The sequence below is a fragment of the Klebsiella sp. NPDC088457 genome, from assembly GCF_044900465.1.
In the GTDB taxonomy this organism is placed as follows: domain Bacteria; phylum Pseudomonadota; class Gammaproteobacteria; order Enterobacterales; family Enterobacteriaceae; genus Klebsiella.
This window is the reverse complement of sequence record NZ_JBJDNH010000021.1, coordinates 56,480-103,906: the sequence shown is the minus strand read 5'-3', so window position 1 is coordinate 103,906 and position 47,427 is coordinate 56,480. Positions and strand designations below refer to the sequence as shown.

General features: G+C 58.4%; 48 protein-coding genes (1 of these 48 running past the window's edge). 34 read left to right on the top strand and 14 right to left on the bottom strand.

Annotated features, from left to right (window positions below):
* From ACI2JR_RS15225 to ACI2JR_RS15215, 3 genes are all read right to left on the bottom strand, one after another.
* On the bottom strand, nucleotides 1-149 hold a 149-nt coding region (locus ACI2JR_RS15225), incomplete at its 3' end, for a hypothetical protein (RefSeq protein ID WP_462478899.1).
* Complete coding sequence (tal, locus tag ACI2JR_RS15220) at nucleotides 136-1,116, bottom strand: transaldolase (protein WP_132730354.1); 981 nt, start codon at nucleotides 1,114-1,116, stop codon at nucleotides 136-138. The genes tal and ACI2JR_RS15225, both read right to left, overlap by 14 nt.
* A gap of 20 nt (nucleotides 1,117-1,136) precedes the next feature.
* A complete protein-coding gene (locus ACI2JR_RS15215; protein ID WP_132730355.1) occupies nucleotides 1,137-1,616 on the bottom strand; it encodes an RpiB/LacA/LacB family sugar-phosphate isomerase in 480 nt (159 codons plus the stop codon).
* 333 nt (nucleotides 1,617-1,949) lie between these two features.
* Between ACI2JR_RS15215 and ACI2JR_RS15210 the strand changes: the two genes are divergently transcribed.
* The 5 genes from ACI2JR_RS15210 (at nucleotide 1,950) to ACI2JR_RS15190 (ending at nucleotide 6,464) form a co-directional block, all read left to right on the top strand.
* Nucleotides 1,950-3,710, top strand: a complete 1,761-nt coding sequence (locus ACI2JR_RS15210; protein ID WP_132730356.1) for a dihydroxyacetone kinase family protein — start codon at nucleotides 1,950-1,952, stop codon at nucleotides 3,708-3,710.
* Nucleotides 3,701-4,480: a triose-phosphate isomerase family protein gene (locus ACI2JR_RS15205; protein WP_462478895.1), complete on the top strand. Its 780-nt coding sequence runs from the start codon at nucleotides 3,701-3,703 to the stop codon at nucleotides 4,478-4,480. Before ACI2JR_RS15210 ends, ACI2JR_RS15205 begins: the two co-directional genes overlap by 10 nt.
* Nucleotides 4,481-4,619: 139 nt before the next feature.
* The gene (locus ACI2JR_RS15200; protein WP_032691070.1) at nucleotides 4,620-5,582 is read left to right on the top strand and encodes a sugar-binding transcriptional regulator; all 963 of its coding nucleotides are present in this window, start codon (nucleotides 4,620-4,622) and stop codon (nucleotides 5,580-5,582) included.
* Nucleotides 5,583-5,705: 123 nt separating this feature from the next.
* Nucleotides 5,706-5,834, top strand: a complete 129-nt coding sequence (locus ACI2JR_RS15195; RefSeq protein ID WP_462478894.1) for a hypothetical protein — start codon at nucleotides 5,706-5,708, stop codon at nucleotides 5,832-5,834.
* A gap of 9 nt (nucleotides 5,835-5,843) precedes the next feature.
* On the top strand, nucleotides 5,844-6,464 hold the full coding sequence (locus ACI2JR_RS15190) for a transporter (RefSeq protein WP_462478893.1): 621 nt from the start codon (nucleotides 5,844-5,846) through the stop codon (nucleotides 6,462-6,464).
* 47 nt (nucleotides 6,465-6,511) lie between these two features.
* Here the strand turns inward: ACI2JR_RS15190 and ACI2JR_RS15185 are convergent, their stop codons facing one another.
* A complete protein-coding gene (locus ACI2JR_RS15185; RefSeq protein WP_132730359.1) occupies nucleotides 6,512-7,423 on the bottom strand; it encodes a LysR family transcriptional regulator in 912 nt (303 codons plus the stop codon).
* A 112-nt stretch (nucleotides 7,424-7,535) separates the two neighbouring features.
* On the opposite strand from ACI2JR_RS15185, the gene speB reads away from it, so the two are divergent.
* From speB to ACI2JR_RS15145, 8 genes are all read left to right on the top strand, one after another.
* Nucleotides 7,536-8,486, top strand: coding sequence for an agmatinase (gene speB / locus ACI2JR_RS15180; protein ID WP_132730360.1), 951 nt, complete (start codon nucleotides 7,536-7,538; stop codon nucleotides 8,484-8,486).
* Nucleotides 8,487-8,508: 22 nt separating this feature from the next.
* Complete coding sequence (locus ACI2JR_RS15175; RefSeq protein ID WP_462478898.1) at nucleotides 8,509-9,369, top strand: sugar phosphate isomerase/epimerase family protein; 861 nt, start codon at nucleotides 8,509-8,511, stop codon at nucleotides 9,367-9,369.
* Complete coding sequence (locus ACI2JR_RS15170) at nucleotides 9,369-10,445, top strand: isopenicillin N synthase family dioxygenase (RefSeq protein WP_462478892.1); 1,077 nt, start codon at nucleotides 9,369-9,371, stop codon at nucleotides 10,443-10,445. The genes ACI2JR_RS15175 and ACI2JR_RS15170 overlap by 1 nt, the downstream gene beginning before the upstream one ends.
* 9 nt (nucleotides 10,446-10,454) lie before the next feature.
* Nucleotides 10,455-11,258 (top strand): ABC transporter substrate-binding protein, encoded by an 804-nt coding sequence (locus ACI2JR_RS15165; protein ID WP_462478897.1) that lies wholly within the window; start codon nucleotides 10,455-10,457, stop codon nucleotides 11,256-11,258.
* A 33-nt stretch (nucleotides 11,259-11,291) separates the two neighbouring features.
* A complete protein-coding gene (locus tag ACI2JR_RS15160) occupies nucleotides 11,292-12,812 on the top strand; it encodes an amino acid ABC transporter permease/ATP-binding protein (protein WP_462478891.1) in 1,521 nt (506 codons plus the stop codon).
* Nucleotides 12,813-13,541: a class II aldolase/adducin family protein gene (locus ACI2JR_RS15155; protein ID WP_462478890.1), complete on the top strand. Its 729-nt coding sequence runs from the start codon at nucleotides 12,813-12,815 to the stop codon at nucleotides 13,539-13,541.
* 5 nt (nucleotides 13,542-13,546) lie between these two features.
* The gene (locus ACI2JR_RS15150) at nucleotides 13,547-14,479 is read left to right on the top strand and encodes a 2-hydroxyacid dehydrogenase (RefSeq protein ID WP_132730364.1); all 933 of its coding nucleotides are present in this window, start codon (nucleotides 13,547-13,549) and stop codon (nucleotides 14,477-14,479) included.
* 84 nt (nucleotides 14,480-14,563) lie between these two features.
* Complete coding sequence (locus tag ACI2JR_RS15145; protein ID WP_132730365.1) at nucleotides 14,564-15,358, top strand: SDR family NAD(P)-dependent oxidoreductase; 795 nt, start codon at nucleotides 14,564-14,566, stop codon at nucleotides 15,356-15,358.
* A gap of 26 nt (nucleotides 15,359-15,384) precedes the next feature.
* Here ACI2JR_RS15145 and ACI2JR_RS15140 read toward each other — a convergent pair whose 3' ends face one another.
* The 5 genes from ACI2JR_RS15140 to ACI2JR_RS15120 form a co-directional block, all read right to left on the bottom strand.
* Nucleotides 15,385-15,711: a MerR family transcriptional regulator gene (locus ACI2JR_RS15140; protein WP_132730366.1), complete on the bottom strand. Its 327-nt coding sequence runs from the start codon at nucleotides 15,709-15,711 to the stop codon at nucleotides 15,385-15,387.
* Nucleotides 15,712-15,761: 50 nt separating this feature from the next.
* Complete coding sequence (locus ACI2JR_RS15135; RefSeq protein WP_132730367.1) at nucleotides 15,762-16,217, bottom strand: PTS sugar transporter subunit IIA; 456 nt, start codon at nucleotides 16,215-16,217, stop codon at nucleotides 15,762-15,764.
* Nucleotides 16,214-17,578, bottom strand: a complete 1,365-nt coding sequence (locus ACI2JR_RS15130; RefSeq protein ID WP_132730368.1) for a PTS galactitol transporter subunit IIC — start codon at nucleotides 17,576-17,578, stop codon at nucleotides 16,214-16,216. Before ACI2JR_RS15130 ends, ACI2JR_RS15135 begins: the two co-directional genes overlap by 4 nt.
* A 3-nt stretch (nucleotides 17,579-17,581) precedes the next feature.
* Nucleotides 17,582-17,863 carry a PTS sugar transporter subunit IIB gene (locus ACI2JR_RS15125; protein ID WP_132730369.1) on the bottom strand — a complete coding sequence of 94 codons (282 nt, stop codon included), beginning with the start codon at nucleotides 17,861-17,863 and terminating at the stop codon, nucleotides 17,582-17,584.
* Between the two features lie 154 nt (nucleotides 17,864-18,017).
* Nucleotides 18,018-18,770: an AraC family transcriptional regulator gene (locus ACI2JR_RS15120; protein ID WP_132730370.1), complete on the bottom strand. Its 753-nt coding sequence runs from the start codon at nucleotides 18,768-18,770 to the stop codon at nucleotides 18,018-18,020.
* Between the two features lie 213 nt (nucleotides 18,771-18,983).
* On the opposite strand from ACI2JR_RS15120, the gene ACI2JR_RS15115 reads away from it, so the two are divergent.
* Genes ACI2JR_RS15115 through ACI2JR_RS15100 form a run of 4 tightly spaced genes read left to right on the top strand, consistent with a single transcriptional unit; the run spans nucleotide 18,984 to nucleotide 25,545 of the window.
* Nucleotides 18,984-21,083 (top strand): TonB-dependent siderophore receptor, encoded by a 2,100-nt coding sequence (locus ACI2JR_RS15115; protein WP_462478889.1) that lies wholly within the window; start codon nucleotides 18,984-18,986, stop codon nucleotides 21,081-21,083.
* Nucleotides 21,084-21,085: 2 nt separating this feature from the next.
* Complete coding sequence (locus ACI2JR_RS15110; protein ID WP_462478888.1) at nucleotides 21,086-21,943, top strand: iron-siderophore ABC transporter substrate-binding protein; 858 nt, start codon at nucleotides 21,086-21,088, stop codon at nucleotides 21,941-21,943.
* Nucleotides 21,936-23,921: a Fe(3+)-hydroxamate ABC transporter permease FhuB gene (gene fhuB, locus ACI2JR_RS15105; RefSeq protein ID WP_132730373.1), complete on the top strand. Its 1,986-nt coding sequence runs from the start codon at nucleotides 21,936-21,938 to the stop codon at nucleotides 23,919-23,921. The genes ACI2JR_RS15110 and fhuB overlap by 8 nt, the downstream gene beginning before the upstream one ends.
* Nucleotides 23,922-23,952: 31 nt before the next feature.
* Nucleotides 23,953-25,545 (top strand): cyclic peptide export ABC transporter, encoded by a 1,593-nt coding sequence (locus ACI2JR_RS15100; RefSeq protein WP_462478887.1) that lies wholly within the window; start codon nucleotides 23,953-23,955, stop codon nucleotides 25,543-25,545.
* 78 nt (nucleotides 25,546-25,623) lie between these two features.
* Here ACI2JR_RS15100 and ACI2JR_RS15095 read toward each other — a convergent pair whose 3' ends face one another.
* Nucleotides 25,624-26,385, bottom strand: coding sequence for a transporter substrate-binding domain-containing protein (locus tag ACI2JR_RS15095; protein WP_462478886.1), 762 nt, complete (start codon nucleotides 26,383-26,385; stop codon nucleotides 25,624-25,626).
* 315 nt (nucleotides 26,386-26,700) lie between these two features.
* Here ACI2JR_RS15095 and ACI2JR_RS15090 point away from each other — a divergent pair, with 315 nt between their 5' ends.
* Genes ACI2JR_RS15090 through ACI2JR_RS15060 form a run of 7 tightly spaced genes read left to right on the top strand, consistent with a single transcriptional unit; the run spans nucleotide 26,701 to nucleotide 33,664 of the window.
* A complete protein-coding gene (locus ACI2JR_RS15090) occupies nucleotides 26,701-27,570 on the top strand; it encodes a MurR/RpiR family transcriptional regulator (protein WP_462478885.1) in 870 nt (289 codons plus the stop codon).
* 36 nt (nucleotides 27,571-27,606) lie between these two features.
* Nucleotides 27,607-28,191: a D-alanyl-D-alanine dipeptidase gene (ddpX, locus tag ACI2JR_RS15085; protein WP_462478884.1), complete on the top strand. Its 585-nt coding sequence runs from the start codon at nucleotides 27,607-27,609 to the stop codon at nucleotides 28,189-28,191.
* Nucleotides 28,188-29,750: an ABC transporter substrate-binding protein gene (locus ACI2JR_RS15080; protein WP_462478883.1), complete on the top strand. Its 1,563-nt coding sequence runs from the start codon at nucleotides 28,188-28,190 to the stop codon at nucleotides 29,748-29,750. Before ddpX ends, ACI2JR_RS15080 begins: the two co-directional genes overlap by 4 nt.
* 59 nt (nucleotides 29,751-29,809) lie before the next feature.
* Entirely contained in the window at nucleotides 29,810-30,829 is a 1,020-nt protein-coding gene (locus ACI2JR_RS15075; protein ID WP_462478882.1) for an ABC transporter permease, read from the top strand.
* Nucleotides 30,830-31,723 (top strand): D,D-dipeptide ABC transporter permease, encoded by an 894-nt coding sequence (gene ddpC, locus ACI2JR_RS15070; protein WP_132730380.1) that lies wholly within the window; start codon nucleotides 30,830-30,832, stop codon nucleotides 31,721-31,723.
* A complete protein-coding gene (locus ACI2JR_RS15065) occupies nucleotides 31,723-32,709 on the top strand; it encodes an ABC transporter ATP-binding protein (RefSeq protein WP_462478881.1) in 987 nt (328 codons plus the stop codon). The genes ddpC and ACI2JR_RS15065 overlap by 1 nt, the downstream gene beginning before the upstream one ends.
* Nucleotides 32,702-33,664, top strand: a complete 963-nt coding sequence (locus ACI2JR_RS15060) for an oligopeptide/dipeptide ABC transporter ATP-binding protein (protein WP_462478880.1) — start codon at nucleotides 32,702-32,704, stop codon at nucleotides 33,662-33,664. The genes ACI2JR_RS15065 and ACI2JR_RS15060 overlap by 8 nt, the downstream gene beginning before the upstream one ends.
* A gap of 71 nt (nucleotides 33,665-33,735) precedes the next feature.
* Here ACI2JR_RS15060 and ACI2JR_RS15055 read toward each other — a convergent pair whose 3' ends face one another.
* Nucleotides 33,736-35,256 (bottom strand): aldehyde dehydrogenase family protein, encoded by a 1,521-nt coding sequence (locus ACI2JR_RS15055; protein ID WP_462478879.1) that lies wholly within the window; start codon nucleotides 35,254-35,256, stop codon nucleotides 33,736-33,738.
* A 250-nt stretch (nucleotides 35,257-35,506) separates the two neighbouring features.
* On the opposite strand from ACI2JR_RS15055, the gene ACI2JR_RS15050 reads away from it, so the two are divergent.
* Together ACI2JR_RS15050 and ACI2JR_RS15045 are read left to right on the top strand one after the other, a co-directional pair.
* On the top strand, nucleotides 35,507-37,309 hold the full coding sequence (locus tag ACI2JR_RS15050; protein ID WP_132730384.1) for a sigma-54-dependent Fis family transcriptional regulator: 1,803 nt from the start codon (nucleotides 35,507-35,509) through the stop codon (nucleotides 37,307-37,309).
* A 179-nt stretch (nucleotides 37,310-37,488) separates the two neighbouring features.
* On the top strand, nucleotides 37,489-37,668 hold the full coding sequence (locus tag ACI2JR_RS15045) for a hypothetical protein (RefSeq protein ID WP_132730385.1): 180 nt from the start codon (nucleotides 37,489-37,491) through the stop codon (nucleotides 37,666-37,668).
* A 63-nt stretch (nucleotides 37,669-37,731) separates the two neighbouring features.
* Here the strand turns inward: ACI2JR_RS15045 and stpA are convergent, their stop codons facing one another.
* Entirely contained in the window at nucleotides 37,732-38,133 is a 402-nt protein-coding gene (stpA, locus tag ACI2JR_RS15040) for a DNA-binding protein StpA (RefSeq protein ID WP_132730386.1), read from the bottom strand.
* Between the two features lie 715 nt (nucleotides 38,134-38,848).
* Here stpA and alaE point away from each other — a divergent pair.
* Nucleotides 38,849-39,298, top strand: coding sequence for an L-alanine exporter AlaE (gene alaE, locus ACI2JR_RS15035; RefSeq protein WP_132730388.1), 450 nt, complete (start codon nucleotides 38,849-38,851; stop codon nucleotides 39,296-39,298).
* 76 nt (nucleotides 39,299-39,374) lie between these two features.
* On the opposite strand, the gene ACI2JR_RS15030 is transcribed toward alaE, so the two are convergent.
* On the bottom strand, nucleotides 39,375-39,737 hold the full coding sequence (locus ACI2JR_RS15030) for a DUF2002 family protein (RefSeq protein WP_132730601.1): 363 nt from the start codon (nucleotides 39,735-39,737) through the stop codon (nucleotides 39,375-39,377).
* Between the two features lie 150 nt (nucleotides 39,738-39,887).
* Here ACI2JR_RS15030 and ACI2JR_RS15025 point away from each other — a divergent pair, with 150 nt between their 5' ends.
* Entirely contained in the window at nucleotides 39,888-40,214 is a 327-nt protein-coding gene (locus tag ACI2JR_RS15025; RefSeq protein WP_132730602.1) for a DUF883 family protein, read from the top strand.
* Between the two features lie 152 nt (nucleotides 40,215-40,366).
* On the opposite strand, the gene ACI2JR_RS15020 is transcribed toward ACI2JR_RS15025, so the two are convergent.
* Nucleotides 40,367-41,728 carry a MocR-like pyridoxine biosynthesis transcription factor PdxR gene (locus ACI2JR_RS15020; protein ID WP_132730389.1) on the bottom strand — a complete coding sequence of 454 codons (1,362 nt, stop codon included), beginning with the start codon at nucleotides 41,726-41,728 and terminating at the stop codon, nucleotides 40,367-40,369.
* Between the two features lie 110 nt (nucleotides 41,729-41,838).
* Between ACI2JR_RS15020 and ACI2JR_RS15015 the strand changes: the two genes are divergently transcribed.
* The 6 genes from ACI2JR_RS15015 to proV form a co-directional block, all read left to right on the top strand.
* Nucleotides 41,839-42,270: a carboxymuconolactone decarboxylase family protein gene (locus ACI2JR_RS15015; protein ID WP_132730390.1), complete on the top strand. Its 432-nt coding sequence runs from the start codon at nucleotides 41,839-41,841 to the stop codon at nucleotides 42,268-42,270.
* A 183-nt stretch (nucleotides 42,271-42,453) separates the two neighbouring features.
* Nucleotides 42,454-42,696, top strand: coding sequence for a glutaredoxin-like protein NrdH (gene nrdH / locus ACI2JR_RS15010; protein ID WP_132730391.1), 243 nt, complete (start codon nucleotides 42,454-42,456; stop codon nucleotides 42,694-42,696).
* Nucleotides 42,693-43,103, top strand: coding sequence for a class Ib ribonucleoside-diphosphate reductase assembly flavoprotein NrdI (gene nrdI / locus ACI2JR_RS15005; RefSeq protein WP_462478878.1), 411 nt, complete (start codon nucleotides 42,693-42,695; stop codon nucleotides 43,101-43,103). Before nrdH ends, nrdI begins: the two co-directional genes overlap by 4 nt.
* Nucleotides 43,076-45,220, top strand: a complete 2,145-nt coding sequence (gene nrdE, locus ACI2JR_RS15000; protein WP_462478877.1) for a class 1b ribonucleoside-diphosphate reductase subunit alpha — start codon at nucleotides 43,076-43,078, stop codon at nucleotides 45,218-45,220. The genes nrdI and nrdE overlap by 28 nt, the downstream gene beginning before the upstream one ends.
* 10 nt (nucleotides 45,221-45,230) lie before the next feature.
* Nucleotides 45,231-46,193, top strand: coding sequence for a class 1b ribonucleoside-diphosphate reductase subunit beta (gene nrdF, locus ACI2JR_RS14995; RefSeq protein WP_132730394.1), 963 nt, complete (start codon nucleotides 45,231-45,233; stop codon nucleotides 46,191-46,193).
* A gap of 355 nt (nucleotides 46,194-46,548) precedes the next feature.
* Nucleotides 46,549-47,427: the 5' portion of a glycine betaine/L-proline ABC transporter ATP-binding protein ProV gene (proV, locus tag ACI2JR_RS14990; protein WP_132730395.1), read on the top strand. It continues 324 nt past the right edge of the window; 879 of the gene's 1,203 nt are visible here — the first part of the coding sequence; its start codon is at nucleotides 46,549-46,551; the stop codon falls past the right edge of the window.

The following is a 47,427-nucleotide window of genomic DNA, read 5'->3' as shown; positions in this document are numbered from 1 at the left end:
TTCGGGTTATGGTTCAGGAAATCACGCCACAGGACTTCGGCAATGTCAGCCATACCCATCGGGGCACCCGGGTGGCCGGATTTGGCTTTCTGTACCGCATCCATGCTCAGCGCACGAAGCGCATTGGCCAGCGTCTTACGCGATGACATTTACGGCCTCCTGTTTTTCCAGCAGCTCGCTCAACATCGACTCCAGCTTCTCCTGGTCCTGAGCAAATAAACGGATCCCTTCAGCCAGCTTATCGACGGCCATCGGGTCCTGGTTGTGCAGCCAGTAAAACTCGGCTTCGCTCAGGGGCGACGGCGGTATCTCGCCGGCAACGGGAGGCACCAGCGCCACGGCGAGTTCCCCCTCCATCCGGCTGAGCGCTTCCAGCAGCGCAGGGGCAATGGTCAGACGGTCGCAGCCGGCCAGAGCGATAACCTGCTCCGGTTTACGAAAGCTCGCCCCCATGATGACCGTTGGGTAACGATGTTTTTTGTAGTACTCATAGATGTTGCGTACCGAGATAACGCCCGGATCGTTCTGTGGGCTTTCATCTTCCAGCAGTTGACGGTCGCGGTACCAGTCGTAAATACGCCCGACAAACGGTGAAATCAGCCATACGCCCGCTTCGGCACAGGCGCGCGCCTGGGCAAATGAAAAGAGCAGCGTCAGGTTACAGTGGATACCTTCCCGCTCCAGCTCCTCCGCCGCTTTAATCCCCTGCCAGGTCGCGGCCAGCTTGATCAGCACGCGAGCGCGATCGATGCCTTCATCCTCATACAGACGAATCAGTTTACGCGCTTTTGCGACGCACAGCCCGCGGTCGAAGGAGAGGCGCGCGTCAACCTCGGTAGAGACTTTGCCCGGCACCTGGCGCAGCAGTTCCAGGCCAATGTTGACCGCCAGTTTATCGCTGGCGTTGATCAGGCGCGTCTGCGCCGTCCCGCCCTGTTCACAGGCCCAGGCGATGGCCTGCGTAATCAACGGGCGATAAAGCGGTTGCGCGGCAGCTTTCAGGATCAGCGACGGATTGGTCGTCGCATCCTGCGGATGGTATTCGCGGATCGCGGTAATATCGCCGCTGTCCGCGACGACGGTGGTCACTTCTTTCAGCTTTTCCAGAATAGTCATCGTGATGACTCCTTTATTCATCATTCATCTGACCGGGCGGCGCCATCCGGGTGAACAAGCGTTTCGTAATAAGCGATACGTTTCACCTTCGGCCCGGATCGTCCGGCTTCAAATTCAGCGGCCAGCCAGGCATCGACCAACATTAACGCCAGCTCGCTCCCCACTACCCGTGCGCCCAGGGTCATAATTTGCGCGTTATTGCTTTTACGGGCACGCTCAGCTGAGTAAATGTCATGACACTGCGCCGCGCGAACGCCAGGAACTTTATTGGCGACAATCGCCATCCCGATGCCGGTACCGCAGAATAAAAGCCCGCGCTCAAACTCCCCTTCGCGGATAGCCGAAGCCAGGTTGAAGGCGATATCCGGATACATCTGCTCATTCCCCACCACGTCGTGGCTAAAGTCGACGACCTCAATCTCTTTCTGTTGCAGATGTTCCTTTACCAGATTTTTAAGTCCGGTGGCGGCGTCATCCGCCCCGATTGCGACTTTCAACATATTTTTTTACCTCATGGATTACGGTGGTCGCATCGAACTTATGTTCATTAGCCGCTCATGTGATGGTTTCCGGCTGGAATTCCTGGCGACATAACTGAACTAAAGTTCACTGCATGTTCGTATGCAATAATGTTTAGCAAGAAAACCTGCGCTTAAAAAGGGAGGATTGCGCAAAAATTAGCTTTATTCGTCAAATCACGACCATGATCACATATCCACCCACTGAACATTTGATTGAAGCAAACGATCTGCTAGCGTTCATTTGTGATGGTTATACAAAGGCCAGGAAATGGCGGCTGGGGTAATAAATGCAAATCATCTGGAGAAGAAAAAATGACCTGGATTTTTAACCGACCGTCAGACTTCGCAAAAGAAATGGTGGCGGGCTTTGTCAGCGCACATGCCTCGCTGGTGCGGCAGGTTCCCGGCGGCGTGGTGCGCAACACCCAAAGTAAAGCAGGCAGCGTGGCTATCGTGGTCGGAGGCGGATCGGGGCATTACCCCGCCTTTGCCGGACTGGTCGGCCAGGGGCTGGCCCATGGCGCGGCAATGGGCAATCTTTTTGCCTCCCCTTCCGCCCAGCAAATCTGCTCCGTGGCGCGCGCCGCTAATAACGGCGGCGGCGTCCTGCTGATGTTCGGCAACTATGCCGGCGATGTGCTCCATTTCGGCCTGGCCTGCGAGCGGCTGCGGGCGGAAGGTATTCCCTGCGAAACCATCGCCATCACCGATGATATTTCCAGCGCACCGCTGGCGGAAAAAGAGAAGCGCCGCGGCGTAGCCGGCGACCTGGTGGTCTTTAAAGCGGCGGCAGCGGCAGCCGAGCGTGGCGATTCGCTGGCCGAAGTGCTGGCGATTTCCCGCCGCGCCAACGAACAAACGCGTTCGCTGGGCCTGGCCTTCAGCGGCTGTACCTTCCCCGGCGCGGAACAACCTTTGTTCACCATTCCGGAAGGGAAAATGGGCTTCGGCATGGGTATCCATGGCGAGCCGGGGATCAGCGAACTCGATATGGTCCCCTCCGCCGAACTGGCGCGTATGCTGACCACCACCCTGCTGGAAGAGCGCCCGCAGACCATTGCGCAAACGAAAGGCGCGCGTCTGGGGGTGATTATTAACGGCCTGGGTTCGGTCAAATATGAAGAGCTGTTCGTGTTCTGGCATGACGTACACCAGCTTCTGCAGGCCGCCGACGTCGTGATTGCCGACGTGCAGATCGGCGAGTTTGTGACCAGCTTCAATATGGCCGGAATGTCGATGACTTTCGTCTGGTTTGATGACGAGCTGGAAAGGCTGTGGCTTGCGCCCGCCACCACCCCAGCCTTTAACCGTGGCTCCGTACTCCCGCATCAACCGCTCGATCCGCAGCAGCTGGAGCAGAGCGGCGCGGTAAAAATCCCGCAGGGGAGTCCGGCGTCGAGAGAAGTTGCCGTCAACGTCATGCGGATGATCGACGCGGTCGCGCAGACGGTTATCGATAATGCCGAAGAATTTGGCCGGATTGACGCCGTCGCGGGCGATGGCGACCACGGCATCGGTATGGAACGCGGCGTGGTCGCCGCACGCGAGGCGGCGAAAAAGACCCTCGAACAGGGCGCCGGCGCCGGTACCGTGCTGCAATTCGCCGCGGATGCCTGGGCAGACGAGGCCGGCGGGACGTCCGGTGCAATTTGGGGCGTGATCCTCAATACGCTGGGTATTACCATCGGCAACGATGAAAAACCGGATGCCGCCCGGGTTGCGCTGGCCATCGCCCAGGCTAACGCCGGGGTGATGCATTTCGGCAAAGCGAAGCCTGGAGACAAAACGCTGGTTGATGTGCTGCTCCCCTTCAGCCAGGCGCTGAGCGCCGCGGCTGACGAAGGATTATCTCTCGCCGACGCGTGGCGCAAGGGCGAACAGGTCGCCAGGCAGAGCGCGCAGGATACCGCGCAGCTGGTGCCCAAGATTGGCCGCGCGCGTCCGCTGGCGGAGCGTAGCCTCGGCACGCCGGATGCCGGCGCGATATCGCTGGCGATGATCATCGCCGCCGTGGGCGCCTGCCTCGCCGATAACACTGAACTCGCGCCTTCTCAGGAGAACGTATGCCCCTGAATCTGGTCATCGGCACCAGCCATAAAACCTATTTTGGCTATCGGCAAACGCAGGCGTGGTGCCAGCAGGTTGCGGAAATATTGCGCCAGCAGCCCGAAGCGCTGAGCGCGCGGCTGCAGCTGTTCACCTTTCCCGCCATGCCGGCGGTGTCGGCGGCGCTGCAGTGCTTTGAAGGTACCGCGATGGCGACGGGGGCGCAGAATATCTGCGCGGCGCCCCCCGGCGCATGGACCGGCGAGAGCAGCGCACCCATGCTGCAGGAAATGGGCTGCCGCTACGTCGAACTGGGCCATACCGAACGGCGTCGTCACTTTAGTGAAACCACGGAAATCATCAATCAGAAGATCGATATGGCCCTTGCAAGTCATCTCACCCCGGTCATTTGTATCGGTGAAAACCAGCGGATGAGCGCCGACGATGCTGCCGTTTACGCCATCGGTCAGGCGCGGGAGCTGCTGGCGCATCGCGTCAGGGACATCCTGCCGCCGATGATTTTCGCCTGGGAACCGCAGTGGGCCATTGGCGCCGCGGAACCCGCCAGCGATGACTATATTCGCCACGTCTGCAAAGCGCTACGCGCGTATTTGCAGCATGAATACGGTCCTCAATTTCAGGTTATCTACGGCGGCAGCGCGGGTCCCGGCCTGCTGAGCCGTCTGTGGCCGGACGTTGACGGAATTTTTCTGGGCCGTTTCGCCCATCAGCCTCAGGCCTTCGCATCCATTCTGGCCGAGGCGCAGGAGATCGTCGCCGGCCACCCGCAAGCCTGATGACCACTTCGGCAACGCGCGACGGGCGAGCACATCGGCCCGTCGCGCTTGCTCCGCTTGAGGTCAAAATATTTCTGATATACTTTCAGCAAATGTTCACCCCCTAAACATTAATCTATCGCGTGGAGAAAGCAGCCGAATGGAAAAATCGAGTGCGTCCCAGGAATATGAGTTACTCACCGAGATTGCTGTAGCTTATTACTGTGATGAAGTGACGCAGGAGGAGATTGCCAACAAATTTGGCTTTTCCCGTATCAAGGTCGGACGTCTGCTAAAACGAGCCAAGGAAGAAGGGATTGTCGAGATCAACGTCCGCTATCACCCCATCTTCAGTACGCAGCTCGAAAAACAGCTTAAGGAACGCTTCCCCATCAGCCGCGCGCTGATCGCGCTCGACCATAATGACGAAGAAGAGCAGCGGCGCCAGGTTGCCACGCTGGTCTCGAGCCACCTCAACAACATATTGAAAGATAATATCGTGGTGGCCGTCGGCCAGGGGCGCAATGTAGCCGCGGTCGCGGAGTTCTCCGGCACCATCCAGGCGCGCGACTGCCGTTTTCTTTGCGGCATCGGCGGCACTCACCGCCCGGGCGATATCATCAATGCCGATCACATCAGCCGTCTGCTGGCGAAAAAATTTGGCGGCAGCAGCGAATCGCTGTATGCCCCGGCCTACGTCGAAAACATGCAGTTAAAAGAGCTGCTGCTGCAGAACGGCACCATCAAGGAGACCCTCGATCGCGCGCGGAAAGCGGATATTGCGCTGGTAGGCATCGGCGATATGAATGAAGAGAGTTACATGGTGAAACTGGGCTGGTTTACGCCGCAGGAGATTAACGACGCCAGTATTAACCAGGGAGTCATTGGCGATATCGCCGGCTACGACTTTTTCAACTCCCGCGGCGAACACGTTAACACGGTGATGGACAACCGCGTGATTGGGCTGAGCGTGGAAGAACTGAGGCAGATCCCTTGCGTCATCGCCATCGCGTCGGAAAATACCAAAGCCATGGCGATTATGGGCGCCCTGCGCACCGGGGCAATCGATATTATCGCCACCAGCGCGCGCAACATTCGCACCATTTTAAGCATGAGCCAGTGAGGGGGCGGCCTGAACCTTAAGCCCGTCCCGTTCCCTGACCTGTTCGCGCCGCAAACGAGCCAGACGTTTTATCACCCTGCCCCGTCGCAGCGACTATCCTTGAGTTTCAGGCGTCGGATGCGGATGGCGGCGGCGTTATCTGACGCAGAACAGGCGGAATGGCTCAATATGTTAAAAATTCTCAGCAAAGAAGCACGAAGTGAACAGGAAGCGCGCGCGCTGACATTTACCATATTTTTTTCAATAGAATAAGTGGTGCTAATGTCTGTACTCAGAAGCTTTCTCTTTTTCCTCGGCGCAGGTGCCGCCTCTGCCGTCGCGGTACTCTGTCTATGGATTGACGTACGGGTCTTCGATAACAATATACCGGAAATCTCGCTCACCGAAATCGTGCAGGAGTTGGTGCTGGCAATGATCGTGCTGATTCACTTCGCTTTAGCCAGCAGGTACGCGCTGTTACGCTCCTGCAATATTCTCGTCGGCGGTTTTTTCCTCACCATGCTGATTCGCGAACTGGACGCCGTCTTTGATCTAATTTCCCACGGCAGCTGGGTGTGGTTTGCCCTGTTCTCAACGCTGTGTACGCTGATTTATCCGCTGCGCCATTGTCGCCAGACCCTGAGCCAGCTGGCGCAGTACACCCGCACGCCCTACTACGGCATGATGCTCAGCGGTCTGCTGGCGGTGCTGGTCTTCTCGCGTCTGTTCGGCATGCACGGCCTGTGGTATTCGATCCTTGAAGCGGGTTACGCCCGGGTGGTGAAAAACGCCGTTGAAGAGGGGAGCGAATCCTTTGGCTATATGCTCTGCCTGACGGCATCGATCGGCTACTACTGCTATTTCCGTTATCTCGCCCGCACCTCAACGGCAGCCGGCGCCTGAGCGGTCGCGCAGTCAGGGCATCGCCATGATACGCCTGACTGCGCCGCTCAATAATTCCACTTCGGTCTGGCGACCGTATTCTTCTTCAGTAAATTACGAAACTCTTTCAGATACGGCTCGTTGCTGCGCCCGCGTCGGCAAATCGCCGAGAACGGCGACTGGAAGCCGAACTCGTTGGGCAGCAGCACCCGCAGCCGGTTCTCCTTGATCCACGGCCAGGCATAATGTTCAGGCAGGTAGCCGATATATTTCCCCGACAGAATCAGCAGCAGCTGCGCATCAACGGTCTCAACGGTAGCACTGCCTTTACTAAAGCCGCGCCGGCGCAGATCGCTGGTATTCCAGTAGCTGCGGGTCACCAGCGGACACTGGCTGATCTGCTCTTTATCAAGCTGGCGGCTGAAGAACATCGGGTGAAGGTCGCTGCAGTACAGCCAGTGCTGCTCGCGATAGAGCGGCTCGCTGATGATGTTATGGACCTGGGAGTTATAGCTGCCGATAGCCAAATCAATATGGTTGTTCAGCACGCCGTTAAGCTGCTCCGCCGGGGTGCGGATAATCAGTTTGATATGCACATTGGGAAACTTATCGCTGAAGCTGCGCAGCACCACCGGCAGCGACAGCGCGGTTTCGGTTTCAATCGAGTCAAGCGTCGAGATGCAAATCGTGCCGCTGTGCTCGCCCTTCAGCAGCGCCGACTGGCGTTCCAGTTCGTTGAGCTCGCTCAATACCCGAATCGCCTGCTGTAAAAACTGCTGTCCTTTCTCGGTCAGCGCAAAACCGCCGCGCCCGCGCTGGCACAGGCTAAACCCCAGCTGCCCCTCCAGCTGAGACATCGCATTACTGATCGCCGACACCGAAATCCCCAGCTCCTGCTGGGCTCTGCCATAGCTTTCCAGGCGGGCCACCGCCTCAAAAACCTGCAGCTGTCGAATGTTGAGACTGGCGTCGTTGAGCATGATTAGTTCACCAATAAATGAACTAAGTATTTACGGCAGACGATTTAAAGTCCAGCACATCTTTCGCACTATCTTCCTGTCGAGCATTTGTGTGTCAGATTCAGGAGCTGAAATGGATAACGTCTTTCATCAACCGCAGGGTGGCAACGAGATGCCACGTTTCGGCGGCCGCGCAACGATGATGCGCCTGCCTTTTATTGAAGATTTACAGGGACTTGATGCGGCATTCGTCGGCATCCCGCTGGATATCGGCACGTCGCAACGTTCCGGCACCCGTTACGGACCACGCTATATCCGCAGCGAATCGGTGATGATTCGTCCCTATAACATGGCGACCGGCGCGGCGCCTTTTGAATCCCTGTCGGTGGCGGATATCGGCGATGTGCCGATCAATACCTACAGCCTGCTCAAATCGGTGCAGATCATCGAGGATTACTACACTGGTTTAAATAGTTTTCCCCTCATCCCGCTGACCCTCGGGGGTGACCACACCATTACCCTGCCGATTCTGCGCGCCCTGACCAAAAAACATGGCCCGGTTGGACTGATTCATGTTGATGCCCACACCGACACCAACGACGAGATGTTCGGCGAGAAAATCGCCCACGGCACCACCTTCCGCCGCGCCGTCGAAGAGGGCCTGCTGGATCTCAAACGCGTCGTGCAGATTGGTCAGCGCGCGCAGGGCTATGCCGCCGGCGACTTCCAGTGGGGCGTCGACCAGGGCTTTCGTCTGGTACAGGCGGAGCAGTGCTGGCACCGTTCGCTGGCTCCGTTAATGGCCGAAGTCCGCCAGCAGATGGGCGAGGGGCCGGTCTATCTCAGCTTCGATATCGACAGCCTCGACCCCATCTGGGCCCCCGGCACCGGCACGCCGGAAGTCGGCGGCCTGACCTCCATTCAGGCGCTGGAAATCGTTCGCGGCTGTCGCGGCCTGAACCTGATCGGCTGCGACCTGGTTGAGGTCTCCCCGCCCTATGACGTCAGTGGCAACACCTCACAGCTGGCGGCCAACCTGCTGTATGAAATGCTCTGCGTCCTGCCCGGCGTGAAATATCCATAGGGGATTCGGAATGCAGCCAACCATGCAACTCAAGGTCTTTCGCACGCTGTGGGGCGTCACCACTCCGTGGCAACAAACCCTCAGCGAGCTGAAAAGCGTCGGCTGCTGCGGCATTGAGGCGCGCGTGCCGCTAAGCGCCGACGAACAGCAGACGCTGGCCCGACGCCTGCAGGAGTCCGCGCTGGAGTATATCGCCATCGTCTTCAGCGGCGGCGGCGTGATTCCGGCGCAGGCCGAAACGCCGCAGCAGCATCTTGAACGTTTGAAAACCCGCTTTGAAGACGCAAAGGCGCTGAATCCGCGCTTTGTCAATCTGCTGGCCGGCAACGACCGCTGGCCGCTGGCGCAGCAGGTGGACTTTCTCGGCCGGGCCCACGAGCTGGCCGCCGCCTGCGGACTGACCTGCAGCTTTGAAACCCACCGCGCCACTTCGCTGTACAGCCCGTGGCTAACCCTCGAGATTATCCGGCAGCTGCCGCAGCTGCGCTTTACCGCCGACATCAGCCACTGGATCGTGGTGAGCGAGCGTCTGCTGGATGACCCCTGCGATGATTTCAGCGCCTTTATCGACCGCGTGCACCACGTTCAGGCCCGCGCCGGTTATGACCAGGGGCCGCAGGTACCTCATCCGGCGGCGCCGGAATATCACGCCGCGCTGCAGTTCCAGCAGCGCTTCTGGCAGCAAATCTGGCAGTCGCAACGTCGGCGCGGGTATCAGCAGACCACGTTGACGCCCGAGTTTGGCCCCGATGGCTATCTGCATCACCTGCCGTTTACCAATGTCCCGGTGGCCGATCTGTGGTCGCTGAATGCGTGGATGGCGGAACAGGAACAGCAGCATTTCGCCGAGTTTTTATCGCTAACCGAAAAGGATCTGTCGTAATGAGCGTCGCAAAAAGTTCTTTCACTGAATTACCGACCATCGATATCAGCGATCTTGCCAGCGACAGTCTGGCAAAACGCCAGGCCGTCGCCGACGCCATCGGCAAAGCGGCGCGTGAAGTCGGTTTTTTCTACATCACCGGCCACGGCATTGCCCCTGAGCTGATCGCCGGGATCCGCACGGCGGCCAAACAGCTCTTCGCCCTGCCGATGGATCAAAAAATGCAGTACTACATCGGCCACTCCCGCAGCCATAAAGGCTATGTCCCGGAAGGGGAAGAGATTTACGGCTCCGGCAAACCGGACCACAAAGAAGCGTTTGATATTGGCTTCCAGGCCGCGGACGACCACCCGTTTGTGCTGGCCGGCACGCCGCTGATTGGCGCCAATGAGTGGCCGGAACTGCCCGAGTTTCAGTCCCGGGTGCTGGCCTACTATGACGCGGTATTCGCCCTCGGCCATCGCCTGTTTGACGCCTTCGCCCTCGCGCTTGGCCTGCCGGAGGGCTACTTCAAGGCGATGGTGACCTGCCCGCCGTCGAAGCTGCGTCTGATCCACTATCCCTTTGACGCCAGCGCCGAAGATGTTCCCGGTATTGGTGCGCACACCGATTACGAGTGCTTCACCCTGCTGCTCGCCGACCAGCCCGGCCTTGAGGTGCTGAATGAAGAGAGCGCCTGGATAGACGCGCCGCCGCTGAACAACGCCGCCGGCGAAGAGGCTTTCGTGATCAATATCGGCGACATGCTGGAAGTGTTAAGCGCTGGCACATTTGTTGCTACAGCACACCGTGTCCGCAAGGTGCCGCAGGAACGCTACTCCTTCCCGCTGTTTTTCGCCTGCGATTATCACACCCTGATCCGGCCGTTACCCAACTTTTTAGCCGCCGGAGAAGCCAGCGAATATCAGGAACTCAGCATTGGCGAGCATATGTGGAGCCAGGCGTTGCAGACCTATCGCTACCTGCGCGAGAAGGTCACCAAAGGCGAGCTGCAGCTCCCGGAGCGCGCCCGCGGCACCAACACCTTTGGTCATCTGAAAAAACAAGCCCAGCAAAAAACCGTTAATAACCCGTGAGGATACATGATGAAAAAAACGCTCAATAAGCTCTCGCGCCGCGTGGCTACGGGCATCGCCATCGCCGCTTGCTTTTCACCGCTGACCCAGGCTGCCGAACTGCTGACGGATGGCGTATTTAAAGTCGGGATGGAGGTCACCTATCCGCCGTTTGAATCTTACGACAGCAATAACAACATCGTCGGCCTCGACCCGGAATTCGCCGCGCTGATTGCCGAGCAGCTGAAAGCGAAACCGCAGCTGATCGATACCAAATTCACCAGCCTGATCTTAGGGATTGGCAAGAAATATGACGCGGTAATCTCCGGGATGTATATCACGCCGGAGCGCCTTAAACAGGCCGATGCGATCCCTTACGCCTTATCCGGCGCGTCGATTATCGCCCTGAAGAACAGCGACATTCAGCCGAAAACGGAAGACCAGTTATGCGGCGTCAAGGTTGGCCTGCAGCAGGGTACCAGCTGGGTCGCCAGCCTGAAGAATCACTCCGATGAGTACTGCCTGAAAAACGGGAAGCCGGCCATCAGCATCCAGGAGTACCCCACCGCGCCGGAAGTTTCGCAGGCCCTGCTGTCGAAAAACATTAACGCGCAGCTGGAGATCGCCCCGGCGGCGCAAATTATTGTCGAGAAGAGCCGCGGGCGGCTGGCGATTAGCTCCACGCGGCTGGTCTATCCATTACCGCTGGGGATTTATGTCGCCAAAGGCAATAGCGAACTGGTGAATGCCATTAAATCGACATTAGCCACCTTAAAAACCAATGGCAAATATGACGCCATCATCAAGAAATACAATTTAGAACGCATCGATTAAATACGATCACATTAATGCGCAACAGGAGTCGGTATGGAGTTCGATTGGGGATACTTTTTCTCATTATTTAGCGTTGGGGCATTCTGGCAGGCGTGCGTCACCGTGATCGTCGTCAGTTCATTGTCGTGGTTGATTGGCCTGGTATTCGGTTTTCTTTTAGCCTGCGCGAAACTCTCCGGCCCGCGCTGGCTGAAAGTTCCCGTCGAACTCTATATTTGGTTTTTCCGCAGCGTGCCGTTAATGGTGCTGCTGGTATTTGTCTATAACCTGCCGCAATTATTTCCGGTGACCCAGCCGCTGCTCGGCATTCCGTTTATTGCCGGCCTGGTCTCGATGACCGTCACCGAAGCGGCCTACATGGCGGAAATTCATCGCGGCGGGTTAATTTCGGTGGCGAAAGGGCAAAGCGAAGCCGGCCACGCATTAAGCCTCAGCTTTATCGGCATTCAGCGCCTGATTATTATCCCGCAGGCGTTTCGCATCTCGCTCCCGACGATGATTAATGAATATATCACCATCATTAAACTCAGCTCGATCCTGTCGGTGATCTCGTTGCCGGAACTGCTGTTAACCGGTCAGCGGCTGTACGCGCAGAACTTCCTGGTGATGGAGACTCTGCTGGCGGTGGCGGTCTACTACGTGATGGTGGTGACGGTGTTTACCTGGCTGTTCCGGGCGCTGGAAAACCTGTTGGATATTCAGCAAAAGCGCCCGCAAACCTTCAATGACGCTGAATGTGAAGCCTTACGCCAGAGCCTGAAAACGCCGCGGCACACGGCGAAGGCCAAGCCCGCCAGCGGTAACCCGCCGGCGCTCGATCTGCGGGCGATCGAAAAGTCCTGGGGCCAGCATCACGTACTGAAAGGTATCGATCTGAAGGTCGAAAACGGCGAGGTGATCAGCATCATCGGCCCATCGGGATCCGGTAAAACCACCCTGATCCGCACCATCAACGCCCTGGAAAGCATCGATGGCGGGGAAATTATTCTCTACGGCGAAGATTACCTGAAAGGCGCGGCGATTGTGGATAAACGGCAGATGCGCGCCGGCGTGCGCCGTATCGGCATGGTTTTCCAGGGCTTCAATCTGTTTCCTCACCGCACGGTGCTCGACAACGTCATGCTCGCCCCGCTGTATCACAAGCTGGTCGAGCGCAGCGTGGCAAAAGAGCAGGCCCTCTATCTGCTGGACCGCGTCGGCCTGCTGGCGCACGCCGAAAAATACCCGTGGCAACTCTCCGGCGGCCAGCAGCAGCGTGTCGCCATCGCCCGTGCGCTGGCCTTAAAACCGGACATCATGCTGTTTGACGAACCCACCTCAGCGCTGGATCCGGAGCTGGTTGGCGAAGTGCTGAAGGTGATCCAGTCTCTCGCCCGCGAAGGGATGACGATGCTGATCGTGACCCATGAGATGGACTTCGCGTTATCCATTTCCGACCGGGTGGTGATGATGGAAAACGGCATGGTGGTGAGCGATGTGCATCCACAGCGCATACGCGACAACGCGAGCGATCCGGCTCTTACCCGCATCCGTGAATTTATGGGAGTGCAATAAATGGCAACTGAACGTGAACTGCGTCAGGACCTGGCCGCCGCCTATCGTCTGGCGGCGCTGTTTGGCTGGGAAGATACGCTGTATACCCACTTTTCCGTACGTCTGCCGGGCGACGGCGAACCGCGGTTTCTGATCAACCCGTTCGGCATGATGTTCGATGAAGTCACCGCCAGCAATCTGATCGTCGTCGACATGCGGGGCAAGGTGGTGGAAGGCAACGCCCCGGCGAACTCCGCCGGCTTTACCATCCACAGCGCGGTACATATGGCGCGGGAGGATGCCCACTGCGTCATCCACACCCATACCCTGCCGGGAATGGCGGTCGCCGCCTGTCAGGATGGTCTGCTGCAGCTTAACCAGATAAGCACCGAGTTTTATCAGCGCGTCGGCTATCACCCGTATGAGGGCGTGGCGTTTGACCTCGACGAACGCGAGCGTATCCAACGCTCGCTCGGCGATAACATCGCCATGATTTTGCAAAGCCATGGCCTGCTATCGGTCGGGCGCACCGTCGCCGACGCCTTCTACATCATGTACTACCTTAACCGCGCCTGCGAAATTCAGATGGCCGCCGCCCAGCTCGCCCCGCTCAGCCCGATTCACACCATTCCGGCGCACCTGAGCCAGCACGCCTGCGAACAGCTGATGGGCGTGGAGCACGAGCGCCAGCAGGTCTGGCAGGCGTGGCTGCGCCGCCTTGACCGTCTCGACACGTCTTACCAGGAGTGATGCCTATGCCGAACCTGACTATCGTTGTCGATTGCAACGACCTGAACTACGCCCGCGAGATTTGCGACGCGCTGCATCTTTTCCCCGACGTGATGGCGGTATTGCCCGACCATCCGGCGGCGCGGCGCGCGGAATACGCCAGCTGCTGGTTCCCCGACCCGCAGCTGCTGACCCGCTCGCCGGGGCTAAAACTGATCCAGGCCGCCTCTGCCGGGGTCGATCACCTGCCGGATGCGGTGTTCGCCAGCCCGGTTCCGCTGTGCCGGGTGGTGGATGAAGATTTTCGTCACGGGATGTTCGAGTATGCGCTGTGGGGCGTGCTGTGGTTTCAGCGCCATTTTGACCGCGCGCTGGCGCATCAGCGCGAGCGGGTGTGGAAAACTTACCCGCAGCGGGCCGCCGCCGATTTTCGCGTCGGCGTGATGGGGCTCGGTGAAATTGGCGGTTACATTGCCACCCGCCTTGCCGGACTGGGGTATCACGTCTCCGGCTGGGCGCGGAGCGAAAAACAGCTCGCGGGCGTCCGCTGCTACCACGGCGATGCGCAGGCCGATGATTTCTTCGCTGAGCTGGATGCGCTGATCAACGTGCTGCCGCTGACCGAGCAGACCCGCGGCATCCTCGCGCAGCCGTTGCTCGACCGGCTCCCCGCCGGGGCGGTGCTGATCAACTGCGGGCGCGGTGAGCATATGGTGAATCACGATGTGCTGCAGGCGCTGGATAGCGGGCGGCTGGCGGGCGCGGTGCTGGATGTCTTCCCCGTTGAACCGCTGCCGGACGCCGACCCGCTGTGGTCGCATCCGCAGGTGGTGATCACCCCGCACATGGCTTCCATTGCCCCTGCGGAAGTGATCGCTCGCCAGCTGCTGGAAAATATCCAGCGCCAGCGCCACGCGCTGCCGCTGAAAAATCTGGTCGATAAACAGATCGGCTATTAACACCTTGCAGCAGCGATCGCCAACCCCCGCAGGCGTCACCTGCTACGCTTAATGGTCTGTTGCTCAAACAATAAGGCCAAGGTTATGAACATTGATTTATCGGGGAAAGTTGCGCTGGTTACCGCCTCCACGGCGGGCATTGGGTTTGCTATCGCCAAAGGGCTGGCGGCCAGCGGCGCGGAGGTGATCATTAACGGACGCAGCGAGCGTAGCGTCAATGAAGCCATCGCCCGGCTACAAAATGAGGTACCGGGCGCCAGGCCGCGCCCGGCCATTGCCGACCTCAGCAGTGGCGAAGGGGTGAATCAGCTGCTGCAAAGCCTCAACGGCGTCGATATTCTGGTTAACAACGCCGGGATTTATGGTCCGCAGGACTTCTACGCCACCGATGACGCCACGTGGGAAAACTACTGGCAGACCAACGTGATGTCCGGGGTACGTTTATCGCGGGCGCTGCTGCCGGCGATGGTACAAAAAGGCTGGGGCCGGGTGGTGTTTATCTCCTCCGAATCGGCACGTAATATCCCGGCGGACATGATCCACTACGGGGTGACCAAAACCGCCCAGCTGTCGCTGGCGCGCGGGCTGGCGAAATATGTGGCCGGCAGCGGCGTCACGGTGAACAGCGTGCTGCCGGGGCCGACGATTTCCGATGGTTTTGCCGAAATGATGAAAGAAGAGGTGGCGAAAACCGGTAAACCGCTGGACCAACTCGCCAAAGAGTTTGTCATGACCCATCGCCCCAGCTCGGTTATCCAGCGTGCGGCATCGGTTGAGGAAGTCGCTAATATGGTGGTGTATGTCTGTTCAACTCAGGCTTCCGCCACCTCTGGCGCAGCCTTGCGCGTCGATGGCGGCGTGGTGGACGATATTGTCTGACGGTTTGGTTTGTGCCCGACCGCTGGCTAGCGGTCGGGCGTTTTCGCGGGATCTTTCAGCGAGGTCATTTCAAACTGATTATCCGGATCCATGGCATTGACCGCTTTTTGCAGTTCCGCGAGCGCAAACTTGAGGGAGGCCACCTCCTCGCGTAACGCCTGCATCTCCTGCTCCTGAGTGGTGCTGCGGCTGATTTTAGGAAACGCCTCGAAGACATCCTCTTCGAGGAACATACGAACCTGACGATTATCCACATTCACCAGCTGATACTTCAGCCGGCCGCTGTTGATGGCGTTATAGATAGTCTTACGACTGACCATCGCTAACTCTATGACGTCGCTGATTCGTAACATCTTGTCCCTCTTCGCTTCCGGCATCACCGTATGGCACCCATCGTTTTATCTTACTGCGTGACGACGGCATCGGTGAACACTTTTGCAATCTCCTCTGGCGCCATTTTAACAATATCGTTAACGCGATCGCGATCGGCCAATAATGCGAATAAGGATTGGATAATTGCCACTTTTTCGCAAGTTTTATCGATAGCCATCATCACCACAATCTGCGGCACGACGGCCTCTTCCGGCTCATCGGTGCGCTGGAAGGTCACGCCGGCCAGATTGATGCCGATGGCAAAACCGGTCTGGTTAACGTACTCAAACTCGGTATGCGGGATCGCGACGCTATGGGTTTCCATAAAAATCCCCGTCGGGTAAACCTGCTCCCGGGTCAACACGCCGTCGATAAAGCCCGGCTTCACCAGACCATCCGCCAGCAGACTGTCCGCAAGGCGGGTCAGTAGGGCCGTCCGACTCACGGACTCGTTAAAGGTCACGACACGCTGTGGGCTAAACATCATTTCTCCGCCTCCACGCTGGCCTGCGCCAGCTGTTCGTTTTCCTGCGCCAGCTTACGTCGGTTCCACAGCACCAGGGCGATGGTGCACAGGGTCAGGATCCCCACGCCTATCTCTTTTAAATGGAAGCTCTGGATAATGGCCCACGGCAGCATCGCTCCGGCATAATCCACGCTACTGATACTGGTGGTCCCCTGCGGCAGGGAGAAACCGGTGCTCACGGCGGTGCTGGTGACGATCGGAGCCAGGCTGGTGCCAATCAGCAGCGCCAGGCTCAGGGTCAATATCCCGGTCAGCAGCGTCCGGAACATGTCGCCGCGACACACCGCGGTCACCAGTACAAAGGCGAACGGTAAACCGGTCAGGGATGCAAAGGGCAGGAACTGGTTCCCCGGAATAATCGCCGCCAGTACCAGCATCACCGGAATCATCAGCATCGAAACGGACAGCGTCACCGGGTGGCCAACGCTGACGGCAGAGTCGAGGCCGATAGCAATTTTACCGAACGACCCGGCGCGTGACTGGGCAATCTCCTGAATACGTTCACTGATCGGATAGACCCCTTCCATCAGCATTTTCGCCATTCGCGGAATAATGGTCATGACCGCCGCCATGGTAATCGCGGTTTGTAAAATCGCTTTCACTTCAATACCGGCAATAATACCTAACAGCGCGCCGATAATCGCCCCCAGAGAAGCCGGGTCGCCAAGAATGGATAAGCGTTTTTGAATCACTTCGGTATCAATTTTAATATCGCGAAGCAGCGGAATACGGTCAACAATGGCATTCACCAGCCACGCCGCCGGAACAAATGAGGCGGAGAAACCGTGGGGTACCGAAATTGAAGGAAGATTTAAATATTTCTCGACATCGCCGCTGGTACGATCGGCAATCACCATCGTAATAATACAGTTAATCCCGGCGGCGAAAATACCCAGCCACAGGCTATCGGTAATAATCGTTACCAGCGATCCGGTAAACGCGTGGTGCCACAGGTTCCAGATATCGACATTCAGCACCCGGGTCGTTTTGCTGTACAGCATCAGCACGTTAATCGCCACGCATACCGGAATCACCAGGGCGCCGACGCGCGTCCCCATCGCCACCGCAGCGGCGGCGGGCCAGCCTACGTCCAGCACGTTGAGGTTAAGGCCGAAACGCTCCACCAGCGCGTGGCTGACGGGGGTCAGAGAGTCAATCATCAGATTGACGGTAATACTTAAGCCGATAAAACCGATCCCCACCATTAATCCGGCTTTCAGCGCTTTACTGAGCGACAGACGTAATATCAGACCGAGGAGCATAAATATCAGCGGCATCATCACCGATGCGCCTAAGCCGACGATGTAATCAACAATAAACATGGTTTAACCCTCGGCGAGAATTAATTCTTTCACGCTGCTGAACACTTTATCGGTACCCATGCCGGTTAACAGCGGCAGAGCGTTAATGACCGGAACAGAAAGATCGACGGGCGAGGTTGAAACAATAAAATCAATATCATCACGCGTTTTTGCTTCCGCCACGGTTCCTTGAGAAATACGGACTTTATCGAGGAGATTCTCTTTTTTCAGAAAGTCCTGCAGTTTATTCAGCGCCACGGTGCTGGTCGCTACGCCTGCGCCACAGCAAATCATCATGTGTTTCATGAGTGTTCCTCTCAGTTTAGGTTGAGAGAATTAAATCACGACGGCAGATTGAGAATTGTGATCAGTGTGTAATTTTACACACTGAGTACACATAAGAGGAGATTAAATAGATAATTCATTGATAATAATAAATATTTAATTGAAGGCGTATCCGTTACCCTTTCACACCCGCGGCCTGAATATAGCGCTGCGGCGACACGCCTAGCTTTTTGCGGAACATAGCGATAAAGGCGCTGGCGCTGGCATAGCCCAGCTCATGCGCCAGTTTGCCGACCGTCACCCCGCGGGCAAGATTACACACTGCCTCCAGCAGACGGATCTGCTGGCGCCACTCGGAGAAACTAAGATCGGTCTCTTCGCGGAACAGGCGCGCCAGCGTGCGTTCGCTGGCGCCGACCTTTTGCCCCCACCACGCCAGCGTGGCCGTATGGTCCAGCTCGCGGCACAGCGTATCGCACACCTGGCGTACGCGCCGGTCGCTGGGGAGGACCACATGGCAGAGCATGCTGGCCGGTAAGCGAGCAAGTTCATCGCTTAACAGCGCGTAAATCAGCGCCTGCCGTTGTGCCGGAACACCTTCTTCCAGGCCTGCGGCAAACAGCGTATGCAGCAACGGCGTCGCCGTCAGACCGCGGCACTGAACGCCAAACTGGCGCGAGACCTGAGGGGTTAAATAGAGATTCTGCGTCACCACATGGTCAATCGCCTGCAGACCATGCGACAAACCGCCGGGCAGCCAGATGGCGCGCCCGGGCGACAGCAGCCAGATATGCTGCGGGGTGACAACTTTCGCCACTCCGCGCAGCGGATAAATTAGCTGGCCCTGTTCATGTTGATGAACCGGCTCTTCGCTGCCCGGGGTATATTTCAGCTGGCGCAGCCCTTCAATAGCGTGCTGGATTGTCATCTTCACCTGCCTTTGTCCGATTCTCACCATTTATGAGCACTGCTGCGTATAGAGACAACTTTTGTCCGAATGGCGACATCCAGGTGGCCAGTCGCGCCATTCTGCCACGGACGGGCTTCTCTTTTAAAGTTGAATAATTATCATTTCCACCTAATTCTAATAACAGTCGGAAATGCTATGAGACAGATTGGCAAGTTTCTCAGGGATAAACCGTTGAAAGTACTGGCATGTACGATCATCGCAGGATACAGCGGGCAAGCGTTTACTGCGGATAGCGGGCAGGATAGCACAAAAGAACAGACGATGGTGGTCACCGCCGCGGCCGACTCCCAGGGTCTGGATGACGAAAGTAATATCGTTGCGCATAACGCGACGGCGGGCAGCAAATCCAGCCAGCTGATCGGCCGGACGGCGCAAAGTATTGCCGTCGTCACCCAGGCGCAAATCGAAGACCAGGCGGCGAAAACGATCCCGGAAGCGCTGCGCTACGTCTCCGGCGTCTCGTCGGAAAGCTCCGGGCCGGATACCCGCTTTGACACCATTCTGGTGCGCGGATTTGAAGCCGACGAGTATCTTGACGGCCTGCGCCTGCCGCGTGAAGCCTGGTGGAGCCGGCCGGCATGGGACCCGTTCCTGCTCTCGCGTATCGAAGTGGTCAAAGGCCCGGCCTCGGTACTCTACGGCCAGGCCAATCCCGGCGGGATCGTCAACATGGTGAGTAAAACCCCGCAGGCCGAACCCGGCGGCCAGGTGTATGTCACGACCGGTAATAACAACCTGTTCGCTACCGGATTTGACGTCACCGGGCCGCTGAACGCTGACAAAACGCTGCTGGGTCGCATCGCGGGTACCTTCTTCGACAGCGAGACCCAGGTCGATCATACCCGCTATCAGCACTATGACATCGCCCCCTCGTTGACCTGGCAGCCGAGCGATCGCACCAGCCTGACCCTGCTTGCGCAGCTGCGCAAAGACCCGGACAGCGGCTTTTACAACCAGATGCCCATTTCCGGGACGCTGACGCACAACCCGAACGGGCAGATCTCCACCCACTTCTACGGCGGGCAGCCCGATTTTGACAAGTATGAACGCGAACAGGGCAGCATCGGCTATCAGTTCCGCCATGACTTTAACGACACGGTGACTTTCCGTCAGAACCTGCGCTATATCAGCAGCACCGGCGACTACCTGATGGTGTATCCGTGGGGCAAGCACGCCGACGCGCCGCTGATTGACCGCTATTCGATGAACCTGAAAGAGACGATGGTCAACTTTGCGGTGGATAACCAGGCGGAGTTCCATTTGCAGAGCGGGCCGATCGCCCACACGCTGCTGGCGGGAATCGACCGGATGCACAGCTCGGTGCGCAGCCAGGCAGGCTACGGCGACGCGAGTCCGATCAACTATCGCGATCCGGACTACAGCACCCCGGTCGAAAAACCGGCCTTCGACAGCAATACCCACTCCACCATGGATCAAACCGGGTTCTATTTACAGGATCAGCTGGAGTGGAACCGCTGGATCGTGAACCTCGCCGGGCGCTACGACGCGGCCAAAACCAAAAGCACCGACCTGCTCACCGATAGCCGTAGCGAACGTAACGATTACGCCACCACCGGCCGCGCCGGGCTGCTCTACCACTTCGATAATGGCCTCGCGCCGTACGTCAGCTACTCGACATCGTTTGTGCCCAGCAGCAACACCGATTTCTCCGGCCACGCCTTTAAACCAACCGAAGGCAAACAGTCGGAGATTGGCCTGAAGTACGATCCGGTCGGTCTCGACGCGCTGTTTACTCTCGCGCTGTTTAACCTGCGTGAAACCAACGTTGCGACCCCGGATCCGGATCATGCCAACTTCAGCGTGCAGACCGGCGAGATCCGCTCCCGCGGGATCGAAGTGGACGGCAAAATCAACATCACCCCGGCCTGGTCGCTCCTCGCATCCTATGCGCTAACCGATCCCAAAGTCACCAGCGCCAACGACGGTAGCGAAGGTAAACATCCGGTAGGCATTTCCCGGCACAGCGCCAAACTGTGGACCCAGTACGCGCTCAGCGGCCCGCTCGACGGTTTCTCGCTGGGCGGCGGCGTGCGTTATGTCGGCAGCAGCTACGCGACCACCGATAACAGTCTGAAAGTCCCTGCGGCGACGGTTTACGATGCGCGCATTGGCTATCAGTGGCGCGAATGGGGCGTGGCGCTTAACGCCGCCAATCTGACCGATAAAACCTACCTCGCCTCCTGCCAGGACAACGGCTGTGAATATGCGATGAAACGCCAGCTGGTGGCCACCGTGAACTACAAGTGGTAACGATGCTCTCACGACGCCGGTTATTAACGGCCGCTCTGCTGGCCCCCGCCCTGTCGTGGGCCGGCAGTACGCCGGTGCCACGGCGGCTGGCGGTACTGGACTGGGGGCTGACGGAGATGATCCTTGCCCTCGGCGTGACGCCAGCCGGCGTTTCGGCGCCGGACTGGTATCGCAAACTGATCCCCACGCCTGCTCTGCCGCAGACGGTGCAGGACCTGGGGCTGCTGTTCCAACCCAATCTGGAAACGCTGTATGCCTTGCAGCCGGACACCATTGTGATCACCCCCCAGCATGTTCTGTTAAAACCCGCGCTGGCTCAGATCGCCCCTCTCCTGACGCTGCCGGCCCATGGGCTAAGCGCCTTCATCAGCGCCACCCGGCAGCTGGGCGGCGCGCTAAATCGTGAAGCGCGGGCGGCAACGCTGCTCGCCCACCTGCGCCAGCAGCTTGCCCGCGCTCGCGGCTACGCGCCCGGTCTGCAGCAGCCGGTGCTGTTCGCCGCGCCGGTGGACGCCCTGCATCTGCGGCTGTATACCCCCGGCAGCCTGCCGGGGGATGTACTGACGGCCTGCGGGATGCGCAACGCCTGGCGCGACGGCGGCGGTGCGGAAGGCAACGTCCTGGTGGAACTGACCCGCATCGCGAGCGTTGACGCCCGGCTGATCCTGCTGGTGGCGGCGGACCAGCAGGAGGCGGTCGCCCGCTGGCAGCAAAGCCCGCTCTGGCGACGTTTGCCGCTGACCTCACGCTATCCGATCGCGCTGATTGAGCAACCCATCAGCGATGCCGGAGCGCTGATCACCGCCGGGCGTTTTGCCGATATTTTCAGCCAGCTGATGGCGGGGTGGCACGATGCATGAGCCCTTTTCCTGCCGCCTCTCCTGGGGCGTTATCGGCGGACTGTGGTTGGTTTCGCTGCTGCTGGCGGGCAGCGATGTGCTGCATCAGGGCGGGTTTGCCGCGCTGTTCAGTACCCACAGCGGGCAGCCGACGGCGATTATCCTGCACAACATGTGGCTGCCGCGTCAGGGGATGGCCATTATCGGCGGGGCCACGCTCGGACTGTGCGGCTGGCTGATGCAGCGCGCGCTGCGCAACCCGCTGGCGGAGCCAATCACCCTGGGCATGACCTCCGGCGCGACGCTGGCGATGGGGCTGGCGTCGCTATGGCTGCCGGCGCTCAGCGGCGGAACCAGGATGGGGGTCATTATCGGCGGCGAGCTGACGGCGCTGCTGCTGGTGCTGCTTCTCAGCTGGCGCCAGCGCCTCTCGCCGCTGGTGATGATTCAGGCCGGAATGATGATCAATTTATGGTGCGGCGCGCTGACGATGCTGATCGCCATCATCAACGATCGTTTCCTGCTGACCGTGCTGATGTGGGGCGGCGGTTCGCTGGCCCAGGAGGACGGCCATCTGTTGCTGACGCTGCTGCCGCGGCTGGCGCTGTGCCTGGGGCTGCTGTTGCTGCTGTTGCGCCCGCTGGAACTGCTGCAGCTGCCGGAAACGATGGTCACCAGCCTTGGCGCTTCGCCGCTGCGGATCCGCGCGGCGGCGGTATTGCTGGCGCTGGTGATGAGCGCGCTGATCGTGAACGCCGTCGGGGTGATTGGCTTTATTGGCCTCGCCGCGCCGCATCTCGCCCGTTTTGGCGGAGCGCGCACCTCGCGCCAGCTGCTGCGGCATAGCGCGCTGCTCGGCGCGGGTCTGCTGTGGTTTACCGACCTGTGCGTCTCCCGGGTTTCGCTGCTCAACGGCCAGCTGCTGCCGGTGGGGATGTTGACCGCGCTGACCGGCGGGCCGCTGCTGATCCTGCTGGCGCGCCATGCCCGCCAGCACGCGCTTGATACGGCGCCGGCGCCGCGGGCGGCGGCGTATTCCGCCAGCCGCTGGGTGCCGTGGGCGACGGCGTTCGCCCTGCTGCTATCCATCGTGGTCTCGCTGTTTTTCGGCCACGGGCTGACGCATTGGCACTGGGCCCATTCGGCGGAAATGGCTCAGCTCCTGCCTCTGCGGCTGCCGCGCCTGCTGGCGGCCATCAGCGCCGGCGCTCTGCTCGCCGGGGCGGGCGTACTGATGCAACGGGTAAGCGGCAACCCGCTCGCCAGCCCTGAAGTGCTGGGTATTGGCGGCGGCGCGGCGATGGGAGTAACCGTTTATATTCTGCTGTTCCCCACCCACGGCAGCGCTTTTTTGCTGCTCAGCAGCCTCTGCGGCGCGCTCATCAGCCTGCTGCTGACGATGTGGAACAGCCGCAGCAGCGCCTTTAATCCACAGCGGGTACTGCTGAACGGCGTGGCCCTCAACGCGCTTTGTCAGGCGGCGGTCAGCATTGTCATGCTCAATAACCTCGCCGCCAGCTCAGTACTGCTGCCGCTGATGACCGGCAGCACCTATTACATCAGCGCGCCGCTGGCGCAGGCACTGTTTATCGCCACTCTGCTTCTGCTGGCGCTGACGCCGCTGCTGCGCCGCTGGCTGACCCTCCTGCCGCTCGGCGGCGTTGCCGGTTCACTGGGCGTCTCCCTGCCCCGCGCCCGTTTTGGGGTGCTGGCGCTGGCGGCATTGATGACCGGACTCGCTACGCTGCTGGTCGGCCCGGTGTCGTTTATTGGCCTGCTGGGGCCGCATCTGGCACGTAAAGTCGGCGTCAAAGGCGCGCTGGCGCAGCTCTACACCGCCGCGCTGCTGTCCGCCTGGATCATGACCTTCGCCGACTGGCTGGGGCGCAATGCGCTCTATCCGCGACAGCTGCCGGTCGGGCTGGTGGCATCGCTGATCGGCGTCCCGCTGCTGGTCTGGCCGTTGATGCGCGCGAAGCGCCCGCGCGGCGGTGAATAACAAAGAATAAGCCATGAAAAAGGAATTCCGCATGTCGGTTCTATTGATGTTGTTTCGTATGGTCGGCGGCTGGCTGCTGCTGGCGGTGGTTGCCGGGTTAATCAGCGGTTTTAGCAATGCATCGCTGCTGGCGATGATTAACCACAGCCTGACGCTGCCCCAGGCGCAAAGCGGGCTCGGCCCGGGGGTACAGTTTGCGCTGCTGGCCCTGCTGATGCTGGCGACCCGGGTGATTTCGCAGACCACTTTTATGTATCTCGGGCAGAAAGTGAAAGCGCGGCTACGTGGCGAACTGACCCGGCACGTCAGCGAGACCCGCTGGCTGGCGCTGGAGCGCGCCGGGATGGCGAAAACGGTGTCGGTGCTGACCCAGGATCTCGATACTCTGGTGGTGTTTTTCGTCAGCCTGCCGAATCTGTTTATCTATGGCGCGGTGATCGTCGGCTGCCTGGTTTATCTCGCCACCCTCTCGGTTGGCGTCCTCGCGCTGGCGCTGGCCGCCATCGCCCTAGGCACCCTCGGCTATCGCGCCGCCCACGGCCGGGCCATCGGTCTGCTGCGTCAGTCGCGGCAGCGAGAAGACACCCTGATTCAGCAGTGCAAAAAGCTGTTCGATGGCGGGCGCGAGTACCGGCTGAATGCCTCCCGCCGCCGTCAGTTTGTCTATGGCGAGCTGGCTGACAATATTGAGGCCGTCCGCCAGGAGCGTACCCGCGGCTATATCCTGTACGGACTGGCCACCAGCTGGGGCAGCATTCTGTTTTTTGCCTTTATCGGCCTGGTGCTCTTCGGCCTGCGCGAGTCGCTGACGCTTTCGCCGACGGTGATCACCGGCTATGTCATGATCTTCCTCTACATGATTGTTCCGGTTGAAGGGGTACTGTCGTCGCTGCCGACCATCGCCAGCGCCCGGGTGGCGCTGCAGCGGGTCCAGCAGCTACGTGACGACCTGCCGCCGGAGCGGCCGCAGCGCCGCTTGCCAGCGGAGCCTTTTCGCTCTCTGACGCTAAGCGAGGTGCGCTATCAATACCAGGGGGAGGACGGCGAACGCTTTACCCTCGGGCCGTTGAATATGCAGTTTACCCCCGGCGAGCTGGTGTTTGTCGTCGGTGGCAACGGCAGCGGCAAAACCACCCTCGCCAATCTGCTGGTGGGCCTTTATCCGCCGGACAGCGGGGCTATTTTGCTGAACGGCCACCCCGTTGCCGCCGACCAGCAGGAGGCCTATCGCCAGCTGTTCTCGGCGGTATTCAGCGACTTTTACCTGTTCGACGACGTGGCGTTTGTGCATGAACGAACGCCAGAGCAGGTTAACCGTCTGCTGCAGTTGCTTAAGCTCAGCCATAAAGTGCGCTTTCAGGACGGGCGCTTCTCCACCACCGCCCTCTCGCAGGGGCAGCGGAAACGGCTGGCGCTCCTGCAGGCGTGGCTGGAGGAGCGGCCGCTGTACCTGTTCGATGAGTGGGCCGCCGATCAGGACCCGGAGTTCAAAGCGGTGTTTTACCTTGAACTGCTGCCAATGCTGAAGGCCGAAGGCAAAACCATCATCGCGATTACCCACGACGACCGCTATTTTCACCTGGCGGATCGGCTGATTAAGCTGGAGTCGGGGCAGATGATTTAGCCCGCATTCTGCCGGCGAGAAATGCGGCCTGTTCGCCAGCTGCACCTTGCCGGCCGGCAAGGTGTTCGCCGCCGGCGCCTATTCGTTAATCTTCCACTTTTGTTTGAGGATATTTTTATCCTGGCTATCCAGCCACTGGTTGACCTTCTCCAGCAGCGGCTGATTATCTTTGCTCATCATATAGACTTTAAAGCTGGCGGTCCCCGGAAACGGCTTATCGGTCGCGACGCAAAAGACGCCGGGCTCTTTGTTCGCGTAATAGACTCCCTCAATCAGGTCGGTAACCATCATATCGGCGGTTTTCTTGCGCAGCGCGTCGAGGTTATCGACGTTATTTTTCACCCGAACGATCTGCGCATGTTTGATATGGGCATCAACATAGCTTTGGTTGGTGCCGCCGGGATTCACAATCACCTTCACATTCGGCCGGTCTATCTTTTCGAGGCTACCCAGCGCCGGCGCCGCCATACAGTTGGCGAGAGCGATTTTTCCGTTTGCCACCACCGGATGGCTTAAGGCGAAATCGTTAGCCCGCTGCGGGGTTTCGGTGACGCCCCCCATGGCGATATCAAATTTATCGGCCTTCAGGTCTTCAGAAAGCGTCGGCCAGCTGGTGAGCACAAAGGTGACCTTGAGGCCCAGTTTCTGACCAAGGTCTTTTGCCATATCCACGTCATACCCCCGCAGCTCCCCGGCTTCGTTGCGATACGCCAGCGGCGCGTAATCTCCCGGCACCCCGACCTTCAGCTCGCCGCTGTGTTGAATTGCCTGCATATCGCGCGCCTGGCTGCTGCAGGCGAGGCTGGCGAATATCAGGGCAATACAGACCTTTACGTTCATACCATCGTCCTTATTAATGAGTCAGTTACGTTAACTCTGCGTGAAATACATCCGCCTGTTTTCATTTTTTGCCGGCGGATATTCATGACAACTTTGTTAACCATATGTTTTATTTTTGTGATGCACAACCAGGAAACGTTGCACCTTCATTGTGCATATTTTGCTGAAAATCTACGCTCATCATTCGCCTGCCTCCAGCCTTTTCCCTGCAATACCGCTAATGACGGTGTTCCGCAAGAGCTGGCATGCATCGTGCTTTGTTAGCTGAGTAACACAATGATGGTCCATGAGAGCGAAATATCATTGAGGGCGAGTATGAACGAGAGCGACGGGCTGTTTCGCATCATCGAATCGACATTTAACCAGCTTACGCCGAGCGAAAAGCGCATCGGCAGCTGGCTGCTGAGCCATCGACAGCATATTCCCTTTGAGACGGCCGACAGCATTGCCCAGGCGACCGGGACCAGCGGGATCACCGTCGGCCGCTACCTGCGCAAGCTCGGCTACCGTAACCTCGACGATGTCAAAAACAGCCTGAAAGATCGTGCGCCGGTGCCCTATAAACATTGGGGCGTTATCGACCGCCTCGACTTCTGGGCGCAGCAGCAAACGCAGCCCGATCGCGCCAGCCTGTCGCTGCAGATGGAGCTGGATGCTATCCGCTATGTTTACCAGCTGGCGCAGGAAGAGACCTTCGCCCGGGTCAGCGAGCAGATTGCGCAAGCCGATGCGGTGATGGTGCTCGGCATCCAGTCGACGCGCGGCCTTGCCAACACTTTTTTTAGCCATCTCGAATATTTGCGCCCGCGCGTGACCTATGCCGACGGCAGCTCCGGTAGCTGGCTGGAGTCCCTGAACTCCGAATATGAACGCCCCTATATCGTCCTTACCGATACCCGCGCCTACTCCAGCGCCGCCCGCCAGTTCTGTCGGGTGGCCGCCGACCGCGGTATCGCGACCGCGCTGGTCACCGATATCTGGTGCCCGTGGGCCCGCGACTATCCGTTCGACCTGCTACAGGTTAAAACCGATACCGGTCATTTCTGGGACTCTCTCGCGCCCATCAGCTGCCTTTTCAACCTGCTGCTCTCTGCGGTCGTTGAACGCCTCGGTCCGTCGCTGTCGCGGCGTCTGGCGGAGAACCGGGCGCTACAGCAGGAATTTGGTCAATTTGAACGTGAATAAGCGCCTGCTCGCAGGCTCCAGGACAGGAAATAACAGATGAATCAGCAACTCACCCTGGTCGATATCCGCGCGCGGTTCCCGGCGCTCCCTATCGATCTCAAGTACGCCAGCGCTGATAACATTACCGGTCAGCCGATTTATAGCGAAGCCCGCTGCCTGCTGCACCCGGACGCGGCGGCGGCGTTGGAAAAGTCGCTGCACATTGCGCAACGGGCTGGCCTGACGCTGCTGGTTCTCGATGCCTATCGCCCGCAGCAGGCACAGCAGCTGCTGTGGAACGCCTGCCCGAACCAGGATTACGTGGTGCCGATTGCGCTGGGGTCGAACCACAGCCGCGGTACCGCTATCGACGTGACGTTGCTCGATGAAAACGGCCAGCCGCTGGATATGGGCACCGCCTTCGATGAGATGAACGACCTGTCTCACCCTTACCATCCGGCGGTCCCCCAGTCCGCTCAGCGTAACCGCCTGCTGCTGAACGCCATTATGTTTGGCGGCGGCTTTAAGGGCATTTCCACGGAATGGTGGCACTTCGAATTACCGGACGCGGCCGGTTATCCGCTCCTTGACGATGTTTTCGCCTGCCTGTCCCCAGCCAAGACTGACGGAGTAATTCCATGAAAATGATTCGCACCCCATCCGTAGCTTCTCGCCCACTGCTGCTGGCCGTCGCGCTGGCGGCGGCCGTCGCTCCGACCTATGCCGCGGTCCCTAAAGATATGCTGGCGATCGGCAAAGCCGCCGATCCGCAGACCCTCGACCCGGCCGTCACCATTGATAACAACGACTGGACGGTTACCTATCCGGCCTATCAGCGGTTGGTGAAATATAAAACCGACGAGGGGAAAGGCTCTACGGACGTCGAAGGCGAGCTGGCCGAAAGCTGGCAGGTCTCTGATGACGGTAAAACCTGGACCTTTACGCTGCACAAAAGCATGCAATTCGATGACGGTTCACCGGTGACCGCCGAGGCGGTCAAACTCTCGTTTGAACGGCTGATGCGCATTAAGCAAGGCCCTTCGGAAGCCTTCCCCACTGGGCTGAAAATTGATGCCGTGGACCCGACGACGGTACGCTTCACCCTGCCGGAGGCCTTCGCTCCGTTCCTCCATACTCTCGCTAATGACGGCGCGTCGATCGTCAATCCGGCGGTCCTGAAGGCCCACGCCGCCGACGACGCCCGCGGCTGGCTGGCGGAACACACCGCCGGCTCCGGCGCCTATATGCTGCAACGCTGGCAAAAAGGCCAGCAGCTGGTGCTGGTGCCCAACCCGCACTATAGCGGCCTGAAACCAACCTTTAAGCGGGTGACGGTGAAAATTATCGGTGAAAGCTCCGCCCGTCGTCTGCAGTTGACCAAGGGCGATCTGGATATCGCCGATGCGCTGCCGGTAGACCAGTTCGCGGCGCTGAAGAAGGAGGATAACGTCGCGGTGTATGACTATCCGGCGCTGCGCGTGACCTACCTGTACCTCAACAACAGTAAAGCGCCGATGAACCAGGTCGATTTACGTCGCGCAGTCTCCTGGGCCACCGATTATAAAGGGATGGTCAGCGGGATCCTCGGCGGTAACGGTAAACAGATGCGCGGCCCGATCCCTGACGGCATGTGGGGCTTCGACGCCAGCACCATGCAGTATTCCCTCGATATGGACAAAGCCAAAGCGGCGCTGGCCAAGGTGGCGGATAAACCGAAAACCCTGTCATTCCTCTACTCCGATAATGACCCTAACTGGGAGCCGATCGCGCTCTCCACCCAGGCCAACCTGCAGGCGCTGGGGATCACGGTGAAGCTCGAAAAACTGGCTAACGCCACCATGCGCGAGCGGATTGGTAAAGGGGATTACGACATCGCCATCGGTAACTGGAGCCCGGATTTCGCCGACCCCTACATGTTCATGAACTACTGGTTTGAGTCGGATAAGAAGGGGCTGCCGGGTAACCGCGCGTTCTATGTCAACCCGCAGGTTGACGCGCTGCTCAAGCAGGCCGTCTCCACCACCGATCAGGCGCAACGCACCAAAGATTATCAGGCGGTGCAGAAAACGGTGATCGATGAGGCCGCCTATGTCTATCTGTTCCAGAAAAACTACCAGGTGGCGATGAACAAAGAGGTCAAAGACTTCGTCTTTAACCCGATGCTCGAACAGATCTTCAATATTGCCGAAATGCACAAATAGCGCGCCGTATCTTAACCTTGTCATGCCGGGCCGTCGCAGGCCCGGCAGAGGACGTCATCATGAGTTTCTGGGGTTTAATCCGACAACGCAGCTGGGGGCTGATCCTCGTCGTCGCCGGCGTATGCGTGATCACCTTTATTATTTCGCACCTCATTCCCGGCGACCCGGCGCGGCTGCTGGCAGGCGACCGCGCGAGCGATGAAATCGTGCAGCATATCCGCCAGCAGCTGGGGCTGGATTTGCCGTTATGGCAGCAATTTTTTCACTATGTCGGCGCGCTGTTGCACGGCGACCTGGGGACCTCCATCCGTACCGGCCGTCCGGTGCTGGAAGATTTAAAAACCTTTTTCCCGGCGACCCTGGAACTGGCGATCTGCGCCCTGTTTATCGCGCTGGTGGTCGGCATTCCGCTGGGCGTGCTCTCGGCGGTATACCGCAACCGCTGGACCGATCATCTGGTGCGCCTGATGGCGCTGACCGGAATTTCCACCCCGGCGTTCTGGCTGGGTCTGGGGGTGATCGTGCTGTTTTACGGCAAGCTGAACTGGCTGCCGGGGAGCGGACGGCTTGACGACTGGTTTGACCCACCGACCCACATAAGCGGTTTTTATCTGCTTGACGCGCTGCTGGAAGGGAACCTCGAGGTCTTCTTTAACGCCCTGCAGCATCTGATTCTCCCCGCCGCCACGCTGGCCTTCGTTCATCTGGGGATTGTCGCCCGGCAAATTCGTTCCGCCATGCTGGAACAGCTCAGCGAAGACTACATCCGCACCGCGCTGGCCAGCGGCCTGCCGAAGTGGACCATCATCATACGCTATGCCCTGCCTAACGCGCTGATCCCGTCGGTTACCGTGCTCGGGCTGGCGCTGGGGGATCTGCTGTACGGCGCGGTGCTGACCGAAACCGTCTTTGCCTGGCCCGGGATGGGGGCCTACGTGGTCTCCTCAATTCAGGCGCTCGATTTTCCGGCGGTGATGGGATTCGCCGTGGTGGTGTCATTTGCCTACGTGCTGGTCAACCTGCTCGTCGACCTGCTCTATTTGTGGATAGACCCGCGTATGGGTCGGGGAGAAAACTAAGTGATGATAACTCAGGAGCGCCCCGGCGTTATTGCCAAAAGCGGCCGCAGCCACGTGTGGAAGCGCCGCCTGTGGCTGGTGCGTAAAAGCCCGCTGACGCTGATCGGCGGCGCCATTATGTTGATCATGCTGTTCCTGATGATCTTCTCGCCGTGGCTGGTCCCTCACGATCCCAACGCCATCGATCTCACCGTCCGCCTGCAGGCGCCGTCGCTGAACCACTGGTTTGGCACCGACGAAGTGGGGCGGGATCTGTTCAGTCGGGTGCTGATCGGCAGCCAGCAATCGATCGCCGCCGGACTGGCGGTGGTGCTGATCGCCGGGATCAGCGGCTCGCTGCTGGGCTGTCTTTCCGGGGTCCTCGGTGGGCGCAGCGATGCGCTGATCATGCGGCTGATGGATATTATGCTGTCGATCCCTTCGCTGGTGCTGACAATGGCGCTGGCCGCGGCGTTAGGCCCGAGTTTATTCAACGCGATGCTGGCGATCGCCATCGTGCGGATCCCGTTTTACGTCCGCCTGGCGCGCGGACAAACGCTGGTCGTGCGTCAGCATAGCTTCGTTGAGGCTTCCGTGACCTTCGGCGCCTCCCGCTGGCACCTGATCAGCTGGCATATCCTGCGCAATGCCCTGCCGCCGCTGGTGGTACAAGCTTCGCTGGATATCGGCAGCGCCATTCTGATGGCGGCGACGTTAGGCTTTATCGGCCTTGGCGCCCAGCAGCCGACCGCCGAATGGGGCGCCATGGTAGCAAACGGCCGTAATTATGTTCTCGATCAGTGGTGGTACTGCGCCTTCCCGGGCGCGGCGATCCTGATCACCGCCGTCGGGTTTAATCTCTTTGGTGATGGGATCCAGGATTTACTGGATCCGAAATCAGGAGGGCGCAGTTAATGAGCAGCCGGGTTCTGACTATCGATAACGTCCGTTTGAGTTTTCCCGTCTACCAGGGCGAAGTGCATGTCCTGAATGCGGTCTCGATGCATATTGACCGCGGTGAAATTGTTGGCGTGGTGGGCGAATCCGGTTCCGGTAAATCCGTCACCGCGATGCTCGCGATGCGCCTGCTGCCGCCGGCAAGCTATCAGATTCACAGCGGCCAGGTGACTCTGCTGGGCAACGATATTCTGCAAGCATCGGAAAAAGAGATGCGCGATATTCGCGGGCGCAAAGTGGCGATGATTTTTCAGGAACCGATGACCGCGCTGAACCCGACGCGACGGATCGGCAAACAGATGGTGGACGTTATCCGCCAGCATCGCCCGCTCTCCGCCCGCGCGGCGCGCGCCAGGGCGGTCGCGCTGCTGGCCGATATGCAGATCGCCGACCCGCAGCGGGTGATGGAACGCTACCCTTTCGAACTGTCCGGCGGGATGCGCCAGCGGGTGATGATCGCCATCGCCTTTTCCTGCGAACCTGACCTGCTGATTGCCGACGAGCCCACCACCGCGCTGGACGTCACGGTGCAACGCCAGGTGCTGCGTCTGTTAAAACAGAAAGCGCAGGCTACGGGAACGGCAGTGCTGTTTATCAGCCACGACATGGCGGTGGTCTCCCAGGTCTGCGATCGGCTGTACGTCATGTATGCCGGGGTGGTCATCGAAAGCGGCATGACCGCACAGGTGCTGCATCATCCCCTGCACCCTTACTCGGTAGGCCTGCTCAACAGCGCGCCGGATAACGGCGCGCCGCGATCGCTGCTGCGCTCGATTCCCGGAACGGTGCCGAATCTGGCGCATCTGCCGGGCGGCTGCGCCTTTCGTGAACGCTGCTTCGCCGCCGGCGAGGCCTGCGCAATCACTCCGCCGCTGCGCCCGATAGCGCAAACCGGGCAGGAAGCGGCCTGCTGGTATCCTCAACTGGAGAAGGCGCATGTCTGAGATGCTATTAAAACTGAGCGACGTCCATCTTAACTTCCCGGCGCGCAAGAACTGGCGCGGGAAAGTCGTCGAACGCGTGTATGCGCTAAATGGGCTGGATATCACGGCATATCGCGGAGAAACGTTGGGTATCGTCGGCGAATCGGGCTGCGGAAAGAGTACCCTGGCGAAGCTGCTGATGGGGATGCTTAAACCCTCTTCCGGGCAGTTTGAACGCCGCAAAACCGCCGATGCCGGGCACGCCAGCGGGAGAATGCAGATGGTCTTTCAGGACCCGCTCTCCTCGCTGGATCCGCGGCTTCCCGTCTGGCGAACCATCACCGAGCCGGTATGGATCCAGTCCCGGCCCAGCGAGAAGGCGCGGCGCGAGCTGGCGGAACGACTGGCGCTGCAGGTTGGCCTGCGTCCGGAGTATCTCGATCGCCTCCCGCACGCCTTTTCCGGCGGCCAGCGTCAGCGCATTGCGATTGCCCGCGCGCTGTCGGCGAAGCCGGACATTATCGTGCTCGATGAACCTACCTCGGCGCTGGATATTTCGGTACAGGCGCAGATCCTGAATCTGCTGGTCGAGCTGCAAAAACAGCAGAACCTGACCTATGTCCTGATCTCCCATAACGTTTCCGTCGTGCGCCATATGAGCGACCGCGTGGCGGTGATGTATCTCGGGCAAATCGTCGAGATGGGGGCGGCGCGCCAGGTCCTCGACGCCCCGGCTCATCCCTATACCCGGCTGCTGATGGAGTCGGTGCCGCGTATCGGCTCGGCGTTAGGGGAAGCGCCACGTAATACCGAACTGCCCGGCAACCGTCATCTACCGGAGGGCTGCTACTTTCGCGAGCGTTGCCCCTTCGCCAGCGCAGGCTGTGAAAAACCGCAGCCGCTGCGCGCGCTGGCCAACGGGGCCTCGGCCCGCTGCTGGAAAGCGGAAGCGATTGCCAGCGGCGCTGCAAACTAAAAAACCCGCCACCTTACGCGCAGGTGGCGGGTTTTATCTGCCGCTCACACGGTGAACGAACAGATGGTCAATCAGAACAGGCCGAGCGGCGCGGTCCCGTAGCTGACCAGCAGGTTTTTGGTTTGCTGATAGGCGTCGAGGGCCATTTTGTGGGTTTCACGGCCAACCCCCGACTGCTTATACCCGCCAAAGGCAGCGTGAGCCGGGTAAACGTGATAACAGTTGGTCCAGACGCGACCGGCTTTAATTCCACGCCCCATGCGATACGCCAGGTTGCTATCGCGGGTCCAGACCCCTGCGCCGAGACCAAACTGGGTCTCATTAGCGATCGCCAGCGCTTGCGCTTCATCCTTAAAGGTGGTGATACCAATCACCGGGCCGAAAATCTCTTCCTGGAAGCTCCGCATGTCGTTGCGACCTTTAATCAGGGTCGGTTGAATGTAGTAGCCGCTATCCAGCTCTGCGGTAATGCTGGCGCGCTCGCCGCCGGTCAGGATCTGGCCGCCTTCCTCCCGGGCAATATTGATGTACGACAGGATTTTATCGAACTGCTGGCGTGAGGCCTGAGCGCCGATCATCGTATCGGTGTCAAAGGGGTCGCCCCGGCGAATCTGAGCCACTTTCGCCATCACCCGTTCCATAAACGGCTCGTAGATAGACTCATGGATCAGCGCGCGCGACGGGCAGGTACATACCTCGCCCTGGTTGAAGAAGCCGAGAACCAGCCCTTCCACCGCCTTCTCGATAAACTCCTCTTCGCCGTCCATCACGTCGGCAAAATAGATGTTCGGCGATTTGCCGCCCAGCTCAACGGTACATGGGATAATGTTTTCCGCCGCGCAGGCCAGAATATGCCGCCCGACCGGGGTAGAGCCGGTAAAAGCAATCTTGGCAATGCGCTTGCTGGTCGCCAGCGCCTCGCCGGCTTCCTTCCCGAAACCTTGTACTACGTTCAGTACCCCCGGCGGGAAGAGATCGCCGATAATCTCCAGCAGGAGCGTGATGCTCAGCGGCGTCTGTTCCGCCGGTTTAAGCACCACGCAGTTTCCCGCCGCCAGCGCCGGGGCCAGCTTCCACGCCGCCATCAGCAGCGGGAAGTTCCACGGAATAATTTGCCCGACCACGCCCAGCGGTTCGTGGAAGTGATAGGCCACGGTGGTTTCATCAATTTCCGCCGTGCTCCCCTCCTGGGCGCGCAGACAGCCGGCAAAATAGCGGAAGTGATCCACCGCCAGCGGCAGATCGGCATTCAGCGTCTCGCGAACCGGTTTACCGTTATCCCAGCTTTCCGCTATCGCCAGATACTCCAGGTTTTCCTGAATGCGATCGGCCACCTGTAACAGCAGGTTCGAGCGCTGCTGTACCGACGTTTTGCCCCAGGCCTCTGCCGCACGGTGCGCGGCATCAAGGGCAAAGTCGATATCTTTGGCATCAGAGCGGGGAAATTGTGCAATGTCGCTCCCGTCCACTGGGGAGGTATTCATAAAGTATTCGCCGCCGAGCGGCTCGACAAATTTGCCGTCAATATAGTTACCGTAAGCGGACTTGAATGAAACCAGGGCGCCCGGCTTGCCAGGATGTGCATAACGCATCGCAATCTCCTTCTGTAGGGTTGAGGCGCAGCGGCGTATTGGTCTTTTGCTGTTGCCTGCTGCACAGAAGCTAATGCAGGGCTTATGCCAGATTTGTGGGTGGATAAAATAAATATATTATTCAATGTGTTGTTAGCTACACCTTCTCTTCCTCAGCACCGAATGTCGCTTATGTGTCGCAAATCGCAACACATAAGAAACTATAAAGCTACAATGTTGCAACATAGCAAAATCGACCATGAGGTGCTCCGTGCGAGGCAATTCGTTTACCCTCGATCCCGAGGTGAAAACCAATCCGTTGCTCAGCGATTCCTGGTTTCGGAGCCAGCGGTATGGCCTGGAACCGACCACGGATGATTTTCCTCGCCTGCGCGCCAGCGAGCTGGCGGATGCGCTGGCCAGCCATACCCAGCTACAGCAGCTTACGCAGCCGGTGGTTAACACCCTGTCACGCAAGGTGGCCGACCTCCAGTCGGTGGTGATCCTCTCTGACGCCAGCGGCCTGGTACTGCAAACCTTTGGCAATATGCACGCCATGCAGAAAGCGCAGAGTTTTGCCCTCGCTCCGGGAAACGTGTGGAGCGAAAGCGGGCGCGGCACTAACGCTATCGGTACCGCGCTGGCCATCGACGACAGCTGTGAAATCGACGGCCGCCAGCACTTTCTGACCAGCAACCAGGATCTCTATTGTGCCGCGATGCCGGTGCAGAGCCCTGACGGACAGATTGCCGGGGTGCTGGATATTTCCGGCCCGGCCCACTTCCCTCACCCCCACACCCTGGCGTGGGTGCAGGCGGCGGCAAAACAGATTGAATATCTATGGGTGAAACAGAGCTTACACCCACAGCAATGGCTGATGAGCCTGCACGCGCAGCCCCACAAACTCGATAGCGTTGAAGAGCTGCTGCTGGTCTTTTCCGATAACGTACTGACGGCCGGCAACCGGCTGGCCATGCGCGAACTGGACCTCGATAGCAAACAATTAGGGAAAATGACCTTCCAGCAGCTGTTTCCGCAGCTGGCGCAAACCGCCGTCAGCATCCCACTGCCGCTCACTACCCGGCGGCAAAGCTATTATTACCGTTTACGCGCGCCGGCCCGGAGCAGCGTGGCGGTACCGGTTCCGGCGCCGGTGTCGGTGCCGCCCCCCGCCCCCGACCTGCCTTTCACCAGCCCGCGCGAAGGGGAAAAAATGGTGCGCCTGCTCAATGCCGGCATCGCGCTATGTATTGAGGGAGAAACGGGGTGCGGGAAAGAGTTTGTCAGCCGTACGCTCCATCGGCACAGCCGCTGGCGCAGCGGTAAATTTGTGGCCATTAACTGCGCCGCCATACCGGAATCGCTGATTGAATCCGAGCTGTTTGGCTATCAGCCGGGCGCCTTCACCGGCGCCAGTAAAAACGGCTATAGCGGTAAAATTCGCGAGGCTGACGGCGGGGTGCTGTTCCTCGACGAGATCGGCGATATGCCGATGCTGCTACAGACCCGGCTGCTACGGGTACTGCAGGAAAAAGAGGTCACTCCGCTCGGCGCCAGCCAAAGTTCACCGGTCAACTTTGCGCTAATTTGCGCCACCCACCGTAACCTGACGCAGCGCGTAGCTGACGGCACGTTTCGCGAGGACCTGCTGTATCGCCTGCGTGAATTCGCACTCACCATTCCGCCGCTGCGGGAATGGCCAGCGCTGCCGGCCTTTATCCAGCAGCTGTGGCAGACGCTCGGCGCCGAACAGCGCCGCGTGCAGCTGGCGCCTGCGCTTCTGGCGCACCTGTCGCTCCAGCCCTGGCCTGGCAACGTGCGCCAGCTGCAAAGCCTGATGAAGGTGCTGCTGGCGCTGGCTGATGATGGCGACAGGCTAGACGTGGATGATTTACCCGCCGAATATCGCCCCCGCCCTGCTGTCACCCCAGCCCGTGGACTCCAGCAGCACGATGCCCAGCTGATTGCCGACACCCTGACAACCTACAACGGCAACATCAGTAAAGCGGCGCAGGCCCTGGGCGTCGCACGCAGTACGCTCTACCGCCGCGCCGCACGTAGCGGAAGAAAGTAGCGGAACGGCGTCACTGACAAGATCGCCTGCGGCAGACGAGCGAGTCACCCATCGATGTCACGCGGTGGTTGCCCGGATGCCTGCTGACGCCTACCCCTTCAGCTCAGTTGTACATTGATATTTAGCTGGGCTAAGGTGAACGTAGCGTTATTCATTCATCAGTACAGAGGAGAACAGCGATGTATTCACCAGGCGATCTGGTTCAGCCGCGCGCAGGCGGTCCAAAACTGAAGGTTGTAGCAGTCGACGAAGATCACATCGTCGTCGTACAGGCCAGCAATGAGCAGGGAGAGAAATATACTCTGAAGTCGGCTGACGTCACGCCTTATAAAGAAGAAGGCGATTTTGGCGTTTGCTAATATAAACGGTGGGTAGCCCCACCGTTATTTCCAGGCCATTATTTCGACGATCGTCGACAGCCATTAAATCAGGAAACTTTCCAGCGTTGCGCCTGCCGCTATCGCACGGGCAATCGGCTTTGGCATCCGCCCCTGACCGGTCCAGGTTTTCTCGGCACCGGAAAAATCAGTGAAACGATATTTTGCCGGGCGCGGCTGGCGTCTTTTCACCGCCTTCGGCTGACCCGCGTTCTGCGTCACCAGCTCATCAGGCGTAATGCCGTCCGCCATCATCAACTCCAGCCAGGTATTAATTTTCTCCTGGTATTCAGCTTTCTGCTCACGGGCAGCCAGCTGTTCTGAACGTTTTTCTTCAGTGACGATCCTAAGCTTTTCCAGCATTTCTTCAAGCACGTCAATGGAGAATTCACGCGACATCGCTCGCAGTGAGCGGATATTATTCAACTTCTGTAACATTAAAGACATAAATAATCAAACGATCCCAAATTGCAAATAAGACAATACTACCGGGACACTTTAATATATGAGGGTATATATTGCCACCTTTAATAGAATTAATTAAATATATTCCCCGCCAGCAACTTTAATTCAGCGACGAATGACTACGGCGCGCAGATAATTAAGACCAGGGATTAATCAGCCGGCAGTCTGAATAGAATAAAAAGCCGTCGAAATAACCTCAGCCTCTATATTACCTGTATGGTCAGCAGGTTAGCAGAATATCTTGCGCAGGCATGCCAGCCAATAGCAGGCTATAAACGAATGAACATGCACAAAAGTCGAATATGCAACTACAACAAAAAACAGAATCTAATGCTGAATTAACCGGCAAAACGGCATAAATAATTCTAAAAGCGATCTCCATCACGCTGAAACGTGCGTTCGGGCTAAAATCGCCCGTTACCTCCTCTCCGCCCTACCCGCCACGCGGCAACAGAAAAATAACAACATATTGATATATAAACAAAAAATACAAATACAGAGCGAAAGTAGCGCAAGGGACACAAAACGAGCTTCCACAGAGTATTTTATCGACAAAAAGCCAATAAATAAAAATTTATAGCTAGTTGCCACTTTCAATGCAGAGATATAATCTACGCACATCAAAACAGGCAACCCAAAACGCTGCAAAAGCGCGTATTTTTTGGCGTAACAAACTTCATTTTCGAGGAGCATACCGATGTTCTCTGCGCAGTCCCGCTTGCGTCATGCGGTAGCAGACACCTTTGCAATGGTGGTTTACTGCACCGTTGTGAACATGATGATCGAAATTTTTCTCTCCGGAATGACTTTTGAGCAGTCGTTATCTTCACGCCTGGTGGCAATTCCGGTGAACATTATTATCGCCGTTCCCTATGGCTTTTACCGCGACCGCGCAATGCGTCTGGCGCGCCATATCAGCCCTTCCGCCGGGATGAAGAATATTGCCGACGTTGTGGCCTACGTGACTTTTCAGTCGCCGGTGTACGTCGCGATTTTGTTTGCCGTGGGTGCTGACTGGCATCAAATAGCCGCAGCGGTAAGTTCCAACATCGCGGTATCGATGATGATGGGGGCGGTTTACGGTTACTTCCTCGATTACTGCCGCCGACTGTTCCGCGTCAGCACCTACCAGCAGGCGAAAGCCTGAGCCGCTAAACTATCCGCGACTGGCTCACGCCAGTCGCTGAAAATGTCCCCCGCCTCACGCCGTATCAGGCGCACGATTAGCTGTGAGACAGAGTCGGCTGCGCATCACCAAATAGTCCACTCAAAAAACGCTCAAGCGCCATCCGCGAACTGAACCCGTGTGGAATACCATAATGCTGCTGCGCTTCCCCGGCTAAATACAGCGGAAATTGCTCATAATGATCGCAGGTTTTGATATCCGACGCGGGCTCCGCCAACGAATTGCTACGCTCTTTTAAAGCCGGATGAATAATTAAAGCGGTACGCCCCATGCGCGCTTCGCGGTTCACATAAACATAATTATCGCCACGGCGATAGCCGTACGCTTTTTGCGTCACAACATCCATGGTGAAGCCGGCTTTTTCAAGAACACGCGCCACCTCATCGGGTCTTAAATACATACTCATTCCTCGTTATCTTTTACCGCACATTTACCTTACCTTATTCATCATTGGCAGTGCTTTCGGAAAATTCCAGAAACCATACTGAAAAAGCATAATTCAAAATCTTGTTCTACACTTAATGACTCAACGGAATTAAGGGAGAAAATGATGGCTAACCGTCTGAACCGCAACAATGTCGATGAAAGCGCTGAAGATATTCATAACGATGTCAGTCAATTAGCAGATTCGCTGGAAGAGGTGCTGAAATCGTGGGGCAGTGATGCGAAAGAGGAAGCTGACGTCGCACGGAAAAAAGCTCAGGCGCTGCTTAAAGAGACACGTGCCCGGCTGAATGGTAATAACCGCGTACAGCAGGCCGCCCGCGACGCCGTTGGCTGTGCCGACACCTATGTGCACGATAAACCGTGGCAAAGCGTGGGTGCCGCCGCCGCAGTTGGGCTATTTATTGGCGTATTATTGAATTTACGTCGATAATATAAACGATACATGAAGATAACAAATACGCGTCTGCCCCTGAGTGCCCTGGCACCAGGGGCTTTTTGTTGCCGCATTGCGTGCTGGCGCGAGCGGCTTTTTTAAGTCGGCCAAACCACCGTTTAGCCGAATCCCCTCCACGATCAGCGGCTTTACTCCTCACAGCCAGACAGGGCCTCTCTGAGCTGACGAACCCACTCTGCCGCCATCTCCATCGATGACACATTGGTAAAACTCACCAGTAATCCCCCCTCGCCATGGCTGTGCATTCGCCAGTCGCTCAACGCCTGCACCGCCAGCCCGGCCTGCCTTGCCCGCCGCGCCAGCGTCCGATCGTCGCCCTCCACCGTGATGACCAGCTGAATCCCCCCCAGCTGCGGGACCACGCCAAAACCGTGCGCCAGCAAAGCCGACTCCAGCCACTGTCGGCGCAGAGCATAGCTGGCGCGCATTTTCTTCAGGTGACGCCAGAAATGGCCTTCAGCAATAAAATCAGCCAGCGTCTGCTGCCACAACGTCGGGACGCTACAGCTCATCAGCGCCGCCTGCTGACGAAAGGCGGCGACCTGCGGCAGCGGCACCACCAGCCAGGCGGCGCGTAACGCCGGAAACAGCGATTTACTGAAGGTGCCGGCGTAGATCACCCGCTGCGGGGCATCGAGGCTTTTCAACGGCGGCAGCGGCTTACCCCGATAGCGAAATTCACTATCGTAATCATCTTCAATGATCCAGGCATCGCGCTGCGCCGCCCACGCCAGCAGCTGCCTGCGCCGGGTCAGCGACAGCGCTACCCCCAGCGGACTTTGGTGCGCTGGCGTCAGGAGCGCGAAATGCGCATCCGCAAAACGGCGCTGCGCCTGGTCCACGTCCATCCCGTCGTCATCCACAGGCACCGGATCGAGAAGAACTCCGTGCTGGGCAATAACCGGCCGAATCAGCGGAAACCCGGGATCTTCCACCCACATATGTTGCCCCGGCTGCGCCAGAGTACGCAGGATCAACGTCATCGATGCGGCGTAGCTGCCGGTGACCAGCACCTGCTCCGGCAGGCACTCAATACTGCGCGAAAGACGTAAATAATCGACAATCGCCCGGCGCAGACTCATCTCCCCGCACGGATCGCCGGGAGCCAGATCAAAGCGGGTTTGGGTTCGCAGCCGCCGTCCCATCACCCGCGCCCACAGCCCGCGAGGAAACAGATCCAGCGCCGGGAGGCCCATCTGAAACGGCAGCGGCGCCGTCGGGTCGCTGCCTGCCGGGAAGCGCGTCGGGGCCTCCTGCTGCGGGCTGAGGCGCTCGCTGACGAAGGTTCCCGCCTGCCCCCGCCGCTCCAGCCAGCCCTGGGCCACCAGCTCGCCCCAGGCATTTTCCACGGTCGCCCGCGACACCCCCAGCTCCTGAGCATATACCCGGCTGGCAGGCAGGCGGCTGCCGGGCGCAAGTTCCCCGCTCTCGATCGCGGATTTTAACTGCCGGGCAAGACGCTGATAGAGCGGTACCTTTTTGGCTTCCATTATGGTCTGCTTTTTTCATTAAAATATGGCTATCTTTTGCAGTCCATTATAGTGCTATTTTGCGGCGGTCTGAAAACCTATCACCTGCGGTTCTTAATGAGGAGAACATCATGAGCACACTACGTCAGCCCTACCATGAACTGAGCCCGGAAGTCTATCACGCGCTGGTACAGGCCAAAATAGCGTTGGAAAAAAGCACCCTCGAGGGTTCCCTGCTGGAACTGGTCTACCTGCGGATATCGCAGATTAATGGCTGCGCATTCTGTCTGGAGATGCACAGTAAAGCGCTGCGTAAATCCGGGGTGGCGCAGAACAAACTTGATGCGCTGGCAGGCTGGCGGGTAAGCGAACATTTCAACGCGGCCGAACAGGCGGCGCTGGCGTGGGCGGAGTCCGTTACTCACATTGCCAGCACCCATGCTGAAGATGAGGTTTACCTGCCGCTACTGGACCATTTTAGCGCCCGCCAGATCAGCGATTTGACCTTCGCCATCAGCCTGATGAACGCCTTTAACCGCCTTGCCGTCAGCATGCGCCAGTAATTTCAGACAACGCGCCCTCCCCCTCGCCGGATTGGCCGGTGAGGGCATCACTTATCTAAAAACGCTATATATTGCGTGGTTGAACTTTTAGATAACTACATCTAGTATTTCCTGAACAGTTAACCGATGGCGATCGTCGCGCCTTTTTGCGCCGTGCTGCTATCTTAAATGGAAATACGAATCATGCGCATTACTATTTACACTAAAAATGACTGCGTTCAGTGCCATGCCACAAAACGGGCGATGGAAAGCCGCGGGTTTGCCTTTGAGATGGTGAACGTCGAACACCACCCGGACGCCGCTGATATGCTGCGCGAGCAGGGTTTCCGTCAGCTGCCGGTGGTGATTGCCGGAGAAACCCGCTGGTCCGGCTTCCGCCCGGATATGATCAACCGCCTGCGGCCAGAACAGGCGGCCAGCGCATGAGTCTGATCGTCTACTTCTCCAGCAGTTCCGAAAATACGCACCGGTTCGTCCAGCGTCTGGGGCTGCCCGCAGTGCGTATTCCGCTTAACGAGCGGGAGCGCATCCAGGTAGACGACCCCTACATTCTCATCGTCCCGAGCTATGGCGGCGGCGGCACCGCCGGCGCCGTACCGCGGCAGGCGATCCGCTTTTTAAATGACCCGCATAACCGTCAGCTGATACGCGGCGTCATTGCCGCGGGCAACCGTAACTTCGGCGACGCTTACGGCCGGGCCGGCGACGTTATCGCCCAAAAGTGCGGCGTGCCGTACCTGTACCGCTTTGAGCTGATGGGCACCCCACACGATGTCGACAACGTGCGTAAAGGAGTAAGCGAATTTTGGCAACGACAACTGCAGAACGTATAACCACCGAGGCGCCGGATTTCCACGCGCTCAATGCCATGCTGAATTTGTACGACAGCAACGGCCGCATTCCGTTTGAAAAGGACCGCGAGGCGGTGGACGCCTTTATGGCGACGCATGTCGACGCTAACACCGTCTCTTTCGCCAGCCAGAACGATAAGCTGGAGTGGCTGGTCGCCGAAGGCTACTACGACGCCGGCGTTCTGGCCCGCTATGACCGCGGTTTTGTCCTCGCGCTGTTTGAGCAGGCCCACGGCTACCATTTCCGTTTCCAGACCTTTCTTGGCGCCTGGAAGTTCTATACCAGCTATACGCTGAAAACCTTCGACGGCAAACGCTACCTTGAGCATTTTGCCGATCGTACCTGTATGGTCGCCCTCACCCTCGCGCAGGGGGATGAAACCCTGGCCCGGCAGTTGACCGATGAGATCCTCAGCGGGCGCTTCCAGCCGGCCACCCCCACCTTCCTCAATGCCGGGAAGCAGCAGCGCGGCGAGCTGGTCTCCTGCTTCCTGTTGCGTATCGAAGACAATATGGAATCGATCGGTCGGGCGGTAAACTCGGCATTGCAGCTGTCAAAACGCGGCGGCGGCGTGGCGTTTTTGCTCTCCAATCTGCGTGAAGCCGGCGCCCCGATCAAGCGTATCGAAAATCAGTCCTCCGGGGTGGTGCCGGTGATGAAGATGCTCGAGGATGCTTTCTCCTACGCTAACCAGCTCGGCGCGCGTCAGGGAGCGGGGGCGGTCTATCTGCACGCCCATCATCCGGATATTCTGCGTTTCCTTGATACCAAACGGGAAAACGCCGACGAGAAAATCCGCATCAAAACCCTGTCGCTGGGGGTGGTGATTCCGGATATTACCTTCCAGCTGGCGAAAGAGGATGCGCAGATGGCGCTGTTCTCGCCCTATGACGTCGAGCGTCTGTACGGTAAACCGTTTGGCGATATCGCCGTCAGCGAGATGTACGCGCAGCTGGTCGCCGATGAGCGGGTCAGCAAGCGCTGGATCCGCGCCCGCGATCTGTTCCAGCGGCTGGCGGAAATTCAGTTTGAGTCCGGCTATCCGTACATCATGTTTGAAGATACCGTTAACCGGGCTAATCCCATTGCCGGCCGGGTCAACATGAGCAACCTGTGCTCGGAAATTTTACAGGTCAATACCCCGTCGACCTTCGATGAGAATCTCGATTACGCCAGCGTCGGTCAGGATATTTCCTGCAATCTGGGGTCGCTGAATATTGCCCACACCATGGATTCGCCGGATTTTGCCCGCACGGTCGAGGTGGCGGTGCGCGGCCTGACGGCGGTCTCTGACATGAGCGACATTCGCTCGGTGCCATCGGTGGCGGCGGGCAATGCCGCTTCCCATGCCATCGGCCTGGGTCAAATGAACCTGCACGGTTATCTGGCCCGGGAAGGGATCGCCTACGGCAGCCCGGAAGGACTGGATTTCACCAACTTCTACTTTTATACCGTCACCTGGCACGCCCTGCGCACCTCAATGCTGATGGCCCGCGAGCGCGGCCAGCATTTTGCCGGATTTAAGCAGTCGCGCTACGCCAGCGGCGAGTACTTCGCCCAGTATCTGCAGGGCGACTGGCAGCCGAAAACGGCCAAAGTCCGCGAACTGTTCGCCCGCGCCGGTATCACCCTCCCCGACCGCGAGATGTGGCGGCAGCTGCGCGACGACGTGATGCGTCACGGTCTCTATAACCGCAATCTGCAGGCGGTCCCGCCGACCGGGTCGATCTCCTATATCAACCATGCGACCTCGAGTATCCACCCGATCGTCTCGAAGATAGAGATCCGCAAAGAGGGGAAAACCGGACGGGTTTACTACCCCGCGCCGTTTATGACCAACGACAATCTGGCGCTCTATCAGGACGCCTATGAAATTGGTCCGCAGAAGATTATCGACACCTACGCCGAAGCGACGCGGCACGTCGATCAGGGGCTGTCGCTGACGCTCTTTTTCCCCGATACCGCCACCACGCGCGATATCAACAAAGCGCAGATCTACGCGTGGAAGAAAGGCATCAAGACGCTGTATTACATCCGCCTGCGCCAGCTGGCGCTGGAAGGTACTGAAATCGAAGGCTGCGTGTCCTGCGCGCTGTAAGGAGAACAGGATGACCCATTTAACGCGTATCAGCGCTATTAACTGGAACAAAATTGAGGACGATAAGGATCTGGAGGTGTGGAACCGTCTGACCAGCAACTTCTGGCTGCCGGAAAAGGTGCCGCTGTCTAACGACATTCCCGCCTGGCAGACGCTGACCCCGACGGAGCAGCAGCTCACCATCCGCGTGTTCACCGGGCTGACGCTGCTCGACACCATTCAGAACACCGCCGGCGCACCGGCGCTGATGGCCGACGCGCTAACGCCCCATGAAGAGGCGGTGCTCTCCAACGTCAGCTTTATGGAAGCGGTACACGCCCGCTCCTACAGCTCGATCTTCTCCACCTTATGCCAGACCAAAGACGTGGATGCCGCCTATGCCTGGAGTGAAGAGAATGCGCCGCTCCAGCGCAAAGCCCAGCTGATGCTGGAATATTACCAGGCGGATAATCCGTTGAAGAAGAAAATCGCCAGCGTGTTCCTTGAATCGTTCCTGTTCTATTCCGGATTCTGGCTGCCGATGTATTTTTCCAGCCGCGGCAAGATGACCAACACCGCCGACCTGATTCGCTTAATTATTCGCGACGAGGCGGTGCACGGTTATTACATCGGTTACAAATACCAGAAGGGGCTGGAAAACGTCAGCGCCGAAGAACGCGAGCAGCTGAAGAATTTCGCCCTCGATCTGCTGATGGATTTGTACGATAACGAGCTGGCCTATACCCGGGAGCTGTACGCCGACAGCGGCTGGATTGAGGAGGTTAACGCCTTCCTGTGCTATAACGCCAATAAGGCGCTGATGAACCTGGGTTATGAGGCGTTATTCCCGGCGGAAATGGCGGCGGTCAATCCGGCGATTCTGGCGGCGCTGTCACCAAACGCCGATGAAAATCACGACTTCTTCTCCGGCTCTGGCTCCTCCTACGTCATGGGAAAAACGGAAGAAACCGCCGACGACGATTGGGACTTTTAACCTTACTTTCACCAGGAAAATATTGTCCGGTTTCCTGGTGATCTATTTCACATTATTAACTTTTATCACACAAAAATCGCACCTGATATTCCGCTGAAACATTGCCGCAATATTCGGCAGAAATCCGTTGGTTTACCAATTATGCTTCCGTCATCATCAAAAAATATTACCTGCCGCTAATCAACGCTCAGCCCTTCTATCATGGGGAATACGCCGGATAGCCGTCCGCGCATTTCGCCGCCGGAGGGACATTGAGGGTTGTCACAGAATCTGAGTATGTTAGGGTGTAAAACGGTAATTATCTCCACCAGGTACTATATTGACATAATACAAATAACAGGAAACCCTCAATTGCATGGCAATTAAATTAGAAATTAAGAATCTCTATAAGATATTTGGCGAGCACCCACAGCGAGCGTTCAAATATATTGAAAAAGGATTTACCAAAGAACAACTACTGGAAAAAACGGGACTTTCGCTTGGCGTAAAAGACGCCAGTCTGACCATTGAAGAAGGCGAGATATTCGTCATCATGGGGCTTTCCGGCTCAGGGAAATCCACCATGGTTCGCCTTCTCAATCGCCTGATTGAACCCACCCGCGGGCAGGTGCTGATTGATGGCGTCGATATCGCCAAAATTTCAGAAGCCGAGCTGCGCGAGGTGCGCAGAAAAAAGATCGCCATGGTATTTCAGTCATTTGCGCTGATGCCGCATATGACCGTGCTGGACAATGCCGCCTTTGGCATGGAGCTGGCAGGCATGTCGACCCAGCAGCGGCAGCAGAAGGCGCTGGAGGCGCTGCGCCAGGTCGGCCTGGAGAATTACGCGCATGCTTACCCGGATGAGCTGTCCGGCGGGATGCGGCAACGCGTCGGCCTTGCCCGCGCGCTGGCCATCAATCCTGACATATTATTAATGGATGAAGCCTTCTCAGCCCTCGACCCATTAATTCGTACCGAGATGCAGGATGAGCTGACAAAATTACAGGCGAAACATCAACGTACCGTGGTCTTTATTTCCCACGATCTCGATGAAGCCATGCGCATTGGCGATCGGATTGCCATCATGCAAAATGGCGAGGTGATTCAGGTCGGTACCCCGGATGAAATACTGAATAATCCGGCGAATGATTATGTGAAAACCTTCTTCCGCGGCGTCGATATTAGCCAGGTATTCAGCGCTAAAGATATTGCCCGCCGAAGCCCGGTTGGCTTAATTCGTAAAACGCCCGGT

Excerpts from the sequence above, each read along its gene's own strand:
- ACI2JR_RS15090 (WP_462478885.1), top strand. The coding sequence starts at position 26,701 with ATGAACGAGAGCGACGGGCTGTTTCGCATCATCGAATCGACATTTAAC.
- ACI2JR_RS15015 (WP_132730390.1), top strand. The coding sequence starts at position 41,839 with ATGAGCACACTACGTCAGCCCTACCATGAACTGAGCCCGGAAGTCTAT.
- ACI2JR_RS15165 (WP_462478897.1), top strand. The coding sequence starts at position 10,455 with ATGAAAAAAACGCTCAATAAGCTCTCGCGCCGCGTGGCTACGGGCATC.
- ACI2JR_RS15175 (WP_462478898.1), top strand. The coding sequence starts at position 8,509 with ATGCAACTCAAGGTCTTTCGCACGCTGTGGGGCGTCACCACTCCGTGG.
- ACI2JR_RS15120 (WP_132730370.1), bottom strand. The coding sequence starts at position 18,770 with ATGACAATCCAGCACGCTATTGAAGGGCTGCGCCAGCTGAAATATACC.
- ACI2JR_RS15110 (WP_462478888.1), top strand. The coding sequence starts at position 21,086 with ATGCTCTCACGACGCCGGTTATTAACGGCCGCTCTGCTGGCCCCCGCC.
- ACI2JR_RS15060 (WP_462478880.1), top strand. The coding sequence starts at position 32,702 with ATGTCTGAGATGCTATTAAAACTGAGCGACGTCCATCTTAACTTCCCG.
- ACI2JR_RS15140 (WP_132730366.1), bottom strand. The coding sequence starts at position 15,711 with ATGTTACGAATCAGCGACGTCATAGAGTTAGCGATGGTCAGTCGTAAG.
- ACI2JR_RS15100 (WP_462478887.1), top strand. The coding sequence starts at position 23,953 with ATGTCGGTTCTATTGATGTTGTTTCGTATGGTCGGCGGCTGGCTGCTG.
- stpA (WP_132730386.1), bottom strand. The coding sequence starts at position 38,133 with ATGTCTTTAATGTTACAGAAGTTGAATAATATCCGCTCACTGCGAGCG.
- ACI2JR_RS15205 (WP_462478895.1), top strand. The coding sequence starts at position 3,701 with ATGCCCCTGAATCTGGTCATCGGCACCAGCCATAAAACCTATTTTGGC.
- ACI2JR_RS15125 (WP_132730369.1), bottom strand. The coding sequence starts at position 17,863 with ATGAAACACATGATGATTTGCTGTGGCGCAGGCGTAGCGACCAGCACC.
- ACI2JR_RS15095 (WP_462478886.1), bottom strand. The coding sequence starts at position 26,385 with ATGAACGTAAAGGTCTGTATTGCCCTGATATTCGCCAGCCTCGCCTGC.
- ddpX (WP_462478884.1), top strand. The coding sequence starts at position 27,607 with ATGAATCAGCAACTCACCCTGGTCGATATCCGCGCGCGGTTCCCGGCG.
- ACI2JR_RS15135 (WP_132730367.1), bottom strand. The coding sequence starts at position 16,217 with ATGATGTTTAGCCCACAGCGTGTCGTGACCTTTAACGAGTCCGTGAGT.
- ACI2JR_RS15190 (WP_462478893.1), top strand. The coding sequence starts at position 5,844 with ATGTCTGTACTCAGAAGCTTTCTCTTTTTCCTCGGCGCAGGTGCCGCC.
- ACI2JR_RS15020 (WP_132730389.1), bottom strand. The coding sequence starts at position 41,728 with ATGGAAGCCAAAAAGGTACCGCTCTATCAGCGTCTTGCCCGGCAGTTA.
- ACI2JR_RS15155 (WP_462478890.1), top strand. The coding sequence starts at position 12,813 with ATGGCAACTGAACGTGAACTGCGTCAGGACCTGGCCGCCGCCTATCGT.
- ACI2JR_RS15210 (WP_132730356.1), top strand. The coding sequence starts at position 1,950 with ATGACCTGGATTTTTAACCGACCGTCAGACTTCGCAAAAGAAATGGTG.
- tal (WP_132730354.1), bottom strand. The coding sequence starts at position 1,116 with ATGACTATTCTGGAAAAGCTGAAAGAAGTGACCACCGTCGTCGCGGAC.
- ACI2JR_RS15055 (WP_462478879.1), bottom strand. The coding sequence starts at position 35,256 with ATGCGTTATGCACATCCTGGCAAGCCGGGCGCCCTGGTTTCATTCAAG.
- ACI2JR_RS15025 (WP_132730602.1), top strand. The coding sequence starts at position 39,888 with ATGGCTAACCGTCTGAACCGCAACAATGTCGATGAAAGCGCTGAAGAT.
- ACI2JR_RS15130 (WP_132730368.1), bottom strand. The coding sequence starts at position 17,578 with ATGTTTATTGTTGATTACATCGTCGGCTTAGGCGCATCGGTGATGATG.
- nrdH (WP_132730391.1), top strand. The coding sequence starts at position 42,454 with ATGCGCATTACTATTTACACTAAAAATGACTGCGTTCAGTGCCATGCC.
- ACI2JR_RS15150 (WP_132730364.1), top strand. The coding sequence starts at position 13,547 with ATGCCGAACCTGACTATCGTTGTCGATTGCAACGACCTGAACTACGCC.
- fhuB (WP_132730373.1), top strand. The coding sequence starts at position 21,936 with ATGCATGAGCCCTTTTCCTGCCGCCTCTCCTGGGGCGTTATCGGCGGA.
- ACI2JR_RS15185 (WP_132730359.1), bottom strand. The coding sequence starts at position 7,423 with ATGCTCAACGACGCCAGTCTCAACATTCGACAGCTGCAGGTTTTTGAG.
- nrdI (WP_462478878.1), top strand. The coding sequence starts at position 42,693 with ATGAGTCTGATCGTCTACTTCTCCAGCAGTTCCGAAAATACGCACCGG.
- ACI2JR_RS15145 (WP_132730365.1), top strand. The coding sequence starts at position 14,564 with ATGAACATTGATTTATCGGGGAAAGTTGCGCTGGTTACCGCCTCCACG.
- ACI2JR_RS15170 (WP_462478892.1), top strand. The coding sequence starts at position 9,369 with ATGAGCGTCGCAAAAAGTTCTTTCACTGAATTACCGACCATCGATATC.
- ACI2JR_RS15075 (WP_462478882.1), top strand. The coding sequence starts at position 29,810 with ATGAGTTTCTGGGGTTTAATCCGACAACGCAGCTGGGGGCTGATCCTC.
- ACI2JR_RS15080 (WP_462478883.1), top strand. The coding sequence starts at position 28,188 with ATGAAAATGATTCGCACCCCATCCGTAGCTTCTCGCCCACTGCTGCTG.
- speB (WP_132730360.1), top strand. The coding sequence starts at position 7,536 with ATGGATAACGTCTTTCATCAACCGCAGGGTGGCAACGAGATGCCACGT.
- ACI2JR_RS15200 (WP_032691070.1), top strand. The coding sequence starts at position 4,620 with ATGGAAAAATCGAGTGCGTCCCAGGAATATGAGTTACTCACCGAGATT.
- ACI2JR_RS15045 (WP_132730385.1), top strand. The coding sequence starts at position 37,489 with ATGTATTCACCAGGCGATCTGGTTCAGCCGCGCGCAGGCGGTCCAAAA.
- ACI2JR_RS15030 (WP_132730601.1), bottom strand. The coding sequence starts at position 39,737 with ATGTATTTAAGACCCGATGAGGTGGCGCGTGTTCTTGAAAAAGCCGGC.
- ACI2JR_RS15065 (WP_462478881.1), top strand. The coding sequence starts at position 31,723 with ATGAGCAGCCGGGTTCTGACTATCGATAACGTCCGTTTGAGTTTTCCC.
- nrdF (WP_132730394.1), top strand. The coding sequence starts at position 45,231 with ATGACCCATTTAACGCGTATCAGCGCTATTAACTGGAACAAAATTGAG.
- alaE (WP_132730388.1), top strand. The coding sequence starts at position 38,849 with ATGTTCTCTGCGCAGTCCCGCTTGCGTCATGCGGTAGCAGACACCTTT.
- ACI2JR_RS15160 (WP_462478891.1), top strand. The coding sequence starts at position 11,292 with ATGGAGTTCGATTGGGGATACTTTTTCTCATTATTTAGCGTTGGGGCA.
- ACI2JR_RS15215 (WP_132730355.1), bottom strand. The coding sequence starts at position 1,616 with ATGTTGAAAGTCGCAATCGGGGCGGATGACGCCGCCACCGGACTTAAA.
- ACI2JR_RS15195 (WP_462478894.1), top strand. The coding sequence starts at position 5,706 with ATGGCGGCGGCGTTATCTGACGCAGAACAGGCGGAATGGCTCAATATG.